The organism is Clostridiales bacterium FE2011, assembly GCA_017569305.1.
Classification (GTDB): Bacteria; Bacillota; Clostridia; order Christensenellales; family Aristaeellaceae; genus Aristaeella.
In genome coordinates this window covers 3,224,545-3,282,215 of the sequence record CP069418.1, presented here as the reverse complement: position 1 = coordinate 3,282,215, position 57,671 = coordinate 3,224,545, and the positions used below count along the sequence as shown (strand labels likewise).

At 53.8% G+C, this 57,671-nt stretch carries 48 protein-coding genes, 1 tRNA gene, 2 pseudogenes and 1 other annotated feature (2 of these 52 only partly in view); of the genes and pseudogenes, 13 read left to right on the top strand and 38 right to left on the bottom strand.

All coding sequences use genetic code 11. The annotated features are described in order from the left end of the window. Together JRC49_14730 and JRC49_14725 are read right to left on the bottom strand one after the other, a co-directional pair. Positions 1–5,741, bottom strand: the 5' portion of a protein-coding gene (locus tag JRC49_14730; protein QTE71017.1) for an RHS repeat protein. Its footprint begins 190 nt before the window's first position; the window shows 5,741 of its 5,931 coding nt (coding positions 1–5,741); it begins with the start codon at positions 5,739–5,741; the stop codon falls past the left edge of the window. Between the two features lie 39 nt (positions 5,742–5,780). Next, positions 5,781–7,289, bottom strand: coding sequence for a polysaccharide biosynthesis tyrosine autokinase (locus JRC49_14725; protein ID QTE71016.1), 1,509 nt, complete (start codon positions 7,287–7,289; stop codon positions 5,781–5,783). A 1,087-nt stretch (positions 7,290–8,376) separates the two neighbouring features. Here JRC49_14725 and JRC49_14720 point away from each other — a divergent pair. The 3 genes from JRC49_14720 to JRC49_14710 all read left to right on the top strand — a co-directional run bounded on the left by JRC49_14720 (position 8,377) and on the right by JRC49_14710 (position 13,312). Continuing rightward, positions 8,377–8,865, top strand: a complete 489-nt coding sequence (locus tag JRC49_14720) for a hypothetical protein (GenBank protein QTE71015.1) — start codon at positions 8,377–8,379, stop codon at positions 8,863–8,865. 68 nt (positions 8,866–8,933) lie between these two features. Then, positions 8,934–11,114: an NHLP family bacteriocin export ABC transporter peptidase/permease/ATPase subunit gene (locus JRC49_14715; protein ID QTE71014.1), complete on the top strand. Its 2,181-nt coding sequence runs from the start codon at positions 8,934–8,936 to the stop codon at positions 11,112–11,114. Between the two features lie 17 nt (positions 11,115–11,131). Beyond that, entirely contained in the window at positions 11,132–13,312 is a 2,181-nt protein-coding gene (locus tag JRC49_14710; protein ID QTE71013.1) for an ATP-binding cassette domain-containing protein, read from the top strand. Between the two features lie 124 nt (positions 13,313–13,436). Here JRC49_14710 and JRC49_14705 read toward each other — a convergent pair whose 3' ends face one another. Then, complete coding sequence (locus JRC49_14705; protein QTE71012.1) at positions 13,437–14,198, bottom strand: transposase; 762 nt, start codon at positions 14,196–14,198, stop codon at positions 13,437–13,439. 63 nt (positions 14,199–14,261) lie between these two features. Then, positions 14,262–14,456: a hypothetical protein gene (locus JRC49_14700; protein ID QTE71011.1), complete on the bottom strand. Its 195-nt coding sequence runs from the start codon at positions 14,454–14,456 to the stop codon at positions 14,262–14,264. Positions 14,457–14,537: 81 nt separating this feature from the next. Here JRC49_14700 and JRC49_14695 point away from each other — a divergent pair, with 81 nt between their 5' ends. Together JRC49_14695 and JRC49_14690 are read left to right on the top strand one after the other, a co-directional pair. Next, complete coding sequence (locus JRC49_14695) at positions 14,538–17,783, top strand: hypothetical protein (GenBank protein ID QTE71010.1); 3,246 nt, start codon at positions 14,538–14,540, stop codon at positions 17,781–17,783. A 170-nt stretch (positions 17,784–17,953) separates the two neighbouring features. Further along, complete coding sequence (locus JRC49_14690; protein QTE71009.1) at positions 17,954–18,364, top strand: ATP-binding protein; 411 nt, start codon at positions 17,954–17,956, stop codon at positions 18,362–18,364. A gap of 67 nt (positions 18,365–18,431) precedes the next feature. On the opposite strand, the pseudogene JRC49_14685 reads toward JRC49_14690, so the two are convergent. The 3 genes and pseudogenes from JRC49_14685 to JRC49_14675 form a co-directional block, all read right to left on the bottom strand. After that, positions 18,432–19,340 (bottom strand): annotated as a pseudogene (locus JRC49_14685) (IS3 family transposase). Next, on the bottom strand, positions 19,244–19,816 hold the full coding sequence (locus tag JRC49_14680; protein ID QTE71008.1) for a helix-turn-helix domain-containing protein: 573 nt from the start codon (positions 19,814–19,816) through the stop codon (positions 19,244–19,246). Before JRC49_14680 ends, JRC49_14685 begins: the two are co-directional and overlap by 97 nt. A 104-nt stretch (positions 19,817–19,920) precedes the next feature. Continuing rightward, positions 19,921–20,769, bottom strand: a complete 849-nt coding sequence (locus JRC49_14675) for a transposase (GenBank protein QTE71007.1) — start codon at positions 20,767–20,769, stop codon at positions 19,921–19,923. Between the two features lie 158 nt (positions 20,770–20,927). Here JRC49_14675 and JRC49_14670 point away from each other — a divergent pair, with 158 nt between their 5' ends. After that, positions 20,928–21,500 (top strand): helix-turn-helix domain-containing protein, encoded by a 573-nt coding sequence (locus tag JRC49_14670; GenBank protein ID QTE71006.1) that lies wholly within the window; start codon positions 20,928–20,930, stop codon positions 21,498–21,500. A 280-nt stretch (positions 21,501–21,780) separates the two neighbouring features. Beyond that, entirely contained in the window at positions 21,781–22,311 is a 531-nt protein-coding gene (locus JRC49_14665; protein ID QTE71005.1) for an IS3 family transposase, read from the top strand. 65 nt (positions 22,312–22,376) lie between these two features. Here JRC49_14665 and JRC49_14660 read toward each other — a convergent pair whose 3' ends face one another. The 21 genes and pseudogenes from JRC49_14660 to JRC49_14560 form a co-directional block, all read right to left on the bottom strand. Beyond that, a complete protein-coding gene (locus JRC49_14660) occupies positions 22,377–23,129 on the bottom strand; it encodes a triose-phosphate isomerase (GenBank protein ID QTE71004.1) in 753 nt (250 codons plus the stop codon). Positions 23,130–23,262: 133 nt separating this feature from the next. After that, positions 23,263–24,465 (bottom strand): phosphoglycerate kinase, encoded by a 1,203-nt coding sequence (locus JRC49_14655; GenBank protein QTE71003.1) that lies wholly within the window; start codon positions 24,463–24,465, stop codon positions 23,263–23,265. A 215-nt stretch (positions 24,466–24,680) separates the two neighbouring features. Beyond that, positions 24,681–25,715: a DeoR family transcriptional regulator gene (locus JRC49_14650; protein ID QTE71002.1), complete on the bottom strand. Its 1,035-nt coding sequence runs from the start codon at positions 25,713–25,715 to the stop codon at positions 24,681–24,683. 254 nt (positions 25,716–25,969) lie between these two features. Next, positions 25,970–26,878: pseudogene (locus JRC49_14645) on the bottom strand (IS3 family transposase). Further along, positions 26,782–27,354 carry a helix-turn-helix domain-containing protein gene (locus JRC49_14640; GenBank protein ID QTE71001.1) on the bottom strand — a complete coding sequence of 191 codons (573 nt, stop codon included), beginning with the start codon at positions 27,352–27,354 and terminating at the stop codon, positions 26,782–26,784. The pseudogene JRC49_14645 and the gene JRC49_14640 overlap by 97 nt, the downstream one beginning before the upstream one ends. Positions 27,355–27,418: 64 nt before the next feature. Further along, positions 27,419–28,564: a tRNA 4-thiouridine(8) synthase ThiI gene (gene thiI, locus JRC49_14635; protein QTE71000.1), complete on the bottom strand. Its 1,146-nt coding sequence runs from the start codon at positions 28,562–28,564 to the stop codon at positions 27,419–27,421. Positions 28,565–28,581: 17 nt separating this feature from the next. Then, complete coding sequence (locus JRC49_14630; protein ID QTE70999.1) at positions 28,582–29,733, bottom strand: cysteine desulfurase; 1,152 nt, start codon at positions 29,731–29,733, stop codon at positions 28,582–28,584. Between the two features lie 3 nt (positions 29,734–29,736). Beyond that, positions 29,737–30,267, bottom strand: a complete 531-nt coding sequence (locus tag JRC49_14625; protein QTE70998.1) for a hypothetical protein — start codon at positions 30,265–30,267, stop codon at positions 29,737–29,739. A 219-nt stretch (positions 30,268–30,486) separates the two neighbouring features. Then, positions 30,487–31,362, bottom strand: coding sequence for a polyprenyl synthetase family protein (locus JRC49_14620; protein ID QTE70997.1), 876 nt, complete (start codon positions 31,360–31,362; stop codon positions 30,487–30,489). Beyond that, on the bottom strand, positions 31,359–31,586 hold the full coding sequence (gene xseB, locus JRC49_14615; protein ID QTE70996.1) for an exodeoxyribonuclease VII small subunit: 228 nt from the start codon (positions 31,584–31,586) through the stop codon (positions 31,359–31,361). The genes JRC49_14620 and xseB overlap by 4 nt, the downstream gene beginning before the upstream one ends. Beyond that, a complete protein-coding gene (gene xseA, locus JRC49_14610; GenBank protein ID QTE70995.1) occupies positions 31,583–32,851 on the bottom strand; it encodes an exodeoxyribonuclease VII large subunit in 1,269 nt (422 codons plus the stop codon). The genes xseB and xseA overlap by 4 nt, the downstream gene beginning before the upstream one ends. Further along, positions 32,848–33,696, bottom strand: coding sequence for a bifunctional methylenetetrahydrofolate dehydrogenase/methenyltetrahydrofolate cyclohydrolase FolD (folD, locus tag JRC49_14605; GenBank protein ID QTE70994.1), 849 nt, complete (start codon positions 33,694–33,696; stop codon positions 32,848–32,850). The genes xseA and folD overlap by 4 nt, the downstream gene beginning before the upstream one ends. Before the next feature lie 433 nt (positions 33,697–34,129). Further along, entirely contained in the window at positions 34,130–35,101 is a 972-nt protein-coding gene (locus tag JRC49_14600; GenBank protein ID QTE70993.1) for an O-sialoglycoprotein endopeptidase, read from the bottom strand. Then, positions 35,098–35,553, bottom strand: a complete 456-nt coding sequence (nusB, locus tag JRC49_14595; protein QTE70992.1) for a transcription antitermination factor NusB — start codon at positions 35,551–35,553, stop codon at positions 35,098–35,100. Before nusB ends, JRC49_14600 begins: the two co-directional genes overlap by 4 nt. A 5-nt stretch (positions 35,554–35,558) precedes the next feature. Further along, positions 35,559–35,894: a DUF2273 domain-containing protein gene (locus JRC49_14590; protein ID QTE70991.1), complete on the bottom strand. Its 336-nt coding sequence runs from the start codon at positions 35,892–35,894 to the stop codon at positions 35,559–35,561. Then, complete coding sequence (gene amaP, locus JRC49_14585; protein QTE70990.1) at positions 35,891–36,883, bottom strand: alkaline shock response membrane anchor protein AmaP; 993 nt, start codon at positions 36,881–36,883, stop codon at positions 35,891–35,893. The genes JRC49_14590 and amaP overlap by 4 nt, the downstream gene beginning before the upstream one ends. Before the next feature lie 95 nt (positions 36,884–36,978). Further along, a complete protein-coding gene (locus JRC49_14580) occupies positions 36,979–37,575 on the bottom strand; it encodes an Asp23/Gls24 family envelope stress response protein (protein ID QTE72896.1) in 597 nt (198 codons plus the stop codon). A 115-nt stretch (positions 37,576–37,690) separates the two neighbouring features. Next, entirely contained in the window at positions 37,691–39,475 is a 1,785-nt protein-coding gene (aspS, locus tag JRC49_14575; protein QTE70989.1) for an aspartate--tRNA ligase, read from the bottom strand. Between the two features lie 426 nt (positions 39,476–39,901). Beyond that, positions 39,902–41,164, bottom strand: coding sequence for a histidine--tRNA ligase (locus JRC49_14570; protein QTE70988.1), 1,263 nt, complete (start codon positions 41,162–41,164; stop codon positions 39,902–39,904). 345 nt (positions 41,165–41,509) lie between these two features. Further along, positions 41,510–42,844, bottom strand: a complete 1,335-nt coding sequence (gene aspS / locus JRC49_14565) for an aspartate--tRNA(Asn) ligase (protein ID QTE70987.1) — start codon at positions 42,842–42,844, stop codon at positions 41,510–41,512. A gap of 358 nt (positions 42,845–43,202) precedes the next feature. Continuing rightward, the gene (locus JRC49_14560) at positions 43,203–44,204 is read right to left on the bottom strand and encodes a peptidoglycan-binding protein (protein QTE70986.1); all 1,002 of its coding nucleotides are present in this window, start codon (positions 44,202–44,204) and stop codon (positions 43,203–43,205) included. A gap of 564 nt (positions 44,205–44,768) precedes the next feature. Continuing rightward, positions 44,769–44,897 (top strand) — a sequence feature (ribosomal protein L10 leader region). A 24-nt stretch (positions 44,898–44,921) separates the two neighbouring features. On the opposite strand from JRC49_14560, the gene JRC49_14555 reads away from it, so the two are divergent. From JRC49_14555 to JRC49_14540, 4 genes are all read left to right on the top strand, one after another. Next, the gene (locus JRC49_14555; GenBank protein QTE70985.1) at positions 44,922–45,422 is read left to right on the top strand and encodes a 50S ribosomal protein L10; all 501 of its coding nucleotides are present in this window, start codon (positions 44,922–44,924) and stop codon (positions 45,420–45,422) included. Between the two features lie 56 nt (positions 45,423–45,478). Further along, complete coding sequence (rplL, locus tag JRC49_14550) at positions 45,479–45,853, top strand: 50S ribosomal protein L7/L12 (protein QTE70984.1); 375 nt, start codon at positions 45,479–45,481, stop codon at positions 45,851–45,853. A gap of 150 nt (positions 45,854–46,003) precedes the next feature. Continuing rightward, positions 46,004–46,900: a peptidoglycan-binding protein gene (locus JRC49_14545; protein QTE70983.1), complete on the top strand. Its 897-nt coding sequence runs from the start codon at positions 46,004–46,006 to the stop codon at positions 46,898–46,900. Positions 46,901–46,955: 55 nt separating this feature from the next. Further along, positions 46,956–48,521 (top strand): hypothetical protein, encoded by a 1,566-nt coding sequence (locus JRC49_14540; protein ID QTE70982.1) that lies wholly within the window; start codon positions 46,956–46,958, stop codon positions 48,519–48,521. Here the strand turns inward: JRC49_14540 and JRC49_14535 are convergent. The 8 genes from JRC49_14535 to JRC49_14500 all read right to left on the bottom strand — a co-directional run bounded on the left by JRC49_14535 (position 48,518) and on the right by JRC49_14500 (position 53,703). After that, a complete protein-coding gene (locus JRC49_14535; protein QTE70981.1) occupies positions 48,518–49,351 on the bottom strand; it encodes a diaminopimelate epimerase in 834 nt (277 codons plus the stop codon). The genes JRC49_14540 and JRC49_14535 overlap by 4 nt on opposite strands. Further along, complete coding sequence (locus JRC49_14530; GenBank protein QTE70980.1) at positions 49,348–49,878, bottom strand: hypothetical protein; 531 nt, start codon at positions 49,876–49,878, stop codon at positions 49,348–49,350. The genes JRC49_14535 and JRC49_14530 overlap by 4 nt, the downstream gene beginning before the upstream one ends. Positions 49,879–50,082: 204 nt before the next feature. Next, positions 50,083–50,529 carry a hypothetical protein gene (locus tag JRC49_14525; GenBank protein ID QTE70979.1) on the bottom strand — a complete coding sequence of 149 codons (447 nt, stop codon included), beginning with the start codon at positions 50,527–50,529 and terminating at the stop codon, positions 50,083–50,085. A 70-nt stretch (positions 50,530–50,599) separates the two neighbouring features. Continuing rightward, entirely contained in the window at positions 50,600–51,310 is a 711-nt protein-coding gene (locus JRC49_14520) for a GntR family transcriptional regulator (GenBank protein ID QTE70978.1), read from the bottom strand. 160 nt (positions 51,311–51,470) lie between these two features. Then, complete coding sequence (locus JRC49_14515) at positions 51,471–52,112, bottom strand: ABC-2 transporter permease (protein ID QTE70977.1); 642 nt, start codon at positions 52,110–52,112, stop codon at positions 51,471–51,473. Next, positions 52,109–52,960, bottom strand: coding sequence for an ABC transporter ATP-binding protein (locus JRC49_14510; GenBank protein QTE70976.1), 852 nt, complete (start codon positions 52,958–52,960; stop codon positions 52,109–52,111). The genes JRC49_14515 and JRC49_14510 overlap by 4 nt, the downstream gene beginning before the upstream one ends. Positions 52,961–52,966: 6 nt before the next feature. After that, positions 52,967–53,338: a GntR family transcriptional regulator gene (locus tag JRC49_14505; GenBank protein ID QTE70975.1), complete on the bottom strand. Its 372-nt coding sequence runs from the start codon at positions 53,336–53,338 to the stop codon at positions 52,967–52,969. Positions 53,339–53,627: 289 nt separating this feature from the next. Then, positions 53,628–53,703 (bottom strand) — tRNA-Thr (locus JRC49_14500). An 88-nt stretch (positions 53,704–53,791) separates the two neighbouring features. On the opposite strand from JRC49_14500, the gene JRC49_14495 reads away from it, so the two are divergent. Both JRC49_14495 and JRC49_14490 read left to right on the top strand, forming a co-directional pair. Beyond that, complete coding sequence (locus tag JRC49_14495; protein QTE70974.1) at positions 53,792–55,075, top strand: HAD-IC family P-type ATPase; 1,284 nt, start codon at positions 53,792–53,794, stop codon at positions 55,073–55,075. A gap of 87 nt (positions 55,076–55,162) precedes the next feature. Beyond that, positions 55,163–56,143 (top strand): HAD-IC family P-type ATPase, encoded by a 981-nt coding sequence (locus JRC49_14490; GenBank protein ID QTE70973.1) that lies wholly within the window; start codon positions 55,163–55,165, stop codon positions 56,141–56,143. Positions 56,144–56,224: 81 nt separating this feature from the next. On the opposite strand, the gene JRC49_14485 is transcribed toward JRC49_14490, so the two are convergent. Further along, entirely contained in the window at positions 56,225–56,896 is a 672-nt protein-coding gene (locus JRC49_14485) for a hypothetical protein (protein ID QTE70972.1), read from the bottom strand. Then, on the bottom strand, positions 56,893–57,671 hold the final stretch of the coding sequence (locus tag JRC49_14480) for an ATP-dependent Clp protease ATP-binding subunit (protein QTE70971.1). The gene runs 1,123 nt beyond the window's last position; only the last 779 of its 1,902 coding nucleotides appear in the window; its start codon lies off the right edge, out of view — the gene reads right to left on this strand; the stop codon is at positions 56,893–56,895. Before JRC49_14480 ends, JRC49_14485 begins: the two co-directional genes overlap by 4 nt.

The following is a 57,671-nucleotide window of genomic DNA, read 5'->3' as shown; positions in this document are numbered from 1 at the left end:
GAATAGCCTGCGTCGCAGTTAGCCTGCCCGCCGTACTTATCGAAGTAGCCTTCCCAGGTGCGGTTTCCGTTTTCATCCTCTTCGTACTGAAGCTGGGCATATCCCTTATTCGTATTGATTGGCTTACCTTCGTCATCCAGGTAAGTCACTTCATGTACCCGAGTATTCGGATAGAAGAGGATGCTCACTCCATAGGCTCCCAGGGTATCCGCGCAAGGTTCATCATTCGCGTCAAAATACTTCTGGATATATTTTTCCACCTTGGCGGCATTGGTCAGGTCATATGCATAAGTCAAGGCTGCATAGCCATTCGCATTCGGTGCAGGATTGCCGTTCTCATCCAGCCAGGTCTGTTTATCGATCCGGCCAAAGGGAGTATAGGTGGTAGCCACACCATATGCACCGTTCACAGCGGTTGCTTTATTTGCCGCATCGTAGAACTTCTCCAGCGCGATCTGGCCGCGTCCGGTGTATTCCTTTTCCACTGTGCTGGCGCCCTCAGCGCCAACAGCCGGATTACCAGCCTTATCGAAGTAGCTGATCCTAATCATCCGGTCATACTTGTCGAAGGTCTGACGGCTTTCGATATAGGACTCGTCATCCATGGTTTCATTGATGACACGCAGGGTGTAGGTACGATTCTCCTTATCCTCATCCACCAGTTCACGTTTGCTGTAGCCATTATACGCAACAGGTTTATTCTCGGTATCGAAGTATGTTTCTTCCTTCAGACGTCCGGTTTCGGTATATTCTGCATAGTGAGCTGCATATCCATCCCGGCATAGTGCCGGTTTGTCCATTTCGTCGTAATATTCCTCACTGAGGACCCGTCCGGCGTCATCATAAGCCATGAGATAGTAGGCGTAAGCGGAACCTTCCGGAACCACCTGCAGCTGCGAGGTATTCAGGTATCTGACAGTCAGCCGATTACCCAGTTCATCATAGGTAGATACTTCCTTGGCATAGCCCATCTGGGTATCTACCAGATTGCCATCCACGTCGTAGTAGCATTCTTCGGTTTTCAGTCCCAGAGTGTTATACTCTGTAGTCATCCTGGCATAGCCGCGGCGGACCGCCATCGGCTTGCCTTCGACATCATAATAGCTGACTTCTGTCTGCCGTCCGGCCAGGTCATAGACATACCGGGCTTCGGCATAATCGCTGGCGTAGAAGGTGGGACGTCCCTGCTCATCATAGAAGTGGACTTCCAATACCCGTCCGTCCTCATCCACTTTCCGGGTCATGGAAGAATAGCGTCCGTAGTTGTGAACAGCAGGTTTCCCGCCCCTGGTCAGAAGACGTTCTTCGATGCAATGGTTCCGCTCGTCATATTTCAGCAAAATCTCGCAATAACCGTCATTATTCCAGATCAGTTCGCCATCCTTGTTATAGTAGGACTCACGGATCTTGTTGCTGTTATTGTCATACTGATAAGCCACAGCGCAGTAACCGCTGGAAAGTTTGGCTGGCTGACCTTCTTTGTCCAGATATTCACGCTTGATAACTCTGCGGAGATTATCCCATGTATTTCGCAGCGTGGCATATCCACCCGCACCCGCAACCGGCAGATCATCATTATCCAGGTAGGTTTCCGTCAGGATGTCTCCGTTCTTGTCCACCGAACGGCGGATACCAGAGTACCCAGCACCGATGTATGTCCGGTTGTATTTATCATCCAGATAAATCGTACCGACAAGGTTCAAATCATTGTCATAGATGTTTTCACTGGCGGCATAGCCATCTTTGAACAACGTCGGTTGTCCGGAAACATCAAGGTAAGTAGTACGCCAAATCTTACCCTGATCGCTGTACTCATAGCGAATCCCGGCATAGCCGGCGGAAATCATTTTGTTCAAACCATTGGCATCAAGATAGGTAATACCGGTGCGGCGATTCTGATCATCATAAGCAAACTGAATCGTGCTGTAGCCAAACTGGGTTTCAGAAGCTTGTAATCCGGTATTCAGATATTCGATACGAATTAAACGGCCACGAGCGTCATAAACGTTTCTGGAAGCAGGCTGGCGTTCCGTCAGAGACGCAATCCGCTCATTCTCATCCAGATACTGTTCCAGAATTACGTGATTGTTCTTGTCATATTCACGCTGCCAGACGCTGAAGCCTTCCGGCAAACGGGTCAGTTTATCATTCACGTCCAGATAGCGGACCTGAAGGACATTATTGGCATTATCATATACTTTCTGCTCGGCTGAATAACCCTTTTTCGTCATTACCCGCTGCATCTTGTCATCCAGGCAGGATGTCTTGGTAATACGACCACGACCATCATATTCAAAGGACTTGGCAGCATAGCCTTCCGGCAGAGTTACGATATCCATGTTGTAATACCAGACGCTGCGCACGCGGCGATCGAAGGCGTTATAGACATGGACGACACGGTTATAACCGTCCGCCAGTACAGTAGGTGCACCTTCATGGTGATACCATGCTTCTTCGGTCAGGTTGTTGTGATTGTCATATTTATAAGTCTTATATCCGTAGGTGTTTTCCTGCAGAGCCGGCTGATTGGATTCATCGAACCAGGCTTCGCTCAGCAGATTGCCGTGGCTGTCCCAGGTCTGTTGTTTCTTAGCATAGCCAATCTGCTGCATGAGGAGATTACCTTTGCCATCGGTATATTCCTCTGACAACAGATGTCCGCGGATATCATAGGTATCTGTTTTCTGGGCATAACCCTTGGTGGAAATCACAGGCTGTCCTTCTGTACCGAAGAACTTTTCGGTCAGCAGATTGCCACGGGCATCATACTCGCACTCAGTAGAAGCGTAGTCCCCGCGCAGCATATAGGGCATACCGGTTTCATCCAGGTACTTCTCACTCAGGAGCCGATTTTCATCGTCATACTCACGCAGGACTTCCGGCGCACCGGCAATGACTTTCGCAACTTCCCCGTTCACACCGAAGTGTACTTCACGGGTGGTATTGCCGTTCTTATCATACTCGCAGAGGAAGGAAGCGTATCCTTTCGGACATGCGACCGGTTTGCCGTTCTCATCGAAGTACTGCTCTCTCAGCTGATGGCCTTCCATATCCCAGGTGTTTTTCTGGGTATGGTAGCCGTCAGCGATTTTTACAGGCTCATTATTTGCACCAAAGTAAGCGATACTCACGGTGTTGCCCATGTAATCTGTTTCGGTTACCTTCGAGGCATAGCCGAAGGAAGTATCCGCCAGTTCACGATTAGCGTTCAGATAAGAAACCGTTGTCTTATTGATATCATAAGTAGTTTCAGTAACAGCATATCCGTCGCGGTTTTCTTGTAGGGTTCCATCCGCATTGTAGCGCGCTTCTTCAGTCACCCGTCCCTGAGCGTCAATCTGACGCTCCAGTTTGGCATAACCAGGTGTCGCAGGAGCAACAAGCTCACCCTTCTCATCGTAATAGGCACGCAGGGTCAGATTCCCGGCATGATCATACTTGACTTCATAGGAAGCGTAGCCCTGGGAAATGACAACCGGTTCGCCCTGAGCGTCCAGATATTCCACCTTGGTTGTCAGGCCGGTTTCCGGATCATAGGTCAGTTTACGGGCAGCAAAGCCATCGCTTTGCAGGACCGGACGGCCGTTGGTACCAACGTTCAGTTCATAGGTCATATGGTGAGCGTTGTCATATTCCCGTTCCACTTTAGCCCGTCCGCTGACCAGGGTGGACATATTTTCCGCATTATAGTAGGAAATGGAAGTGATATTTCCCTTCGCGTCATAATCATAGATGGCGCTGGCATAACCATTACTGTTGGTCACAGGAGTACCGTTCTCATCGAAGAACTTTTCACCGGTGTGATGTCCGGCATAGTCATAGCTATGAACCTGAGCAGCATTAGTGCCGTTCACAGCCAAAGGCTTATTGTCATCCCCGAAGGTGACTTCCCACAGCAGGCTTCCCTTGCTATTATACTCCCGCAGCATGGCCGCTTCCCCGTTCCGGGTGGCAGAAAGGGTTCCATCCGCATTGTAATAATGGACTGAAGTCTGCAGCATGTTCCGGTCGTAAGTATAGGCAGCTTTATGTGCACCGGTCACAACGCTGGTATCCGGATTTCCTTCCGCGTCAAAGAAGGCTTCTTCCAGGAGAAGATTCTTCTTCGGTCCGCCGTAGACCATGCTCCGGGCATAGGCACCGGTAATGGCTTCAACCGGATTGCCGTCTTTGTCGAAGTATGCTTCATAGCAGGCAGGTTCAGTGGGATCGTTGGTTTCGTACTGATATTCGATCCAGGCGTACTGGCCTTCCTCATACCGTGTAGGCAGCCACTGATCGTCCATATAGACAGTCTTTATGATCTGGTTATTCTCATTTTTGAAGTTCTCGATACCGGCATGGCCTGCTTTCCGTTCAACAAGCTTCATATCCGTACCGTAGTATTTTTCCCACTGAGCATAAGGAGAATTCAGCACCCAGAGTTTATTATCATCCAGTTTGAAGTTGTTATCATCGAAAAGCTTCCATTCAATCCGGGCAAAGCCACCGTTGGACTGAGTATATTCGTCCAGGATGTCATAATAAGTTTCCCGCTTATCCCAATCGTATTCATTGTTATCATCATATTCGAATTCGATCATGGAGACGCCGGATGTAATCATGGTACGGTTACCATCCGCTCCAAAATAACGGATATAATGTACCCGTTCACTGCTGCCATAGTATTCATAAGTTACCCGAGCATAACCATTCAGCATCTTGAGCAGCTGACCGTCACGATCCAGATAATCAATCTGGATGACCCGATTTAGCTCATCGTAGGTGTTAACTGTAGACGCAGTACCGGTAGAAGAGATGATCAGTTCCCCATCCGCACCATAATAATCTGTACGGGTCAGGTTGCCGCGTTCATCGTAGCTGCGAACTTCCCGCTGCCAACGCTTTGCGCCGAGAGTTTTGCTGCCGTCCGTTCCATAGATTTCCGTGGAAACCAGCATGGGTTTTCGATCATTATCATCCAGGACTACAGTGTTAAACAGCTCTCCCCGTTCACTTTCCGGCATAGAATTGGGTGTACCTTCACGGTCACGGATAGGCATATTACCCAGCAACATCCCAAGGCCCATATTATCCACCCGAGCATTTGCGGCTGCGGTCAGGCCTTTGGCATAAATATAAACTATCTTTGCTCCGCCTTCTGCACCCAGCAAAGCATTACCGTTTGCATCTTCATAACGTTTGGTGATCACAACTGCGTTTTCATCCTCTTCCAGGCTGTAGAGGATCCGGGCATAACCGCCGGTGGGCTGGATTAGATTACCAGATGCATCATAATAAGCGGTGGAAAAGATCTGGTCTCCGTCCCATATATCCCGGCGGTAACTGTAGCTACCGGGAATGTCTGCACGGCTGCCATCCGCGGTATAGCGATCTTCCGCCACGATGTGGGGAACTCCCTTGGAGTTGTTCTCATAAGTGAAAACAGTTTTGGCATATCCCCCATCCGCAACAACAGGCTCACCGTTCAGACCGGTATAGGATTCGGTCAGGGGATTCCCCTTCGCATCCCAGGTATATTCAGCCTTATGGAATCCACGGCTATTAACGGCGGGATTGCCATCCGAGTCATGGACAGTTTCAGAAATTAACTGTCCGTTTTCATTCCACTCACAGTCCGTCAGGCTGTAAGCGGGCATACGCAGGCTCTGGGGCGTCACCGCGGCAGACGCTCCATAAACGGTGCTGAGTAACAGTGTCAGAATCAGAAGAACCGGAATCACCCTGATGAGCTTTTTCATGCTCTTTCCCCTCTCATGTTCCCTTTAAAATATCGTGTATCAGTCTTCGTTTTTTGTTGCGTGTTTCTTCTTTGGGTTGTCCGGATCACCAACCACTCTGGACCGGGTATCATATTTGTTATAGTATTCATATCCCCGCTGGGAGCGCTTACTGTAATATTTTCCCTGATGCAGCTTTTCTCCATAGAAGACAAAGCCCAAGACTTCCAAACCGGTCATCTCGCAGGAGACCAGTGCCCGGCGGATTTCCCGGTGATCCGAGAACTCCTGCCGAACCACAAACAGGGCACCGGCGCATTTGCTGGAAAGAGCCAAAGGATCGGAAACAATGTTGATCGGCGGCACATCCATCAGGATCAGATCATATGTTTCTTCCAGTTCCTGAATCAGTTTCTCCATTGCAGGGCTTTCCAGCAGTTCGCAGGGATTGCTCGGCATGGAACCTGCCGGCAAGATGTCCAGGTTTTCCCATACTGTAGAAACAATCGCTTTCTTCGCAGTTGTACTTCCAGTCAGGATATCAGCCAATCCAGGAGAATTGGGATCATAGTAGAAAATTTCACTCTGACATGCCCGGCGCATATCCGCATCTACCAGAAGGATCTTCTTCCCGCTCATCGCCAGGGAAACTGCCAGGTTTGCAGCAATGGTACTCTTGCCTTCTCCTGATATGGCGCTTGTGACTAAAACGGTCCGATGCATCTTTTCAGACAAGGTATAGAGCAGGTTCATTCGGAGCTTGGCATATCCTTCCACAAGATCCATATCTGTTTTCTCATTTAGCAGGAAAGCTCCAGCATCTTTTTCTGAACCTTTTGCTCTTCTGATATAAGACAGGATCGGCGGAGTATAGTGATCCGTAATTTCGCCGGGCTTCTCCACCTGATGATTCATCAGGAACAAAAGCGTCAACAGAGCACAGGCGAGAGCCGCTCCAGCCAAGCCTCCTATCAGGCCTTGCCTCTTATCATTGCGCCCATTAGCAAACATAGGAACTGTTGCGTAGTCCTGTGCTTTTGCTTCTCCAGCAGAAACAACATCTTTAATAGCTCCTGGGGCAACTTGTAATACACTATTGCATATATCAGCTGAAAGATTCGGGTCTATTGTTGTGCATGAAACCTGAACCATCGGGGTTTCATGCACCGATTTCATGGAAATAGCATAGCGTATAAAGCTGGTAGACAGGCCAGGATATTTCTGGCTCAGCAAAACATCTTCTTCATTGCCGTTCTCACCAGCCGGTTCAATGGCGTATTCCAATACACGCTGCATAACAGTTTCACTTTTTACAACTTCACTGTAGATATTCACCAATTGAACAGCACTAGAGATATCCGTCACATTAGCATATCCATAATTTACAAGGTTCGGGTTACTGTTTGTTACGAACATCGTTCCGGAAGCCGTATAGGTATCCGGGGCTTTGGAAGCGCGGTAATACATCACGCCAAAGCCAATAGCTGCGCAAAGAATTACCAGCCAGATGCGCTTAAGAATATAGACGGCCAATCTCGCGAGATCGATGCTTCCGCCCTGTTTGTTCATCGTTAACCCTCCAGCTTCTGTTTCAGTTCGAGTGGTGTAACTTGGTTGTATTGATTACATCGTATATCTATTTGATTTTACCATATGACCTTTCGGCCTGTAAAGGTAAAAACATGCAATTTGAAGAGGTTTTTCCATTGTTTTTTCAACGTTTTCAGGCGTCCTATGCACATTCTGCAACGTATAGTCGTTTCATCATGGAAAAACTGCAAGGAATTTGTTCAAACGTTTGCAAATAGTAATGCGATGTTGTCACATTTCCCACTCTCTTCTCTGTAAGGATGGAATGATTTTCACATAAGGTTATACGCAGGCATTTGGCAGATGGCAGTGGATCTGCAAAAAAGTTTGTATATTTTTTGCAGAATGAAATAAATGCAACATCGGCAAGAAGTATCTGCGTATTTGTCCCACCCAAAGAATTGGGTTACGTTGGTACGTTTTTGATGGCTTGGTCCGTATTTGTATGTACTTTTGAAGGCTCTCATGTATCTCTTATGTAACTATTCATGATTTTGACCTCCTTCTTGTGGGAAGCATAAAATGGAGATACATCCGTCGAGAAGTTACCTGGGTCATTATATACTAGTGCGAGTAACTTTTGTTTTCGGTTCGTCCCTGTTTTGGGCCGTTTGTCCCCAGAGTGGGCAAAGCCCAAATTCACAATTCATAATTCATAATTCATAATTATCGTCCTTCGGACGTAGTTAGGGATCCTTCGACGCACTTCGTTTGTTCAGGATGACACACTGTCCTGAACGCTGCGATGTTCCTATTAGGTTCCCGAACGTGAACGGGCGAGGAGACTGCGTCATCGCTTTATACGATGACAATGAACAATTAACAATGAATAATTAACAATTATAGAAAACGAGATCCCTCCACGCGGCTTACGCCTTGGTCTGGATGACAGAGTGAAGTCATCGATGTCCCATATATAAATAAGAAGACTTTTTACTATTGTATATTTTTCGTCCCAGATACTTGCAGCTTGTCCCGTGACGGTGAAACGCTCTTGCTAGAAATGTATGAAGTTTGATATACTTCTCTCAGGTTTTACAATCGAATGTCGAGAGGGGCTGTTGGTGTGTCTGAACAGACAAAGGTTAAGCTGTTCCGGGAAAAGAGCCTGGAGGCCGTGGAGTCTCCGGAGAGTTTGAATGATTATCTTCGGGTAACGTCTCCCGGGGTGTGGCTGGTACTGGCGGCAGTGATTGCATTGCTGGTGGGCGCTATCCTGTGGGGTGTGTTCGGTCATATCAAAACCACTTCTTCCGTAGCGGTGAGGGTGGAGGATGGCAAGAGCCTCTGCTATATTCCGTATGACAAGGCGGAAGGTGTTCTTTCCTATGGAAATGTATCCATAGACGAGAAGGAATATCCCCTCGCCTCTTCTTCTGAATATGAGGTCATCGTCATCCAGGCGGATGAAAGCATCCGTCTGCTGAAAGCCGGCGGGCTGAACGTGGGTGATCCCGTGGTGGTGGTTCCGGCGGATACCGGACTGCCGGACGGGGTGTACTCCGGGGTGGCTGTGACGGAAGATCTGAGACCCATTTCGCTGTTGCTGCAGTGATGGGTTGGTTTATTGCTCTTTCATTTATTATAGGAAGATATGAGCGTAAGCTTGTGTGAGGGTTTGATATGTTCAGATTGAAGAAGAAGGTACCGGCGCCCATTACCAAGGGTGTGTGCCAGGTGCCGGTGGTCATGCAGATGGAGGCGCTGGAATGCGGGGCGGCTTCCCTGACCATGATCATGCATTACTATAAAAACTGGATACCGCTGGAGCAGGCCCGGGTGGACTGCGGTGTTTCCATGGACGGTGCTTCGGCCAAGAACATCCTGGTTGCTGCCCGGAGCTACGGGCTGACGGCCAATGCCTGGCGGGTGGAGCCGGAGGATCTGCTGGAGGAAGGGCCCTTCCCCTGCATTATCCACTGGGGGTTCAATCACTTTGTGGTGCTGTGCGGTTTCCAGGGAAAACGGGCCGTGCTGAATGACCCGGCCCGTGGACGGGTGAAGGTGGAATGGGAAGAGTTTGACCGGGAGTTTACCGGAGTGTGCATGTGCTTCGAGCCCGGTGAGGATTTTAAGCCTTCCGGAAAACCGAAGAGCGTGCTGTCTTACGCTAAGGAGCGGCTTCGTGGTTCCGGGACGGCCGTGGCCTTTGTGGTATTGACCACGACAATCTCTTCCCTGCTGGGGATTATCTCCCCTGTGTTTAACCGGACGTTCCTGGACCGGCTGCTGACGGGATCGAACCCGGAATGGCTGCCCATGTTCCTGGTGCTGTTTGCGGTGTTCGGGGTGATCTCCATCGTGGTGACCTGGATTTCTGCGGTGTATTCGCTAAGGATTCAGGGCAAGATGACCTCCTACGGCAGCAGCTCCTACCTGTGGAAGGTGCTGCGGCTGCCGATGCAGTTTTTCAGCCAGCGGCTGTCGGGTGATATTGCGGACCGGCAGGCCACCAATGCCTCCATTGCGTCGGCATTGGTGCAGACCTTCGCTCCCCTGGCCATCCAGGCCGGGATGATGATCTTCTACCTGGCGGTGATGATCCATTACAGTCCCATGCTGGCGCTGATCGGTGTGGGAGCCATTGTGTTGAATTTGGTCGTTTCCGCGTATGTGACTTCGAAGCGGGTGAATATTACCCGGGTGCAGCAGCGGGACGCGGCGAAACTGTCGTCTGCGACCATGTCGGGTATCTCGATGATTGAGACGATTAAGTCAAGCGGCGCGGAGAACGGTTTCTTCGGGCGCTGGGCAGGATACCAGGCCAGTGTTAATTCCCAGAATGTTTCGTATACCAAGCTGAACCTGTTCCTGGGCACGCTGCCGAGCGCCATCACGGCGACGGCGAACATCGCGGTGCTGGGACTGGGCGTGCTGCTGGTGATCCGGGGGAAGTTCACCGCCGGTATGGTGATGGCCTTCCAGGGATTCTTAAGTTCCTTCATGGCGCCTGCTTCCCAACTGATTGCCGCAGGGCAGAGCATGCAGGAGATGACCACCCAGATGGAACGGGTGGACGACGTGATGAGCTATCCCGAGGATCCCTCCTTTGTGGTGAGGGAGAAGACGGCGGAATACCAGAAGCTCTCCGGCAATATTGAACTGAAGAACGTGACCTTCGGTTATTCCCGGCTGGGCAAGCCCCAGGTGACGGACTTCTCCATGACGGTGAAACCGGGACAGAAGATCGCGTTTGTGGGACGGACGGGCTGCGGCAAGAGCACGCTGGCCAAGCTGATCTCCGGCCTGTACCGGCCCTGGAGCGGGGAAATCCTGTTTGACGGGGTGCCGATCTCGGAGATCGACCGGGACGTGTTTACCGGGTCCGTGAGCGTTATCGACCAGGATATTACCCTGTTTGAGGACACGGTGAGCCAGAACATTAAGATGTGGGACGACTCCATCGAGGACTTTGAAGTGACGCTGGCCGCCCGGGACGCGGGCATCTATGACGACATCGTAACCCGGGACGGCGGCTTCCTCCACAAACTGCTGGACGGCGGACGGGACCTGAGCGGCGGGCAGCGGCAGCGGCTGGAGATTGCCCGGGCGCTGAGCCAGGACCCCACGATCTGCATCATGGACGAGGCAACCAGCGCCCTGGATGCCCGGACGGAGTATGAGGTGATCAAGAGCATCAACGCCCGGGGGATTACGTGCATCATTATCGCCCACCGGCTGAGCACCATCCGGGACTGCGATGAGATCATCGTGCTGGACAAGGGAAAGATTGTGGAGCGGGGCACCCACGATGAACTGTATGCCAGGGGCGGCTATTACGCCGACCTGGTAAGCAATGAGTAAGGAAGGAGGCGCTGAAGATGGGCTGGTTTGATGATCAGATAGAGTTCAGGAAAAAACATGAACGGGAGCTCCTCAGTGACTCCTTTGAAAACATCGCCCGGTCGGTAACCGGACGGAAGATCCATACCTTCCTTTCCGAGGAAGAGGACGTTAACGACGCGGTATCGGGTCTGCTGAAGCACATGGGCGTCAAGGAGCGGGAGGTGCCCGCCACGGTCCGGGGGCTCCGGGACCGGCTGGACTTCCTGCTGAGCTCCACGGGTATCCTGTACCGGGAGATTATCCTCTCCCGGGGATGGCAGAACGACGCCATGGGACCGATGATCGGGAGCCTGAAGGATACGGGGACCGTTGTGGCCATCCTGCCCTCCGAAATGGGCGGATATGAGTATACGGATCCTGCCAGCGGGGCGAAGGTGAAGATCAACGGGCATACGGCGGCGAACATCTCCGAGGAAGCCCTGTGCTTCTACCGTCCCCTGCCCATGCGTGAACTGAAGCTGAAGGACCTGCTGCGGTATATGCTTTCCTGCCTGACGCCCCGGGACCGGATATCCTTCCTGGTGGCAGCGGGAGCCATCGCGCTGGTGGGCCTGCTGATCCCGAAACTGAACCAGATCCTGACGGGTACGGTTATCGCAGCGGGCAGCACGAGGCTGCTGGTGGCGGTGGTGAGCTTCCTGTTCTTTGCCACGGTGACGACGATCCTGCTGACCATTATCCGGAACATGCTGCTTTCCCGGATCCGGTATAAGCTGAACGTGAACGTATCCGCCGCGACCATGATGCGGATATTGAGCCTTCCGGCAGCCTTCTTCCGGGATTACAGCGTGGGTGAACTGAACCAATATATATCCTATATGGACAGCTTGTGCACCACGATTGTGGACAGCCTGTTCTCCACAGCGATCACGGGCCTGTTCTCCCTGATCTACCTGGGACAGATCTTCGCCTTCGCGCCGAGCCTGGTGGTGCCCAGTTTGTTGATCACCATCGCGACGCTGGCGATCAGCCTGCTGAGCGCGCGGGTGCAGATGAAGATTGACCAGGAGACAATGGTGACCACCGCCAAGGAGCGGGGCCTGGTGTACGCGTTTATCAACGGCATCCAGAAGATCCGCCTGTCCGGCGCGGAGAACCGGGCCTTTGCCAAGTGGTCGGACCTGTATGTGGAGACGGCGACCACCACCTTTAACCCGCCGAGCATCATTAAGCTGAGCAGCGTCATGACCACGGCGGTATCGCTCATCGGTACAGGGGTCATGTACTTCATCGCCGTGAGAAGCAAGGTGACCGTGGCGGACTACTTCGCCTTCAACGCGAGCTATGCGTATATTTCCACCGCCTTCTCTTCCCTCGCCGCCATGGCACTGAGCGCGGCATCCATCAAACCGGTGATCAACCTGGTGAAGCCCCTGCTTTCCGCGAAACCGGAAACCTCGGATCACCGGGAGACGGTGACAAGGCTGAGCGGCAACATCGAAATCAGCCACGTGACCTTCGGGTACGATCCGGAGAGCAAGCCGATTTTTGAGGACTTTAACCTGTCCATCCCCGCACGGCAGTATGTGGCCATCGTGGGCAAGAGCGGCTGCGGCAAGAGCACGCTGGTGCGGCTGCTGCTGGGCTTTGAGAAGCCGGCGCGCGGAGTTATCAATTACGACCGGAAGGACCTGAACCAGCTGGACCTGCGGAGCGTGCGGCGGCAGATCGGCACGGTGATGCAGGACGGGCGGCTGTTCAGCGGTTCGATTTTTGACAATATTGTGATTTCCAACCCCACGCTGAAGCTGGATGAAGCCTGGGAAGCCGCGGAAATCGCCGGCATCGCCGACGACATCCGGGATATGCCCATGGGCATGCATACCATGCTGCAGGACGGCGGCGGTACCATCTCCGGCGGCCAGCGGCAGCGGCTGATGATCGCCCGGGCCATCGCCCCCAAGCCCAAGATCCTCATCTTTGACGAGGCCACCAGCGCCCTGGACAACATTACCCAGAGGAAGGTTTCCGAGGCCCTGGATAAGATGAAGTGCACGAGGATCGTGATTGCCCACCGGCTGAGCACGATCAAGCACTGCGACCGGATCCTGGTCATCGACGGCGGCAAGATCGCAGAAGACGGCACGTATGATGAGCTGATTGCAAAGGGCGGTATCTTTGCAGCGTTGGCAGAAAGACAAAGACTGGATGCGTGACAAGGGGACGGTTCTTCTGTCACGCTTTCCCGCCACAACAAAAAACCGTGACACGGGGACGGTTCTCCTGTCACGGTTTTTCTTTTCGTCGCTATCCGAGCGTGACAGAGGGACGGTTCTCCTGTCACGCTTTTATTGCTCTCTCAATGGCTCCGCGGTTTATTCCTGTCAGTCTCTCAATCTGCCGTACTGAAAGTCCGTTCTCTTTCAGAATGCCAATCTTTTCATTCCTCTGTTTCCGTTCCATCTGTTGAAGCTGTGTCCCGCTCTCCAGGCGCAGGACCTCTTTGATGATTCGCTGCGCTTCCCTGTCTGTCAGATGCTTCGATTCCCTGCATTCAAAGAATCCTTCATCCTCAGTAAAAGGATCCGCTTCCGCACTGTACTTCATGAAGCCTTCTGCCCCGCCAAGCAGGTTATGGACTTCCTGTGTATCCACCAGACCCTTCAACTCACCGGTGTAATACCGCCAGCTGCTCCATTTATACTTACTTGCCAGGCAGATGCCCGCCTTCACAGGATTGTTATGAATATAGCGAACTGCAGTCAGCAGATAGACGGTGTTGTCGATGGGCTTGCTCATATAACGATCCTGAAACAGATGCCCGGTCCTTTCATACTTGGTATTGTAGTAGGATGCATAAGAGGTGGAGATCTTCTTCATGACCCGGTCCAGGCCGTCGTCGATCTTCAGGAGCAGATGGAAATGATTCTCCATGAGGCAGAAAGCGATGACGCTGAACTTCTCTTCCTGCTTATATTTCTTCAGCGTTCGCAGGAAGAACAGATTGTCTGCCTTTTCCTCAAACAGAATCTGCTTGCCGATGCCGCGGGCGATAATATGATAATAGCCGGTGGCGCTCTTTATTCTTGCTGTTCTGGGCATGATTCTCACCCCCTTTTATTCAGTATATGCGGTTATACCAGCGAACTCAAGGCGAACAAAAAATTATCTGCAAAAAGTCTGTTGATTGGATAATGTAATTATTTTATCATTTTTCTCCTGTTTTTTGCAGTTTTGCCCTTGCCAGGAACTGTTAAAATATGGTATTTTTATATAGGCAAAAGCTTTCTGAGACAAAAATGATACCGTTTGCAAAGCTTTTGCTTCTTTTTTTCGGTTTTTGCAATTGTCTGCTGCCATCCATTCAGATTCCTGCGTATAAAGGAATGGAGAAAGCAATGACAATTGTTTCAACACCATATCACGCCCTGGAGGTATTTTATGAAAAAGTTCTATCGGATTTTTCTGGCATCGGTTCTTGCCCTGTCACTCCTGACGGGCAGCATCGGTATTCCCGTTTTCGCGGAAGAAGCCGAAACCGCTGAACAGGAAGAAGTCCTCAGCGGTGCAGCCCCGGAAAGCAATGAAACTGCCGGGCAGGAGGAAGAATCCCTCAGCGGTGAAGCCCCTGAAAGGGATTATTACCCGATCAATCATACAAATCATCTTAATTATGTGGCCGATACAGGGAACATCTCCGGCCAGTTAGTCAACTGGGTCTATATTGAAAACGACGGCAAAGCAAAGGGCCCGCAGCAAACTGCCGTTACGCTCGGCGCTGCGAACGGATACAGAAACAATGTAGGTTTAACAAACATCTACATTCACGTCAGCTACGCCGGAGAGCAGGTAACGCAATCCGAGCCCACCGCCCTTCATGTTTTCGCTGAAAATGAAGGCACAGCCGACATCACCCTGGGAGGCATGGCTATCGCTGAAACGGCCGGTTCCAATGGGCCCGGCGATCCCACAGCCATCAAGGCAGAATCCAGTTCCGGCGGCCAGACCACGGTGACGGCCGAGGGACAGGTAATTGCCGGCGAGGACACAGAGGGCCTATACCTCGACCATACACTTGTGAACGCCTCCTCCACGGGTGAAGGCAGCAGCACCGCCGTTACACTGCTCAGCACGGCCAACGGCGATGTGAAAATCAGCGCAGCGGACGGCGGTAAGTCGGTCATCAATATTGACAACGAGGGGCAGGGTCTCGGCAGACGCGCCACGCTGTCCTCCAACGACGACGGCAGCCTGGCCCAGCTCAACCTGAAGGAAGGCAATGTGTCCGAGATCCGGTTCCGCGGTGAAGACGGTACGCGTGAAGCGAACATTAACGGCGACGTCAAAATACAGGTAGAATCCTACTTCGCAGGCGGCGAAGCCAACGCAAACATTACCGGCAATGTCGGCAACCCCAATGCCTCACAAGGCGGCATCAACGCCACGGTCAAGGATGGCGGTACCGCTAATTATGATGTGGACGGAACCATTTACGGCCATGTTTATCTGAACGAAAACAGAAACGAAGATCACCTGGACGGCGCCAACATCAATGTGCAGGCCGCGAATGTCGAAGGCGAAGTCAGCATTGGTTCCCAGCATGACGGCAAATACAACGTCACGATCAAAGAAGACATTACAGCCAAGGAAGACGCCCTGAAGATCAGGAACAACAATTCCGAAGTCAACGTTGATGTCCAGGGAAGCATTACCTCCAACGGCGGAACCGGCATTGCCGTGAACAATGTCGGCGACCTTGAATGGGTTGAAGCCGGCACGTTTGACAACGTGGATGATCTGCCGGCAGGGCGCAAAGAGCTCAAATCCATTCTGAACCCTGCCACCACAGGGGATGAGGTGACGTTCACGCTCGATCACAAGAGCACGCTCAACGAAAACACCGAGCAATACAACGACGACATTCTCTACGAATACACAACAGACGTGTATACAGATACTCCTATCCCCCTCCACAAGGATAACAACCCGGACAATCCCACCATGGCCAGATGGGGCATTAATGACGAACAAAACATCACGGTCGTCTATCCGGGAAATACATACAAAAAGTATGAAATAACCGGTGAGGAATATAAACCGGAAACCCAGACAACCTACGCCCGTGAGCGCATTGACTACGAAAACACAGACGTGACAAACGTGAATGTGGGCGAAGACCTGATTGTCAAAGGCGAATCCAGGGAGCTTACGGGCATCAGCGTCCGGAGCGATAACAAATTCAATGAAACCAATATCAACATCGGCGACAACGTGAAGGTGACCTCCCTGGACACCAATGAAGAAGGTGACCACACCGCCACCGGTATCCGCGTGGACGCCCTGGAAGGCGACATCAACATCAACGTCGCGACTGACCTGGTGGTCGAAGGCGGCGTCAACGACACCGGCATCGTCCTCAACCGGCATGCCCATGAAGAATTTGCCGCCAGCGACGCGGAAAAAGTCAACCCCGAGAAGCTGAACGGCATCTCCCTGGGCGACCAGATCATCGACGGCAAAGTCGTTCAAGTGTATGAAGCGGAACAGGAAGACGGTACCGCGCTGTATTACGATGAAGAAGGCAATGTATACGACTGCGTCACCGTGGCAAACGAAGGCACGACCCAGATTGTCATCGGGCGCGACGTGATCAGCGACGGCAACGGCGTTGAACTGACCGCGGGCGGAGAAGAAAAGACCGACCTGATCATCGACGGCTCCCTGGTCGCCACCGGCGGCACCAGCGTTGTGCTCAAGGACGACACGGCCCTCGGCGATAAGCTGACCCTGACCGTATGGGAAATGACGGCAGACAAGGACGGCGACTACGTCAAGCGTGAGGAATATGACGAAACCACGGACAGCAAGAAGCTTGTTGCCGACCGGGAAGCTGAAAAAGCCATTCAGTACATTATCCGGGTTGACCCCAGCCAGGAGGGCATCATCCACACCAACGGCACCAGGGATTACAAGGGCCGCGAAGTTGCCAATGAAGGCGACATCATTGTGCTGAAGATTGACGTGCCCGCAGGTCTGATGATCGACGAGGTTTACGGCGACCAGGCCCATAACAAGCTGATCCAGGACAGCTACGGCAACTATTTCATGATCGTTCCGCGCGGCGGCGGCGTGCTCTTCTCCGTAATCCTGAAGGATTATGTTGAGCCGGAACCGCAACCCCAGCCGGAACCCAAACCCCAGCCCGATCCCGAACCCAAGCCCGTGCCGAAACCCGATCCTGAACCCAAGCCGGAACCTAAGCCTGAACCTAAACCTGAACCCGAACCCAAGCCCGCACCGGAACCCGAACCTGAACCCAAGCCGGAACCTAAGCCTGAACCCAAGCCGGAACCGCAGCCGCAGCCGATTGATGAAGGCATCAACAAGCCCGCTGAGATTGCCGTTCATGTAGTACGTCCTCTCCTCTCGGTTACCGACATCACCGGAAGCGTACAGCTGAACTGCTTCCGCGGCGGCACTTTCACAGTCCACCTCCTGAAGGGCCGCAACACTTATACAGGCAAGATCACTCTTTACAGTGATGGCACTATGTACCTCATCGGACCGGACGGTTTGGAAATGCCGATCGACGAAAAAGGTGATTTCACCTTGATCGTGGGAAGCGAACGGTTCTCCTTCGTGTTCACTGCAGCAGATCTCGCTGTTCTGCGGGCCTGCCTCCCATAAACCTGACAAACCCAACAGACAGGGGAGCCTGCCTCCCCTGTCCTCTTTTTAACCTATTTTCTGCTTGAATCATACAGTGATATCCTATATAATATTTTTAATGAAAAAAAGATGATGTGACGTTTGGAATCCTATCACTGCATATTCCGCAGACTGAACGGAGAATGAGCGTGAAAGAGCTGACCCTTGAAGCCAAAGTGGCGAATCTCCAGCAGGTGCTGGATTTTGTGGACGAGAATCTCAAGTCCATGCGCTGCCCCATGAAGATCCTGATGCAGATCGACGTGGCCGTGGAAGAGATCTTTGTCAACGTCGCCAGCTATGCCTATGCCCCGGATACCGGCTCCGTCACCATCCGGATGGACCTGCAGGAAAATCCCCGGTCTGTGGTGATCACCTTCATCGACAGCGGCATCCCCTATAATCCCCTGGCGAAGGCTGATCCTGACGTTACGCTTTCCGCGGAGGAAAGGGCCATCGGCGGGCTGGGAATCTATATGGTGAAGAAGAGCATGGACAAGATGGAATATGAGTATACGGACAAGCAGAACATCCTGAAGATGTATAAGATCATCGAATAAAAAGTGGACACTGGGGACAGTCTGATATGTACCCAGTTTCCTGGACACATTGATTTATGATCGAGGCTCAACCCATGGATGCCATCCTGTATTTTACGGGTGGCATCCATTTTGTTTTTGCCTGGATGCGCTCATTGTTGTAGTAGTCAATGTACTTCGCCATGGCTGTGGAGAACTCCTCATATGATTTGTAGTCTTTCTCGCATCCATAAAACATTTCGTTCTTCAGTCGTCCGAAGAAGGTCTCCATGATACTGTTGTCATAACAGTTTCCCTTTCGGGACATGGACTGAATAATGCCACGCTTCTCAATAGCCTTTCTGAAATAAGCATGTTGGTACTGCCATCCCTGGTCAGAGTGAAAGATCAACCCATTAAGTGAGGAAAATTTGTTCAATCCTTTCTCCAGCATCCGTCGAATCTGTTCCATGTTTGGACTTAACGAAAGATCGTATGAGATGACCTCGTTTGTGTGCATATCCAGAATTGGAGAGAGGTAGCACTTTCCCCAAGGGAAACTGAATTGAGAGACGTCGGTTGTCCATTTTTGCAAAGGTTTCGTTGTACTGAAGTCTCGGTTAATGAGGTTATCTGCCACCTTTCCAACTTCTCCCTGATAAGAATGGTACTTTTCTTTCGGACGTTTACCTTTAAGGTACATGCAATGCATTAAGCGCTGGACCTTTTTGTGGTTTACCTTATAGCCTCTGTTGATCAGTTCGTGGTGTACTCTCCGAACACCATATCGACCTTTGTTGTGTTCAAAGATTTCCCTGATCACACATGCGACTGCTTCGTTCCTTTTCGCTACCACGTCTTCTTTTGAAACTTCGTAATAGTACGTGGATCTGGAAAGGCCAATCGCTTTAAGAAGGCACTTCAGTTGGTATCCTTCTTCTCTAAGTTCTTTGATGATCGCTGCTTTTTCGCCTTGAGTCGCGCAGCCTCTTTTTCTTCTCTCAAGGCGATCTCTTTTTTTATGACTTCGATTTCTGCTTTAATGTATGCGTTTTCGGCCCTTAGTCTCACAAGCTCTTCATACTCGGATTCATTGAGTTTCCTAGGGTTGTTGTAATTGATTTTCTTCATATGGGGCTCCTTTGATGGTCGGCCTTTTCTCATGTTTACCAGACCATTATACCCCTCGAGCTTATATTTGCGAACCCAGCGAGAAAGTAAGCCGTTGTGTATACCTGCCTCATTAGCTACTGACAGGATTGATGAACCTGCAATAACCTTGGCAACCAGCTCATATTTCTCTTCTGGAGTCCATTCCTTATTAGTCCCCCGGCGCTTGAGAACCTCCGGCCCATTTGCTTCTTCTGCATGGAACCATCGCAGAATCATCCTGTGAAAGTTTTTAGGATCTTTAATACTTGTGGGAGTCTCTGGCCACCTTCCCTCTCTGTACATCTCAACGCATTTCCTCTTGTACTCATAACTGTAATGCATAAAAATACCCTCCTTACTGGTGTCCAGTAAAGAGGGTACATATCAGTCCCCAGTGTCCACTTTTTTGCTTTTTGGACACCGGGGACTGTCCCCGGTGTCCACTTTTACCAGATTTCATCATCACCATATGTAAATGCAGATTCATCGGACTCATGAAACTGGATTGACTTTCTTTCCAGCAGTGCCGCAGGGTCGATCCGCTTTACTTCCCTGTCGACAGTTGTCCTGGGCATTCCGGTTATGCGCGAAATCTGCTTTACAGAAAGCTTTTCAAGAAACATATCCCTCACATAATTCTTCTGGATTTTTCTATCCAGCAATTGAAACTCCGATACAGAAGAGCAATTTGAGATCTGCTTCATTATGTCGATTGCCTGATCATCCTTAATCCGCCAGGCATAGTCATCCTCATCCGGAACAGTATCATCATTTTCCTCTTTGCAGAAGGTAAGCAGGTTGTCTCTGCCTCCGAAAATGCTTTCAGCGTATTCTGTGTCAGTAATGGAACCAATTCCCTTTTCATACGCGCGGTAACTGGTCCATTTGTATTTACCCGGCGAGGATTCCAAGCCAGCTTTCATAGGATTCTGCAAAATATAACGCAGAACGGTCATAAAATAGCGCTCGTTCTCTACATTTTCACTCCGATAACGATCCTGAAACAAATGTCCGGTTCTTTCATACTTTTGATTGTACCATTTCACATAACTGCTGCCGATTCGTCTGAACACGATTTCAAGCGGTTCATCACCTGCCTGAATCAACATATGCACATGATTTGTCATCAGGCAAAAGGCATACAGCTTAAATCCCGATACTTCCTTACATTTTCTGACTACGTTCATAAAGAAATACCGATCACTGTCATCCTCAAAAATGACCTGCTTGTTTATTCCACGCCATATAACATGGTATATGTTTGTTACACTCTTTAGCCTGGCTGTTCTTGGCATGTTAATCACCCAGCAAGATGATAACATTCGTCGTTCTTCATGTAAAGAAAAAGTGGACACTGGGGACAGTCCCCAGTGTCCAAAAAGCAAAAAAGTGGACACCGGGGACTGTCTGATGTGTACCCTCTTTACTGGACACCAGTAAGGAGGGTATTTTTATGCATTACAGTTATGAGTACAAGAGGAAATGCGTTGAGATGTACAGAGAAGGAAGGTGGCCAGAGACTCCCACAAGTATTAAAGATCCTAAAAACTTTCACAGGATGATCCTGCGATGGTTCCATGCAGAAGAAGCAAATGGGCCGGAGGTTCTCAAGCGCCGGGGGACTAATAAGGAATGGACTCCAGAAGAGAAATATGAGCTGGTTGCCAAGGTTATTGCAGGTTCATCAATCCTGTCAGTAGCTAATGAGGCAGGTATACACAACGGCTTACTTTCTCGCTGGGTTCGCAAATATAAGCTCGAGGGGTATAATGGTCTGGTAAACATGAGAAAAGGCCGACCATCAAAGGAGCCCCATATGAAGAAAATCAATTACAACAACCCTAGGAAACTCAATGAATCCGAGTATGAAGAGCTTGTGAGACTGAGGGCCGAAAACGCATACATTAAAGCAGAAATCGAAGTCATAAAAAAAGAGATCGCCTTGAGAGAAGAAAAAGAGGCTGCGCGACTCAAGGCGAAAAAGCAGCGATCATCAAAGAACTTAGAGAAGAAGGATACCAACTGAAGTGCCTTCTTAAAGCGATGGGCCTTTCCAGATCCACGTACTATTACGAAGTTTCAAAAGAAGACGTGGTAGCGAAAAGGAACGAAGCAGTCGCATGTGTGATCAGGGAAATCTTTGAACACAACAAAGGTCGATATGGTGTTCGGAGAGTACACCACGAACTGATCAACAGAGGCTATAAGGTAAACCACAAAAAGGTCCAGCGCTTAATGCATTGCATGGACCTTAAAGGTAAACGTCCGAAAGAAAAGTACCATTCTTATCAGGGAGAGTTGGAAAGGTGGCAGATAACCTCATTAACCGAGACTTTAGTACAACAAAGCCTTTGCAAAAATGGACAACCGACGTCTCTCAATTCAATTTATCTTGGGGGAAATGCTACCTCTCTCCAATTCTGGATATGCACACAAACGAGGTCATCTCATACGATCTTTCGTTAAGTCCAAACATGGAACAGATCCGACGGATGTTGGAGAAAGGATTAAGCAGGTTTTCCTCACTTAATGGTCTGATCTTTCATTCTGACCAGGGTTGGCAGTACCAACATGCTTATTTCAGAAATACGATTGAGAAACGTGGCGTTATTCAGTCCATGTCCCGAAAAGGAAACTGTTATGACAACAGTATTATGGAGACATTCTTCGGACGACTAAAGAACGAGATGTTTTATGGATGCGAGAAAGACTACAAATCATATGAGGAGTTCTCCTCAGCCATGGCGAGGTACATTGACTACTACAACAATGAGCGCATCCAGGCAAAAACAAAATGGATGCCACCCGTAAAATACAGGATGGCATCCATGGGTTGAGCCTCGATCATAATTCAATGTGTCCAGGAAACTGGGTACATATCAGTCCCCAGTGTCCATTTTGCTTATTTGTCGTAGTTGACAACCTGGCTGAAGTCAGGAGCCTTCAGGCTGGCGCCGCCGATCAGGCCGCCGTCGATTTCAGGCTGAGCCATGAGACCCTTCACATTCTTGGGGTTCATGGATCCACCGTACTGGATGCGGACCTTGTTGGCGGTTCCCTTGCCATACTTGCGGGCCACGGCGGCACGGATGACGCCGATGGTCTCGTTCGCCTGCTCATCGGTGGCGGTCAGGCCGGTGCCGATGGCCCAGACGGGCTCGTAAGCGATGATGATCTTGGCAACCTGTTCCTTGGTCAGGCCGTTCAGGCCGATCAGGGTCTGGTATTCAACCAGCGCGTCGGTATAGCCGGCTTCGCGCTCTTCCTTGTTTTCGCCAACGCACATGATGACCTTCAGGCCAGCTTCGACAGCGGCCAGCACGCGCTGGTTCACGGTCTTGTCGGTTTCGCCGAAGTACTGGCGGCGCTCAGAGTGGCCGATGATGACGTATTCCACGCCGCAGGCCTTGAGCATATCAGCGGACAGCTCGCCGGTGAAGGCGCCGCTCTTCGCCCAGTGCACATTCTCGGCACCCAGCTTGATCTTGCTGCCCTTGGCAGCTTCCTTGACGGCCGCGAAGTTCACGGCGGGAACGCACACGACGACGTCGCAGTTAGCATCCTTCACCAGGGGCTTCAGCTCGGTTACCAGGGCCTTCGCCTCTTCGGGCGTCTTGTTCATCTTCCAGTTACCGGCAATAATCGGTTTACGCATTGTTTTCGTCTCCTTTTTCACGTTGCCGAAGGCAACATTTCACATCGCGAAGCGATATTTCATATTGGTCGAAGGCCAATATTTCACATTCGGCTAAGCCGAATATTTCATTGGGAAACGGCTATGCCGTTTCTCACTTCTCGTCCAGGCAGGCAACGCCGGGCAGGGTCTTGCCTTCGAGGAACTCGAGGGAGGCACCGCCGCCGGTGGAGATGTGGGTCATCTTGGCGCCCAGGCCCATCTGTTCAACAGCCGCAGCACTGTCGCCGCCGCCGATGATGGTCACAGCGTCGGAATCAGCCATGGCCTGAGCCACAGCCAGGGTGCCCTGAGCCAGGGTGGGATTCTCGAACACGCCCATAGGTCCGTTCCAGACCACGGTCTTGGCGGTCTTCACGGCGTCTGCGAACAGCTCGCGGGTCTTGGGTCCGATGTCCAGGCCTTCCACGTCAGCGGGGATCTTGTCGGAGTCAACCACGGTCACATCCACAGGTCCGTCGATCGGATCCGGGAAGCCGGCAGCGCACACGGTGTCGATGGGCAGAAGCAGCTTCACGCCCTTTTCGGCAGCCTTGGCCATCATGTCCTTGCAGTAGTCGATCTTGCTCTCGTCCAGCAGGGACTTACCAACTTCGTAGCCCTTCGCCTTCAGGAAGGTGAAAGCCATACCACCGCCGATGATCAGGGTGTCAACCTTTTCCAGCAGGTTGTTGATCACGTTCAGCTTGTCTTCGATCTTCGCGCCGCCCAGGACAGCCACGAAGGGACGATCAGCGTTCTCCAGAGCCTTACCCATGATGGACAGTTCCTTGCCGATCAGGTAGCCGGCCACGTTGGGGCTGGTGTAAGCGGTGACACCGGCGGTGGAGCAGTGAGCGCGGTGGCAGGAGCCGAAAGCGTCATCCACGTAAGCGTCAGCCAGGGTCGCCAGATCCTTGCTGAAGGCTTCGCCGTTCTTGGTTTCTTCCGCACGGAAGCGGGTGTTCTGCAGCAGGACCACGTCGCCATCCTTCATAGCGGCAACAGCAGCCTTGGCGTTCTCGCCCACCACGTTATCGTCATTGGCGAAAACAACGTTCTGACCCAGCAGCTCGCTCAGGCGGACAGCCACAGGAGCCAGGGAGAACTTTTCTTCCGGACCGTTCTTCGGCTTGCCCAGGTGGGAGCACAGGATTACTTTGCCGCCGTCAGCGATCAGCTTTTTGATCGTGGGCAGAGCAGCGACGATGCGCTTGTCGTTCGTGATCTTTCCGTCCTTCATGGGGACGTTGAAGTCGCAGCGGACCAGTACCCGCTTGCCTTTTACCTGAATGTCATCAACCGTCTTCTTTGCCATGATTTTATCTCTCCTTTTCTTATTGGATACTAACCTATATTGTAAAGCCTGAAGGCTTAACAATCAAATTTTGGAATTCACAATTCATAATTCATAATTCACAATTATGATTGCTTTCCCCATACGCCTACGCTGTCATTCTGAGCGGAGCCGTCAGGCGGAGTCGAAGGATCTCCTCCGCAGTCACTTACCTTCAAGTGAAGAGTGATCAGTGATCAGTGATCAGTTGAAAGAATGCTAAGCATTCTTTCGGCAGCACCCTGATCCGTCACCAGCAGGTAGTGCCTTGTATGCCGCAGGATCGAAATAATCGCTTCCGCCTTGGAAGCACCCGCCGCCGCCGCGATCATCCGGCAGGTGGGCTTCAGCTTCGCCAGGTCAACGCCCACGTTTGTGGACTCCATGAGGCACTTGCCGTTCAGGTCATAGTACGCACCGAAGCTCTCGCCCTTTGCGCCCTGGTGAATCAGATTGCTCTGCACCTCATGGGGCAGCCTGCGCTGTTTCATCATCCCGGAAGCCGTGCCGATGCCGTGCAGGATCACGTCCGCCCGCTCCAGCAGTTCCATGGCCTCGCTGACCTCAGGCAGCTTCAGCATTTCCTGCAGGGCCGCCGCGTCCAGCGTATCCGGCAGGTGGATCAGCCGGTAATGCCCGCCCAGCTTGCCCGCAATTTCTTCTGCCAGGGTGTTGGCCTGGGTTTCCACGGTACGGCCGAGGCCGCCCCGGGCAGGAACCACCATGACGTTCAGGGGCGTGGGGCTCTGGATGCTCTTTGCCACCGCGGCAATAGTCCGGCCGCCGGTCACCGCCAGGGTGTTGCCGTTGACCAGGATATTCCGCAGCCTGGCCGCACAGATGCGGCCGACATCGGACAATACCTGTTCATCCTCATCCGCATTGCCGGGAGCAATGAACACCTTATCCACGGGCAGGAGCTCACACAGACGTTTTTCCGTTTCAGTGAGACCGCTCATGGCCTTGGAGAAGGCACGGGAGGTTTCCAGCACCTCTTCCGCTTTGCCGGAAAGCGACATGCCGGAAGCGTCCAGGTCTACATATCCCAGGTCCTTCAGGATGGCCGCGGTATTGCGGATTTCCCTCTCCGGAAGATTCAGCTTGGCAGCCAGCTGACGCCGGCCGACCGGCTGCAGGGCTGCGATCCGCTCCAGTATCAGTGCCCGCCGTGTAATCTCGTCAATCAGATCGGGAGCAAGTTTGCGCATCAGGGTAATGAATCCTGAGTCCATCTGCTCGCCTCCTTTTGACTGGCGGGACGATTTTTGCCCGCAAGGGTGAATTGTGTCCCAAAGAAGATTTTAACACAGAAACTGACGCTTTACAAGCAAAAATGAGGGGTTTTTGAGCGATTTTTAGTCAAAAAACGCTTCAAGCCAATTTTGGACACTGGGGACAGTCCCCGGTGTCCAAAAAAAGAAAAAGTGGACACTGGGGACTGTGATATGTACCCAGTTTCCTGGACACATTGAATTATGATCGAGGCTCAACCCATGGATGCCATCCTGTATTTTACGGGTGGCATCCATTTTGTTTTTGCCTGGATGCGCTCATTGTTGTAGTAGTCAATGTACCTCGCCATGGCTGAGGAGAACTCCTCATATGATTTGTAGTCTTTCTCGCATCCATAAAACATCTCGTTCTTTAGTCGTCCGAAGAATGTCTCCATAATACTGTTGTCATAACAGTTTCCTTTTCGGGACATGGACTGAATAACGCCACGTTTCTCAATCGTATTTCTGAAATAAGCATGTTGGTACTGCCAACCCTGGTCAGAATGAAAGATCAGACCATTAAGTGAGGAAAACCTGCTTAATCCTTTCTCCAACATCCGTCGGATCTGTTCCATGTTTGGACTTAACGAAAGATCGTATGAGATGACCTCGTTTGTGTGCATATCCAGAATTGGAGAGAGGTAGCATTTCCCCCAAGATAAATTGAATTGAGAGACGTCGGTTGTCCATTTTTGCAAAGGCTTTGTTGTACTAAAGTCTCGGTTAATGAGGTTATCTGCCACCTTTCCAACTTCTCCCTGATAAGAATGGTACTTTTCTTTCGGACGTTTACCTTTAAGGTCCATGCAATGCATTAAGCGCTGGACCTTTTTGTGGTTTACCTTATAGCCTCTGTTGATCAGTTCGTGGTGTACTCTCCGAACACCATATCGACCTTTGTTGTGTTCAAAGATTTCCCTGATCACACATGCGACTGCTTCGTTCCTTTTCGCTACCACGTCTTCTTTTGAAACTTCGTAATAGTACGTGGATCTGGAAAGGCCCATCGCTTTAAGAAGGCACTTCAGTTGGTATCCTTCTTCTCTAAGTTCTTTGATGATCGCTGCTTTTTCGCCTTGAGTCGCGCAGCCTCTTTTTCTTCTCTCAAGGCGATCTCTTTTTTTATGACTTCGATTTCTGCTTTAATGTATGCGTTTTCGGCCCTCAGTCTCACAAGCTCTTCATACTCGGATTCATTGAGTTTCCTAGGGTTGTTGTAATTGATTTTCTTCATATGGGGCTCCTTTGATGGTCGGCCTTTTCTCATGTTTACCAGACCATTATACCCCTCGAGCTTATATTTGCGAACCCAGCGAGAAAGTAAGCCGTTGTGTATACCTGCCTCATTAGCTACTGACAGGATTGATGAACCTGCAATAACCTTGGCAACCAGCTCATATTTCTCTTCTGGAGTCCATTCCTTATTAGTCCCCCGGCGCTTGAGAACCTCCGGCCCATTTGCTTCTTCTGCATGGAACCATCGCAGGATCATCCTGTGAAAGTTTTTAGGATCTTTAATACTTGTGGGAGTCTCTGGCCACCTTCCTTCTCTGTACATCTCAACGCATTTCCTCTTGTACTCATAACTGTAATGCATAAAAATACCCTCCTTACTGGTGTCCAGTAAAGAGGGTACACATCACTGTCCCCAGTGTCCACTTTTAGACGCGGATCATCTCGACGCCGTCCAGTGCCCGCTGAATCAGTTCCTCGCTGTCCAGGCGGCTCTCCCCTTCCAGGATCTTGTCCATCTTGGGGTGAGTGGCCGGATGCCGGGGCGTGAACACCGTGCAGCAGTCCTCATAAGGCAGCTCAGAGATCTCCAGGGTGCCGATCTTCCTGGCTACGTCGATAATCTCACTCTTGTCAAAGCCGATCAGCGGCCGGAACACGGGCATCTCCACCACGGCGTTGGTAGTGCCCAGGGCCGTCATGGTCTGGCTGGCCACCTGGCCGATGCTCTCGCCGGTAATCAGGGCTTCGCTCTCGGTATCCTTCGCAATCCGCTCGGCGATACGCATCATATACCGGCGCATGATGAGGGTGGTGTATTCCTCCGGGCACTTCTCGTGGATGGCCATCTGGATCTCGGTGAAGGGCACCACATAGACCTTGATGCCGCAGCAGCTGAAAGACAGCTTCCGCGCGAGGTCCAGCACCTTCTCCTTCGCCCGGTCAGAGGTATAAGGATAGGAATGGAAGTGCACCGCGTTGATCTGCACACCGCGCTTGGCGATCATCCAGCCCGCCACAGGGCTGTCAATGCCGCCGGAGAGCAGCAGGGTCGCGTTGCCGTTGGTGCCCACAGGCATACCGCCGACGGCCGGAATCACCTTCACGTAGAGGTAAGCCATATCCCGGATTTCGATATTCACCAGGTGCTCCGGATTATGCACGTCCACCTTCAGGTCAGGATTGGCCTGCAGGATACGGTAGCCCACTTCCTCATTGATGGCCATGGAGTTCATGGGATACCGCTTGTCCGCGCGGCGGGCATTGACCTTGAAGGTTCCCTTCAGGTCCTTTGCCATTTCCACCGCCTGGGCACAGATGGCCTCAAAGTCCTCCTTGGGCATCTCCACAGCGGGACACACACTGTGCACGCCGAAGACCTTCGTGACCCGGCTGATGCACTCCTCCAGGTCATTGAATCCCTTCACAAAGATCCGCCCGTCGTGCACCCACACTTCGGCTCCCATGCCACGGACAGCGTAGCGCACCTTCCGCACCAGCGCACGGATAAAGTACGGTCGGTTAAGGCCCTTGAGGAAAATCTCGCCGTAGCGAACAAGTAATAAGTTCTGCATTGTTTAACCCCTTTTCCTTACCTTCTCACAAACTTCTTCAGCATATTATAATGCTTCAACGCACACTCCACCGCATAATCAATCTCTGCCTGCGTGGTATCGGCGCAGAGGCTGAACCGCAGCGAGCAGTCCGCCTGCTCTGTGCTGACGCCCATGGCCTTGAGCACCGGGGAAATTTTCTGCTTGCGGCTGGCGCAGGCGCTGCCGGCGGACACATACACTCCGTCGCCTTCCAGGGCGAAGAGCATGGTCTGGCTCCGGACCGGCATCAGCGCCACATTCATGATATGCGGTGCGCAGGTTTCCGGGTTCTCTTCCGGTCCGTTAACCTTTGCCTCCGGAATCTTCTCCAGCAGGCTTTGCCGCAGGCGATTCTTGAGATCCCGCATTCTTACATTCGCTTCCGGATCCCAGGTCCTGACCGCCTCGCCCAGTGCAATAATCCCGAAGGTATTTTCCGTGCCGGACCGGAGGTTTCCCTCCTGCCCGCCACCAAACTGCACTGGACGGATCGGATGATCCTTCCGCACAATCAGGGCGCCGGTCCCCTTCAGGCCATGGATCTTATGCCCGCTGAAGGCATAGGACTGGATGCCCAGCTTATTGAAATCCAGCGGCACCCGCAGGAACCCCTGGACGCCGTCCACATGGATGGCTGCACCGGGCGCCTTCGCGTTCCGCAGCTTCACAATCTCCTGCAGCGGCTCCACAGCTCCGGTCTCATTGTTCACCTGCATGACGGAGATCATGAGGACGTCCTCGTCCAGCATTTCCTCCAGCTTCGCCAGGTCCACGGATCCGGTCTTCCCCGCCGGGATTTCCTCCACCGTATGGCCCATCTTCCGGATCTCATCGGCACAGGCCGACACCGCCGGATGCTCCACAGAGGAAATCAGCACCCTGCCCGGCTTCCGCCGGCTCTTCAGGTGCCCCAGCAGCGCCAGGTTGTCCGCCTCGGTACCGCCAGAGGTAAAGATCACCACCTGCCCGGCAGCCCCGGCCGCCTTCAGGCAGGTTTCCCGCACCCCGTCGATCCGTTTCTGGATCTCCAGGGCAGGCTTATATAAAGCGGATGGATTATACCATCCGCTTTCCAGCATTTCGCTGACCACCGCCGCGACAGCCGCGGACGGCTTTGTCGTAGCGCTGTTGTCCAGATACGCCTTCATTGCTTACTCCCGATACGCTCCATTGGGCAGGTACTTGCGGATATAATCCACCATCTCTTCGCTGGGCTCCAGGATGATCATCTTCTTGTCGGAGTCCTTGGTGAAGTAGAAGTAATACAGCTCCGCCTCCCGGTTCAGGAACCAGTTCATCCGCTTGATGCCGGGCATGTTCAGATACCGCTGGAAGGCAGAGGAAGACACCTTGCCGAAGGCTTCCACGTTCCGCACGTTCAGGCTGCCCAGGCTCTTGCGCTTCTTGTTGTTGTACACTTCCGCGAAATCCAGCGCGCCGTTGGTGAAGGTATACTCATACTCCGTCAGCAGCTTATCATGGAAGAAGTAAGTGTACACCGCGACGCCGCCGGTAATCACGATCAGGATGACGGAGAACCAGCTGAAGTTGGTAGACAGCGTGCCCAGCGTCATGCTTGCGATGATGGCTGAAAACACGATGATGATCCAGCTGAAGTAATACAGGGCCCGGTTCAGTCCATTCTTGTGCTTAACCACGACTTCTTCCAGAAAATGATCCATGAAAGGCATAAGATTTTCCTCCAATTCGTGATTCTGAATCACGAATTGGAGGAAAATCAATTCATAATTCATAATTCAGAATTCATAATTATATATGGTTTACCATTTTTATCAGGGGCATACTCAGGAAGACCTGCCCATGCTCCAAATATTCTGAATTCAAATTCATTGGTTCACACTCCATAATTATGAATTATGAATTGTGAATTATGAATTTCCTTAATTCTTCCGGGTGAGGGTGCTTTGGGCAAGGTTGCGGAAGAAGGCGGTTTCGTACGGCAGGCTGTCCAGGGCTTTCATTGCCAGGGCGACCTGCTCTTCGGCATCCTTTTGGGTGCCTTCCACGCCCTTCAGGGCGACCCAGGTCATCTTGTCCAGTGCCGCGTCCATACCGGTGTTCTTGCCCAGCAGGGCCGCGTCTCCGATCACGTCCAGCAGATCGTCCGTCATCTGGAAAGCCAGACCCAGGTGCAGGCCGTAATCATGGGCTGCCTTGATCTGGTGCTCATCCGCCCCAGCCAGCGCCAAGCCGGCCTCCATGGGGGCTTCCAGCAGGTCCGCCGTCTTGTGGGCGTGGATATAGGACACCAGGTCTTCCCGGGGCTTTTCACCCTCAGAAAGCACGTCCCTGGTCTGCCCGGCAATCATCCCGGTCACGCCCGCGTGGCGCATGATAATCTCCAGCGCCCGAATGCCCCGGGTATCCGCCATTTCCACCGCCGTGCGGGCCATCAGCTCCGCCGCGGCATTCAGCAGCCCGTCCCCGGCCAGGATCGCCAGATCCTCGCCGAACACCTTATGGTTTGTAGGCTTGCCCCGGCGCAAGTCATCATTGTCCATCGCCGGCAGATCGTCATGGATCAGGCTGTAGGTGTGGATCATCTCAATGGCGCAGGCAAAGGGCAGTGCCAGCTCGGCATCCCCGCCGGCCATCTCACAGGCCGCCAGCAGCATTACCGGCCGCAGCCGCTTTCCGCCGGCCTCCAGGCTGTAGCGCATGGCCTCCAGCAGCCGTTCCGGAATATATCCGAGGGATTCCAGCATCGACGCCAGGGAATGCTCCACCAGGGCCTGGTACTCCGCATACGTCTTCATGCTTCTTCTCCCGGAGCATTCAAAGGCTGCTCCCCGCCGTCCTGCAGCACAGTGAGCCTGCGGTTCATGTCCTTCAGCTCCTCATCCAGCGCGGAAAGGGTCTTCATGCCCTCTTCGAACTGCTTCACCGAATCCTCCAGGGGCAGCTTGCCCTCCTCGATCCGGCCGATGATCTCCTGCACGGATTGCAGCTTTTCCTCGAAGCTCTTCTTTTCCTCGCTCATACTGTTCCCTTTCCGGTCACGGCCACCCTGCCGTCCGCAAACTGCAGGGTCATCTCTTTCCGGGTCTTCGCTTCCTCAGCCCGGGTCAGAATCTTCTCTTCCTGGTCATATACCAGGGCATATCCCCGGTTCAGCACCGCCAGCGGGCTCACCGCCGTCAGACGCTCCCGGAGCCTTGCCGCGGTATGTTCTGCGTCCTTCATCCGTCCGGACACCGCCAGCTTCAGCGCGTTCCGCGCGTCCGCGGTTCCCTTTGCGGCATTCTCCAGCCGGGTGCCGATGGCGCCGCACAGCTGAAGCTTCAGCAGTTCCCGCCGGCTTTCCAGCAGGGCAATCCGCTTTTCCGGCGACAGGGCCGACAGCCGCTGCCGCAGGCCGGTTAGTCTCAGTTCCGCCTTCCGGATCTCTGCCGTTTCCGCCCGGGTCAGCGCAGACCGCATCAGGTTCACCCTGCCCTGCAGCTCCCGGCTGTCCGGGAAGACGATCTCGGCAGCGTTGCTGGGGGTTGAAGCCCTTACGTCCGCCGCCAGGTCACACAGGCTGGTATCGATCTCATGTCCCACGCCGGAAACCACAGGCTTTTCGCTTGCGGCCACCGCCCGGGCCACGATTTCATCATTGAAGCACCACAGGTCCTCGGCGGAGCCGCCGCCCCGGGCCACGATGATCACGTCCGCATCCGTCTCATTGGCTTTCCGGATGCCTTCCGCGATCTCCTTGCCCGCCCCTGTACCCTGTACGGTCACAGGAATCAGCACGATCGGGATGGCCGGGCACCGCAGGGCCGAAACGTTCAGGATATCATGCAGCGCCGCGCCGCTCTGGGAGGTGACCACCGCCACCTTCCGGGGCTTCATCGGCAGCTGCCGCTTCCGGCCCGGATCAAAGAGGCCTTCGTCCGCCAGCTTCCGCTTCAGCTCCTCCAGCTTCACGTACATATCGCCCAGTCCGGCAGGCCGCAGTCCGGTCACGATCAGCTGCATCTTGCCCTGGGGCGCGTAGAAATCCACATACCCCTCAGCAAGCACCTGATCCCCGTCCTTCGGGCGGATCTGCGCCCTGAGGTTGGCATTCCGGAACATGGCGCAACCGATGGACGCCTGGGCGTCCTTCAGGCTGAAGTACCAATGGCCGCTGGCGATCTGGTTCCTGAACCCGCTGACCTCTCCCCGGACCAGGACGCTCCGCGTCCGCGGATCCCTGCGAACCGCTTCAGAGATAATCAGGTTCAGCTCCGATACGCTCAGGCCTGCTTCATTCGTCACTTAAGCATCCTTTCCGCGGCTTCCACGGTATTCATCAGCAGCATCGTGATGGTCATCTTTCCGACACCGCCCGGCACCGGCGTAATCCAGCCCGCAACCTCTTTCACCGCGTCATAGTCCACGTCGCCTTTTACCTTGCCGTCCACCCGGTTGATGCCCACGTCAATGACGATGGCGCCGGGTTTCACCATATCCGCTGTTACAAAGCCGGCCTTGCCGACGGCCGCCACCAGGATGTCCGCCCGGCGGGTATGCTCCGCCAGGTTCTGAGTCCGGCTGTGGCACATGGTCACCGTGCAGTTCTCCTTCAGCAGGAGCATGGCCATGGGCTTGCCTACGATGTTGCTCCGGCCGATGACCACGGCTTCCTTGCCGCTCAGGTTCACGCCGGTGGATTTGATCATATGCAGCGCGCCCCGGGGTGTGCAGGCCACGACGCCTTCCGTACCGGTCAGCATATGGCCGGCGTTGATCAGGTGGAAACCGTCCACGTCCTTCTCCGGCAGGATCTTTGCCAGGGCCGCCTGCTCGTCCAGGTGCTTCGGCAGGGGCAGCTGCACCAGGATGCCGTGAATCGCGCTGTCCGCGTTCAGCTCCTCAATGGCAGCTTCCAGCTCTTCCTGGGTGGTCTCCGCCGGCATATTGATGGTCCGGGAATACATCCCGACTTCCGTGCATCCGTTTCCCTTGTTGCGAACATAAATCTCACTGGCAGGATCGTTCCCGACGAGGATGACCGCAAGACCGGGAGTGAGGCCGCGCTCCTTCAGAGCAGAAACGCGCTCGGCTATCTCCTTTCTGAGACTTTCGGACATTACTTTACCACTCAGAATTTCTGCAGACATTGAATAGCCTCCCGCGTTTCATTAATTCATAATTCATAATTCACAATTCATAATTGTGAATGGTTTAACCCTTGTAATCCGGATCGATCAGACTGTCATTCCGACTAAGGCCGTAGGCCGCATGGAGGAATCCCTTGATAAATCGGCTGCGATTCCGGACTGTAACAATCATACGTAACGTATAACTGTCATTTTGGGGTTCGTAACGCCCGGAAATAGAGCCAGTGGCTCTATTTCAGTGAAAACGGGGCGAAGAACCGATGACCTCCAGTGGAGGAAATCTCATCGGTTCTGAGGTCAACTGAAACGAGCGATCTGTCCGGGAGACAGTCGCGACGATTGAAGTTGCGGGTATCAGCCCCGGGGCACGAAGGGAGTCGAGAAATCTCGTTCTTCTTAGCCGGTTCCACAATCCATAATTGTGAATTATGAATTATGAATTGTGAATTTTATATTTGGCCGCACCGATCAATGCAACTCCCACCGCATTGTCTCCGGACATCTCGGGGCGGCCAAATATGATTTCCGGCACGCCTCGTGTCTTTCTGCGACGGTCTTCCATCATTTCCCTCAGCAGCGCCGACGCAGCAACCCCGCCGGTGACCAGTGCCTTCTTCAGTCCGGTCTTTTCCGCCCCGGCCTTCAGCATCCGCACCAGCGTCCGAGCCAGCAGGTCGTAGATCTCCCGGGCGATATCCTCCCGGGGCCTCGAACCCGCCGCAATCCACTGCTGGACCTTGGTCTCCGCGCCGCTCAGGTGGCAGGTCAGGTCACCTTTTTCCAGGCTGCAGCCCAGCAGGCCTTCGCTCTTTCCATGCACCGCCAGCTTCTCCAGCTCTTCCCCGGAGGGAAACGGCAGACCCATGGCCACTCCGGCCCGGTCCACCAGCTGGCCCGCGTGCAGGTCCGCGCTGCCACCGATCTGCGTCACGTGCTCGGTATCCATCACCAGCAGGTCAGTAGTCCCACCCGATAAATGAACCGCCAGCAGGCGGTCCTCATTCTCCAGGGCGGTTCCGGCAAGCGCAGCCGCCAGATGTCCCCGCTGATGCGTCGTCTCATAGAACGGCACATCCAGCGCGGCAGCCAGCATGCTCCCCGCCGTATACCCGACCTGGAACACAGGCATATAGGATTCCTCTCCGTCCCGGGGCTTGGTGCTCGCCGCGACGGCCGCAATGGTCCGGTCCTTCATGGCTTCCCGCAGGGCAGGTTCGCTGTCCCGCAGCTGCCGGATATGCGCAAAAACGGCGTCGCTCTGGCGAAGTCCCCGCTCCCCGTTTGACACGGGCAGCAGCTCCCGGTGATTGACCAGGATTTCTCCATCCAGCGTGACCGCCGCCACCGAGGTTCTGTAATTGCTGGTATCGAAGCCGATGACTACCGGCGTTCCGTCTTTGCTCACGCCTGCGCCTCGTGCTCCCGCAGGATCGTTCCGAGAATGCCGTTCACAAACGCCTTATCCTCCGGATCGGAGAAGCGTTCCGTCAGCTCCAGCGCTTCAGCGATGGAAACATTGCCGGGCACATCCTCCGCATAGAGGATCTCCCAGACCGCCAGCCGCATGATCGTCAGGTTCACCAGCGAGATCCGGTCAATGTTCCAGCCCTTCGCAGTGTTCTTCTCGATCAGCTCATCGATCTCATCCCTGTGGGAAAGAACACCTTCCAGCGCGGCGGTGATATAATCCCGATCCTCGCCGTCCGGCTCTTTCCGGCCGATATGCTCCACGCCGGGGAGACCATCCTCCCGCAGCTCGTCATAGACCATTTTCAGCGTATCCTCGCCGCCCTGGCCTCCGGAGATCTTCTCAAAGATCATCTGCATGGCAGCGACACGCGCAGTCGTTCGGGACATCTGTATTACTCCTTATCGGTGGTTTTCTCTGCAGTCTTCTTTACAGTCTTTTTGGCGGGCTTGATGACCTCTTCCACAGCCTGCTCAACGGCGGACTGTTCCCGCTTCAGCTCGGTCTTCAGGTCGATAACCTTGACTTCCTTATCGGGGATCAGCTTGTTGGCCGTCGTCTTCATGAACTCGCGCTTGTTTTCCACTGTGCCCAGGAAATATCCCACTCCGAACAGCACACACAGCAGCAGGGTCTTCCAGAAACCGATCAGCATCATCAGGGCTCCGATGCCAACCAGGATTGCACCCAGTATCAGCCCGCACAGGGGCGTACCCTTCTTCAGATTCATTTGTCTTCGCTTCCTTCCTTCGTTTCTTCTTCAGGCTTTTCCTCAGCCTTCTCTTCAGCCGCTTCGGCCTTTTCTTCCACAGCCTTTTCCGCTTCCTCAGCGGCGGTTTCGGTTATCTCTTCCTTTTCCGGCGGCATCGGCATCACGCAGGGCTCCTCATAGCTGGAGAACAGCCGCTGATGCATGGGCCGGTCGTCTTCCTCCTCGGGGGCTTCCTTCTTCAGCTGCTCCGCCGCAACGACCGCAGCCTCGGGAACCACCACCGTGGGTTCTTCCGTTTCTTCCTCATTCTCCGCTTCGGCCGGTTCGGGCTTCGGAATCTCCGCCGCGATGGTTTCCAGCTCCTCGTCGGTGATTTCCTCTGTCTTTTCCTCAGCGGGTTCCACGGGCTTTTCTTCCTTCACGCCGCTGGAGGGCAATGCCCGGGCCGTCGGCGCTTCAATCGCGTACAGGGATTCGGTCGCTTCCGGACCGGAAGACTCAATCTGTACGCGGATATCCTTTACTTCCACACCGCTGCAGGCAGTCACATATTGCTTGATCTGCTGCTGCAGGGCATCCACGGTCAGCGGAATGCTCACGCCGCCGGCGACCGTGCCGCGAATGCGGATCAGCAGTCCGCCCTTCTGGTTTTCCAGCCGGACAGACTGTACGTTCAGCTCTTTATGGGGATCCAGGCACTTCTGCACCATGCTCTCCATCGCCTTGAGGGAGATGGACAGTTCGCCGTTCTCAGTCTTCTGCATGACGAACTTGTCATGCCTGCTCCGATGGCGGAACAGGATCAGCACACAGTAAACACCAAGGATCAACAGCAGCGCCAGGGCAACAATCAGCCAGATTCTCAGGCTTTCATCCGCCAGCAGGCGGCCGGCCCAGGCAATCACATTCTTATTGAAAAACAGCTGGGCAGTCAGCGCGGCACAGCCGGCCAGAACCAGCAGACCCGCGATCGCAACCAGGATCCTGTCCAGAATACGGATCTTCACGCGTCATACCTCCTTTTGTTCCCTGTTTTACGGTATAAAAATACCTTCCTTTTCAGGGAAAAAAGACAGAGGAATTCCTCCCCTGTCAGACAATGTCAGTCTTTCGCGGCGGGTTCATCGCCGTCGGCTTTTTCCGCGGTTTCCGCTTCGGGTTTCTTTTCAGCCTTGGCCTTGGGCTTGGACGCCTTGGGGGCAGGCTTTTTCACCGGCTCAGCAGCAGCGTGCGCTTCGGGCACGGGTTCGGGAGCGGGAGCAGGCTTCTCTTCCTTCTCCTTCTCGGGCAGGCGGACAGGTTCCTCCACCTCGCCGGCAGCCAGCACAGCCTGCTGGGCGCCAGCCTGCAGGGCCTTCTTATCCTGCTCGAAGCTGACGCTCTGCACATGCACGTCCACACGGACCACATGCAGGCCGGTCATGGACTCAATCGCCTTGCGCACGTTTTCCTGCGCGTCGGCGGCGGCCCGCTGGATCGGAATGCCGTATTCCACGATCACGTAAAGATCCACGGCCACCTCTTCGGTGCCGACTTCAACCTTTACGCCCTTGGTGACGTTGCGGTTCTTGCTCATGATGCTGCCGCTGACGGTGCACATGCCCGCAATGCCTTCCACTTCGTTGGCCGCGAGGCCAGCGATGATAGCCACCACCTCGTTATTGTAGGTGATGTTGGAAGAGGGCGTCAGGTCCTCCATGTTCTGCGGAAGGGTGGCACCCGTCTTTTTATCAGTCTTCACTGCCATAAGATCATCCTCCTTATCGGCGGAGTTCTAAATCCTAAATCCCAGTTATTATACCAGAATCCGCGCGTTATGACAACTGCTCGTCCTCGTCCTTGACAATGGCAATATGCAGTTCATCCAGCTGTTTCTGCTCCACGGTACCGGGGGCGCCCATCATGATATCCTGGGCGTTCTTGGTCATCGGGAACGGAATGACCTCACGGATGGTTTCGGCGGCGGCCAGCAGCATCACCATGCGGTCCACACCGGGAGCGATGCCGGCATGCGGCGGCGCACCGTAGCAGAAGGCATTGTACATGGCCGGGAACTTGGACTTCACATCGTCCTCGCCCAGGCCCACCAGCTCGAAGGCCTTGATCATGATCTCCGGATCATGGTTCCGGACCGCGCCGGAGGACAGCTCCACGCCGTTGACCACCAGGTCATACTGGTAAGCGGTGATGGACAGCGGATCCACCTCGCCGCGGGACGCCTTTTCCAAGATCTCCAGGCCGCCGTTGGGCATGGAGAAAGGATTGTGGCAGAACTCCAGCTCGCCGCTTTCCTCGCCGATCTCGTACATCGGGAAGTCCACGATCCAGCAGAACTCGTACTTTTCCTTGTCCATATGGTCCGGGCACATCTCGCCCAGCTTCTTGATCAGCACACCGGCGGTCTTCTGGGCCGCGCCCTTGCTGCCGGCGGACAGCGCCACGAAGGTGTTGGGGGCCAGGTTCAGCGCGCTGATGATCTCTTCCTTGTTCTCCTGCAGGAACTTGGCGATACCGCCGACGATCTCGCCGTTTTCATCCAGGCGGAACCAGTAGCTCTTGTTGCCGCTGACCACTTCCACGTCCGCGATCAGCTTATCAATCTGCTTGCGGGTGGCATTGAAATTGGTCACCGGGATCGCCTTAATAACGTTGCCTTCAAAGGGACCGAAGCCGCACTTGCCCAGCAGCGCCGTCACGTCCGTCACGGTCAGGTCAATGCGCAGGTCGGGCTTGTCGCTGCCGTAGGTTTCCATCGCTTCCAGGTACGGAATGCGGCGGAAAGGCGCGGAAGAAGCCGTGTTATAGGTACCGTACTTCGCGAACACCGGAGGCAGCACGTCCTCGATGACGGCGAACACGTCCTCCTGGGTGGCGAAAGCCATTTCCATATCCAGCTGATAGAACTCACCGGGGCTGCGGTCGCCGCGGGCGTCCTCATCGCGGAAGCAGGGGGCAATCTGGAAGTACTTGTCGAAGCCGCTGGTCATCAACAGCTGCTTGAACTGCTGCGGAGCCTGGGGCAGCGCATAGAACATGCCCGGATGCTTACGGGCCGGCACCAGATAGTCCCGGGCGCCTTCCGGAGAAGACGCGGTCAGGATCGGGGTGGTGATTTCCAGGAAGCCGTGGGCATTCATGGCCTGGCGCAGGGCGCTGACCACGTTGCAGCGCATGATGATGTTCTTTTTCACATCCGGATTGCGCAGGTCCAGGTAGCGATACTTCAGCCGGATGTTCTCATCCGCTTCGGTGCTGCGGCCGATCTGGAACGGCAGCGCATTATACCGGCACTTGCCCAGCACTTCCACGCTGTCCGGCACGACCTCAATATCGCCGGTGTCCATCTTCGGGTTCTTGCTGGCGCGCTCCCGCACCGTACCGGTGACGGAAACCACGCTCTCCTTGTTCAGGTTCCGGAAAACCTGGAGGATCTTTTCATCCTCCACCACCAGCTGCGTATAACCATAGAAGTCCCGCAGCACGATGAAGGCCAGGTTGCCGCTGACCTCCCGAATGTTTTCCATCCAGCCGCTCAAACGGACCTGCTTACCGGCGTCTGTTAAACGGAGTTCGTTACATGTATGGGTACGGTACTGCATTGTTCGTTCCTCACAATTCATAATTCACAATTCATAATTCATAATTTTGATTACTTTTTTCTATAACATGTAGCTTTTTCGAAGGGAATCATCTAAGCCGACAATGTCATCTCATCCAAAGCCGCAGGCCGCGTGGAGAGATCATCCGCAACCTCAATCGTCGTGGCTCTCCACTGGGGAGACCACTCGTTTCGGTTGACCTCTCAGGGCTACCGCCCGTTCTCCACTGAGAAAGAGCCACTGGCTCTTTCTCCGGGCGCTCCGAACCCTCTGACGAAATATCTGCCACTGGCAGTCCTCAGAGGCTCGCCCTCCGCAGTCTGACAGCAACCCGCATGAGTTTTCTCAAAGTGCCTGTTTTACCGGCCCCACAATCCATAATTATGAATTATGAATTATGAATTGTGAATTTTTGCCGACAGGCAATCAACCTTTCATTTCCCGAATCGCTTCAGCCGCTTCCTCAACCTTGACAGTCTTCTCGGTGCCGTCCGCCATCTTCTTCAGCTTTACCAGGCCCTGGGCCGCCTCATCGTCACCGATGACCGCGGTCACGGGCGCGCCGGTCTTATTGGCAAACTTGAACTGAGCCTTCAGGCTGCGTCCGCAGTGATCCATATCCGCCTTGATGCCGGCAGCCCGCAGCTGCTGCACCAGGGAGAAGGCATGCTGTTTGTTCTCACCCATGTAGGTGACGAACACTTCATACCATTCCGGCTTCGGAATCTCAACACCTTCGCTTTCCAGCAGCATCAGCACGCGCTCCTCGCCCATGCCGAAGCCGACAGCCGGAATACTCTGATCACCGATTTCCTCCACCAGGTTATCGTACCGTCCGCCGCCGCAAACCGTCAGTTTGCCGTCCGGCGTCTCGGTCACGAGTTCAAACACGGTCTTGGTATAGTAATCCAGGCCGCGGACAATGCGGGGATTGACGCGGTACGGAATGCCGCTGCCATCCAGGCACTTCTTCAGCTGTTCAAAGTGCTCCTTGCACTCATCGCACAGCAGGTCCAGCATGCTGGGTGCGTCCTTGGTCAGCTCCTGGCAGTGCTTTTCCTTGCAGTCCAGCACGCGGAGCGGGTTCCGCTCAAAGCGTTCCTGGCAGGTGGGGCACATTTCGTGGATCCGCTCTCCCAGGAATTCCTTCAGACGCTTATGATACTCCGGCCGGCAGTTCCGGCAGCCGATGGAGTTGATTTCCACGCTCAGGTTTCCCACACCCAGATCCTGCAGCAGATGATAGGCCGTCAGGATCAGCTCTGCGTCCACGGTAGCTTCCTTCGCGCCGAAGCACTCCATACCAAACTGGTGATGCTCCCGCAGGCGGCCGTTCTGAGGATTCTCATAACGGAAGTGGGGTGAATAAATATAGTACAGCTTGCAGGGCAGCGGCTCGGCATACAGGTTATGCTCCAGGAAGCTGCGCACAGCGCCGGCTGTGCCTTCCGGCTTCAGGGTGACAGAACGCTTGCCCTTGTCCTCGAAGGTGTACATTTCCTTCTGGACCACATCCGTCGTATCCCCAATGCCGCGCAGGAACAGTTCAGTATGCTCGAAAACAGGCGTGCGTGATTCACGATAGCCGGCCAGAGCGGCGGCCTTGCGCATCTTGTCTTCGATGAATTGCCAGCGATAGCTGTCAGCGGGCAGTATGTCCCGCGTTCCCTTGGGTGCCTGAGTTAACATGGTGACTTTCCCCCTTAAAAATATACCGAAATATTATAACACAACATTTTGCCAGATTAAAGGGAAATGTTACGTGGGAAAGTTAAATGAAATATCGGCTTTCAGCCGATATGAAATATTCGTGCTGCGCACGAATGTGAAATATTTGACTTCGTCAAATGTGAAATATGCGGCCAACAGGCCGCATATGATATATACTCTTGTTCTCTTTTCAGGCATTTTAAGTAATTATCACATCCGCCGACAGGCGGATATTTCACATGGTGTCGCTTGCGACGCCATATTTCACATTGGCCGCAGGCCAATATTTCATATTCGTCGAAGACGAATATTTCATTTACATCCTTACGGTGTCAGCCTTGTCGGTCCTCTAAATATAAACATGGCTTCCTTGATCGGGAGCCCAAGGAGCAGCATGGTCAGCCGGTCTACGCCGATGCCGAAGCCGCCGTGGGGCGGGCAGCCATAGGCGAAGAACTCAAGATAGAACTCCACGTCCTTGTCCAGGCCCTTTTCCTGCGCCTGCTTCTTCAGAACGTCATACCGGTGCTCCCGCTGGGCGCCGGTAGTGATTTCCACGCCGCGCCAGATCAGGTCATAACCCTGGGGCACGCCGTTCTCATCCCGCATATGATAGAAAGCCCGCTTCTCCGCGTCATAATCGGTGACGAAGAGGAACTCGTGGTTGTAGTGTTTCTTCACCCACTCGTAGCTGAGCTTTTCAGCTTCGGTGGTCAGGTCACCTTTTTCGGACTCCGGCACGGAATAGCCGAATTCCTTTTCCAGTGCGTCATACAGATCCCGCAGTTTCACCACCGGGAAGGGCGTTTCGGGCACGATGACTTCCTTACCGAAGAGTTCCTGGATCTGGTCACCATAGGCTGCCTTCACTTCGGTCAGGGCCGCCTTCAGCAGTTCCTCCTCCATCTTCATCACGTCACGGAAAGAGGTGATGTAGCTGAACTCCAGGTCGAAGCCGGTGAACTCCGTGGTGTGCTTGCTGGTAAAGGACTTCTCAGCCCGGAACACAGGGCCGCACTCAAAGATCCGCTCAAAGCCGGCGGCCATGGCCATCTGCTTATAGAACTGGGGACTCTGGGCCAGGTAGGCCTTGCGGTCAAAGTATTTCACCTCAAACACGTCGGCGCCGCTTTCGCTGGCCGCACCGATCAGCTTGGGCGTATGAATCTCAATAAAGTTCTTCTTCAGCAGGTACTGCCGCAGGGCGTTCACCAGCACGGTCTGCACCTTGAACATCAGCTGGTTCTCATCCGTGCGCAGGTCAATCCAGCGGTAGTCGATCCGCTGGTCAATGCTGGAGCGTTCCACCGCCTGCTTTTTCTTGGTGGCCGGGATATCCTTGCGGACGATTGGCAGGGCGTTCGCGATGCTTTCCACCAGGATCTCTTCCGGCAGGATCTCGATGCCGCCCATTTTTACATACTCGTTCTTCACGGCCTTGCCGGATACGGTAATCACAGAGTCCTGGGTAATGGTATCCACGATCTCCGCCAGCTGAGGATTCGGCTCTTTCTCCAGGGTAATCTGGATTTTGCCCGTAATATCCTTCAATACAATAAAAGCCATGGCTTTGCTGTTGCGGATGTTTTCCACAAAACCCTGGACTTTCACTACTTCATTAATATGCTGTCCGACTTCCTGAGCATATACCCGTTCCATCTGTTTTCCCTCCGAATATGTTGATTCTGTTTGAAATAATATGCTTCTATACTCCGCATGTCAATTGCCAGATGTAAATGAAATATCGGCCTGCGGCCGATGTGAAATAAATCCGCTGACGCGGATTTGTGAAATATTTGCCTGACGGCAAATGTGAAATATGCGGCCATCCAGCCGCATATGATAGATACTTTTTCTCTTCTTATTGTCTTATCAGGTCATTATCACATCCGCCGACAGGCGGATATTTCACATGGTGCCGCTTGCGGCGCCATATTTCATATTGGCCGCAGGCCAATATTTCACATTTTCCGAAGGAAAATATTTCATTAGAAACACACATGGTGAGGCGAAAGCCTCACCATGTGTGTTTCATCGCTTCTGCTACGCAGTTCTGGTGCATTTCATCCACTTTCTTGGTTCCGTGGGTCTTGCTGCCGTAGAAGTGAATGCAGAAGTGTCCGTCAAAGTTGTTGTCCTTGATGGTCTGTGTTCCGTGGGGCATTCCGTTCATGGAAGCCGCGTACACATGGCCGTCATACTTTACCAACACGGCCCGGCGCTTCCAGCTCCAGTGGCCGTAGATGTCTTTCATTGTGGACGTGTCGTCCTTGCTGTTCGGCTCGGCGTCCAGATGATTGGCTCCGCTCCACCGCTTTGCGGTGAATACCTTTCCGGTCTTGATGTCCTTGACCTTGAAGGTCGCGCCTTTCGGGATCTTGCTGCTGCCGCCGTTAAACCAGTTGAGCCGCTCCGTCTTCAGCGTTCCGTCTGAATCAGAACCGGAGGTTTTGCTGTCTGCCTTCTTCGCGTCAGAGGAGTTCAGCTTCGCCAGGGTTTTCTTTCCGCACTTGCCGTCGTCATCCAGTCCATTGCGTTTCTGGAAGTTCTTGACGGCTTTCTTTGTACCGTTTCCGTAATCACCATCAATACTGCCGGAGTAATATCCCAGCTTCTTCAGTTTCTTTTGTACCTTTTTTACCGCATCACCCGTATCACCGGGACCGCAGGTACCATCGGATTTCTTGTTTTCTTCTTTCTTATCGGTCTTTTTTTCTGATTTCTTGCTGTCATCAGATTTACCGGATGATTTTGAATCATCCGATGAAACCTCAACATATTTCTTACTGACGTAGCCAGTATCTTTTCCGATGGTCACTTTGTACCAGCTTCCCGAAGTATCGTTGATGGTGATTTTATCCCCTTCATGCAGCACGCGGACTACATCGCTTTTGGAGTTCGCTTTCTCGCGCATGTTCAGGGCAGAAGCTGTCACTTTACCGGTCTTGGCGAGGGCAGCACAGAATGGGAGCATACAGAGAAGGATCGTAAGAATGGCTACGATCTTCCATTTCTTCATTCCGCTCACCCACCTTCCTAGGATAATTCATGGTTATTTTATTACAAATATATTAAGATGTCAACATTGTTCCGTAAAACATAGTCACAGAATCGTCTTTATCTACGCTATATATAGTGTTTTGTCGATTTGTATATACAATTCTCCAAAAATATCTGGCAATTATTCTCCCATATATTACAAATTCATGAAACGAGCTGTGTAACACTTCTCCCCCGATGATATATTTCATTTATATTGAAGAGTATCTGTCACATCCGACGGAAGTCGGATATTTCACAAGTGTCGAAGACACTTATTTCACATTGCGGGCCTGGCCGCAATATTTCATGCGGCGCAGCATGCGCTGTATTTCATTCACGGAACCAATAATTAATTCCCCCGCCCATCTGCCAGAGTCTTTTTTGCTGTTATCTGCGCTCAGCTTTCTCGATTTAGCGCCACTAAACCTTCAAAATCTGCGCTTGATCCCAACAAAAAACTCATCTGGCATCTGACGGACTCATTTAATTATTGTTTCCTGCCGCTTGACTTTCTTCAATATGTATGATATTATTCTCGTCGGTTTCGAAGAAACCAGTGCCGTAGACAGCCGGTATCGTAAGATTTAAAGGGGTTTCCCGCCTGCCGAGGTGTAAGTGGATTTCGTTATTATTCCCTTGCGCCTGCACGCAAGGGTTTCTTTAATTTCAAGCCAGGAATGAGGTGCGCAAGAAGATGAGCGCGAATCTGGAAGCAAAAAAGCAGGTCGTTTCTGACATTGTTGAGAAGCTGAAGAATGCCGAGTGCATGATGGTGGTTTCCTACAGCGGTCTGACCGTTGAACAGGTGACCGAGCTGCGTAAGCAGTGCCGTGAGAGCGATGTTCACTACTGTGTTCTGAAGAACCGTCTGGTGAACCGTGCCCTGCAGGAGCTGAAGATCGAAGGTCTGGAGAGCCTGCTGGAAGGCCCCAACGCCTTTGTGTTCAGCGACAAGGACGTCACCGCCGGCCCCAAGATCATTTCTCAGTTCATTGAGAAGAACAAGCTGACCTCCCTGGAAATCAAGGGCGGCCTGATGGGCACCGAAGTGATCGACGTCAAGGCCATCAAAGAACTGGCCGCTACCCCCAGCCGGGAAGAGCTGCTGGCCACCATGGTGGGCTGCCTGGTCTCCCCCGTATCTGCCCTGGTTTCCGTTCTCGAGCAGATTGCCGAGAAGAAGGAAGCTGCCTGATGAAAACAGCGGCCTAGAAAGAGCCGCATGACGAAAAAAAATGGAGGAAAAAGAAAATGACTAATCAGGAAATTCTCGAAGCCATTGAGTCTATGACTCTGCTTCAGGTTAAAGAACTCGTTGACGCTATGAAAGAAAAGTTCGGCGTGACCGGCGCTATCGCCGTTGCCGGTGGCCCCGCTGCCGGTGGTGCTGCTGCCGCTGCTGAAGAAGAAAAGACCGAATTCGACGTCGTGCTGAAGGATGCCGGCGCTGAGAAGATCAAGGTCATCAAGGTTGTCCGTGAAGTCGTTTCCGGCCTGGGCCTGAAGGAAGCTAAGGACATCGTTGAGTCCGCTCCCAAGACCATCAAGGAAGCTGTCTCCAAGGAAGAAGCCGAAAAGATCGCCGAGCAGTTCAAGGCTGTTGGCGCCACCGTCGAAATCAAGTAATTTCACATGGTGTTATCAAGGCGGACGCAATCGCGTCCGCCTTGTTTTATGCCTTCATTTCCTGTATAATAGTTTAGTGTGTTAGTCACACACATGACTAAACCGCCAAACACATTTTTGCATTCTTTTGCACAGAAATTGTTGTGAATTATGAATTATAAACGACTCCTTTCCTTTCTCTTCATCTTTCTGCTGACCGTATCATCCGCCTTTGCGGATGACAAACGCATCGACCCCGCATGGCCCGTACCGGACTATGTGGAACATCTGCTGGAAGTCGCCACGGAAGAAATAGGTTATACGGAAGATCACGGCCGATCCAAGTACGGGGCCTGGGCAGGAGATCCTGCCGCCCAGTGGTGCGCAGAATTCCTCTGCTGGTGTGTGGATCAGGTGGATCAGCGCTGGGGCACTTCCCTGCTCCGGAACGTTTATCCCTTCTACACCTCTTCCAATACCGGGCGGAACTTCTTCGTGCGCAACGGCCGCTATGTGGTCCGCAAGGGCAAAGTGGACGGCTGGGGATATCAGTGGCTGAAGGGACAGGATACCTTCATCAAATCCGGAGACTATGTTCCCCAGCCTGGAGACTGGGTATTCTTCAACTGGGGCGGCGGCACCGACACGGAGCATGTAGCCCTGGTGGAATACTGTACGGAAGACCGGGGCGGAAACATCACCGTCCACGTCATCGAGGGAAACAACCCCTCAGCCGTGGCCCAGAACACCTATGAGCTGAACAGCCCTTCCATCCTCGGTTACGGCACCGTCCGCGAGGTGGCGGACACCACCATGGTCTTCGGCAACCAGGGCGAGAAGGTTCGACAGCTGCAGGAACGGCTCGCCTATCTGGGATTCCTGAAAGCCGACCTGGTCACCGGCCGCTTCACCGACTCTACCACCGAGGCGCTGCGCGCCTACCAGGAGGCCCGGGGCCTGCGGGTCATAGGCGTTGCCAACCGGGAAACCCAGCAGCTGCTGGAAGAAGAATACAACCGGACATACCAGAATGACCCTGACATCTGGTCTGTTGTGGATGATGAATGAGGTTTCATCCGTTATTATCCCTGTGACTGATTTCCGCTGAAAGGATGTTTCTCTTATGAAACGGCGTTTTCTCTGCCTGCTCTGTGCCCTGTTCCTGCTGATTCCTTCCCTGGTTCCCGCGGAAGGCGTCCAGGCCGTGGACAATTACAGCTTCGATTTTGACTTTACCTTTACTATGAACGCGCAAGCCTTCCCGAAGCTGACTCGTTCCCGGATGGCCGGCTACGCGGCGCTCATCAACAAACTGGGACTCCGGGGCAATGTTGCCTGGACCCTCAGCACAGAGTCCTTCGAGCTGGACGCCGAGCTGTATTTCACAGACAAGCCTGACCTGACCTTCCCCTTCCGCGTTTACGGTGCGGAACCCCGAATCTTCATCACCTCCCCGCTGATCCAGGACGAGGTGCTGCTGCTGAATATGATCGCGCTGCTGGAATTCGGCGTCAAAACGAAGAAGACACTGGGCATCCCGCTGCCCTACCTGGCTTACCTCTATCCGCTGACCACCAAATATGCCTTTTCCAGCCTGACCGATATCTGGAATGAAGTCATCGGTTCCTATCCTGAAGGCGGAACGATCACCCCGGAGCAGCTCCGCAACCTGACCAGTCGATGGTCTGAGGAATTCCTGAACAATCCCGACCTCCAGCGCTGGATTACCGCCCTGGCCGACGGTTCCAACAACGCGCAGGACGCCGTGGAAGCCGAGTTGATGTCTGTACCGGATTATATTGAGAAAATCACCGGGTTCAAGGCCGTCACCATTACTGCCGGTGAAGGTTCCGAAACCTGGACAAACGAGAGCAGGCAAACGCTCTATTCCCGCCAGGAATCCGACGGTGCCCATTCCGTTTCCGTAACCCTTCCCGCCTCTGAAAACGGCTATGAGCCGTTGTTTAGCTACTCCAGCGCTAATGACGGTTCCACCGTCTCCTTCAAGCTGGAATCGTCCCTGAACCGGGATCCCTATGCCATTGTCCTCAAACCCGTTTCCGAAGAGGAAGAGCATACTGAGGAAACTGACGGCACCTATGACGAATATGAGGATGAGGACGGATACTACTACGACGAAGACTTTGACAACGAGTCCGAATCCGAGGGCGGTTATTACGATTACTATGACGATTACGGCGAATCCGGCACCCTGCGGGAAGAATCCCTGCCCGCCAGCCTGATTCACCTGACCGTTGACGCAGAGGGAATTCCTGCAAGCCTGCCCGCCGATTCCAGTTTCGATATGTTCATTAACCTGCTGGAAAAGATTTTCCCCAATTTCGGCGCAATTATCCACGGAGAGACAAAAAAAGACGGATCCCTGCTGCTGACCGTCCGGAAGCCGGACAATAACGGCATGGAATCCGAGGAAATCTTCTGCTGCACCGGAACACTGGTTCCGGCCGCTGCAAGGGATATACCGAACTATATGCAGAAGGAACTGGACGGAGTTTATAACGTCTTCTCCTTCAACGAACAGACGCTGGCTGAGTTCCGGAACAAGGTGCTTCCCCTGCTGGTGCGCAGCATCTTCAGATTCGTGGAAGCCGCTCCCACTTCAGCCTGCCAGAGCCTGCTGGATGACCTGACGGACAGCGGCATCCTGGACATGGTCATGAAATATTAAGCATCGTACTCCGTATCAAATACAAAGGCAGCGGGGCCTTCCTGGAACACATGATTCGTTTCAGCGTCCCACTCCACCGTAAGCGGTCCTCCGTTCAGTTCGAGGACCGCTTTTCTTTCGCACAATCCGTTCAACACAGTGGCCACCAGGGTTGCGCAGGCGCCGGTACCGCAGGCCAGGGTTTCCCCGCTGCCCCGCTCCCACACCCGCATCCGCAGGTGGGTCCGGTCCTTCACGGTCACAAACTCAACATTGGTCTTCCGTGGGAACAGCGGATTCACCTCAATGGAGGCGCCCACACCATGCACGTCAAAGCTGTCCGCGTCGTCCACAAAGATTACCGCGTGGGGATTGCCCATACTCACGCAAGTCATCTTATACTCATGGCCCAGGGCTGCTACCGGGGCGCCGATTACCGGGTTCGCGTTCACGTTCACCGGGATCTTCAGGCCTTCCAGCTCCGGTTCGCCCATGTCCACCCGGACGCTTTCGGTGACACCGTCCTCCACGGTCAGCTTCAGGATCTTGATACCAGCGCCGGTCATGAGGCTGATCTCTTCCTTGTCGCTCAGTCCCCGGTCATGGATATACTTGGCCACGCAGCGGGAGGCGTTTCCGCACATTTCCGCTTCGCTTCCGTCCGCGTTGAACATGCGCATCCGGAAGTCCGCTTCCTCGCAGGGCATGATCAGCACCAGGCCGTCAGATCCCACGCCGAAATGACGGTCGCTGATCTTCTGTGCCAGTGCCACCGGATCCTTCACGGTTTCTTCCAGACAGTTTACGTAGATATAATCGTTGCCCAGGCCCTGCATCTTGGTAATCTTCATCGAATCTCTCCCGCCGCGGCAATTACGGTACCGGTTCCTTCCGGCAGCCGCTCCGCTTCCTCTTCTGTTGTTTTCTGCCTGCGGATGAACTTGTTCAGCTCCTGCAGGCGCTTGATCCGGCCTTCCACCCGTTTCCCGGTCAGGGCCTTGCTGCGGTACCGGTCAAAGATGGCCCGCACGCCCATGGTCACCGGGATCGCGGCCCAGAAGCCGGTCAGGCCGGTCACAGCCGCGCCGACGCCCATGGCAGCGCCGGTTTTCACCATCCGGTACGCGCCGTCCTTCAGCCCGGTCATGCCGGGTTTCCGACCCAGCAGCACCTTGGAGCCTTCGCTCACCGAGATAATCATAAAGGGCAGCAGCCCTGTCACGCTCTCCGTCAGTTCCGTCAGCAGTCCGGTCTCCTCCAGGAGTCCCGTATCCACCGCGATCTCATCCGCATACGTCAGCCCCGTGGCAATCGTATCCACCACGGTGTCGTGCTGGCGCTTTTTATATTCCTTGACAAGTTCTTCGTAAGTCTTCACGTCGAACAACTCCTTTCAGTCGTTGTTCCTCAATTCAGAATTCACAATTCAGAATTCAGAATTATATAGTGTTTTCCTTCCCGCCGAACGTCCTTACAGGCTGTCATTCCGACCAAGGCCGCAGGCCGCGTGGAGGAATCCCTTGATACGCCTGAAAGGCGCATATTATTCAGCATTCATTATTCATTACGATCATAAATGCTTTCATTTACAGAAAGCGTTTATGATCGTTACAATCACCCACGCTGCGGCGGCAATCCCTACCAACCAGGTCAGATCCCGGATAATGGTCCGGCTCTTCTTCTTATCCTTCGCCGTCACTTTTGCCTGTTTCTCCAGCTGGGACACCCGGTTCCGCAACTCGGTCACGTCCTGGTCATGGTTCTTCCGTTCTTCCTCGAGGGATGTCTCCAGCAGGTTAATGGTGCTCTCCAGCTTCTGGATCCGCTTATCCTCCTGGGTCATCAGGCCGTCCACTTCTTTGCGCAGTTTCGTCTGGTCCTCGCACAGGCCTTCCGCCACCAGGGTCATTTCAGCCGTGAACTGTTCAATCAGCTGGTTTGTATTCTCGCCCTTCACCATTTTCAGGGCGCCATCCCACAGTGTGGGCTTCTTCGTCTTCTCAGCAGTGAGGGTCTTTTCTTCTTCCATGTCGAACGCCTCCCTTCCTCCGGATTGTACCATATCCGGGGATCGTTCCTCAACTTTCTTCCCGGGATTATCAGATAGTGAACACAAAGCGTTCACCGCGGATCAGCTGCACATTGGTATGCAGGGGCCGTCCCCGCTGGTCATAAATCACCTCATGCAGGCAGATGAGAGGTGTGCCTTCTTCCGTTTCCAGCAGTTCAGCCTCATCCCTGTCCGCAAAGCGCAGGGACACATCGTGCAGGGCTAGTTTCGGTTCCACGCCGTATTCCCGCAGAATGTTGTACAGGCTGCCGCTCAGATCCTGATCCTGCAGCCAGGCATAAGCCATGGAGAAGTGGTTCCTTTCCAGCACCACGGGTACGCCGTCCGCCCGGCAGACCCGGAGGATTTCCAGTACCCGGCTGCCTCGGCTGATATTCAGCCCTTCCGCGGCTTCCGCCCCGGCCTCCGTTTCCCGGACGTGAATCACATCAATGGAGGGTTTCACCCGGTTCAGCTTGCAGGAATCATGGAAGCTGTGCAGGTTCTTCAGCGGCAGGCCGCCCCGGGGCGTGGCCACAAAGGTTCCCTTGCCCTGTTTCCGCTCCAGCAGGCCTTCCGAGGTCAGCTCCGCCAGGGCCCGGCGTACCGTTACCCGGCTGACCTGGTACAGTTTCTCCAGCTCATGCTCCGGCGGAATCCTGCTTCCCACAGGATAGACTCCCCGCTCGATATCTCCCCGGATCCGCTGCATCAGCTGATGATAAAGCGGACTGAAGCTTTCAGACTGCAACCCTTTCAACGTGTATCCCTCCGATAATTCTTTTCACTGGTTGTATTGATACATTTCAATACAACATAATGATAGTAACACTTCTCCATTCAAAAATCAAATTGTCAACCTCGTCCAATTATAAATAAACAAAAAACACGGCCGGGAAATCTCCGGCCGTGTTTTATTTTCAGAACTCTTTCTTCTTCATCCAGCGTACGCCAAGGATATAACCGACGACCGTGATAATCACCGCAATCCCTGCCGCCAGCAGCAGGAGTCCCGTCTGACCCAGCTGTGCGAAGAATGCTGTCACCGCTGTCTGCTGATCCGGTGCCACTTTTGTAATCAGCAGCACAATGAGCGCAATGCCGGCGATTATGGCATACAGGATGATCCTGCCCTGGTCGCCTCCGAAGCGAATCCGGATCGGAATCATCAGGGAAACAATCATCGCACCGGCACAGATGGAAAAGAGAATCAGCGTACCCAGATCCGTTCCCTGTCCATCCGGGCTGATGAGCGTGCGCACAAGGCAGCAGGCTATAGCAAACACCAGGGATGCTGCCATCAGGATGCCACCCAGCAGAAACTTTTCCGTCACATACGTCTTCCGTTCAAACGGAAGGGTAAACAGATGGGTCAGGCTGTGATCCACCTCATCGTAACTGATGGTACTGATCGTCAGAATGGAAGCCATCATCATCATATAAGGAAATCCGAAACCGTCGTTGTGCATGGCCGTAAACCATACTGCCAGCATGATGTATACCGGCAGAATCTTCCTTTGATTCCGCAGCAGGCAGAAGTCCTTTATCAGCAAGCCTTTCATAGCGTTTCTCCTTTGAGCATCATCATAATATATTCATCCATGGTGATCCGTTCAACCACCATTCCCGGACAGTTTTCAGCATAATAGCGCTTCTGGTCGGTCAGCAGGCTCCAGCCGAAGCCTTCCTTCCGTCTGCGCAGAATATAGCTTTTATCCAGCGTCTCCAGGTCCTTGTCGCTGACCTTCAGCACCGCGTAATCGCTCAGCAGCCTGTCAGTTTCCTCATGGCAGATGATCTGCCCGTTGTCGATCATATAGAAGTCGTCGCAGAGCTGTTCCAGGTCTCCGGAGATGTGGGAGCTGATCAGGATGGAGCGGTTTTCATCCTCTGCCACATACTCCCGGAGCAGGTCCAGGATCTGGTCCCTTGCCACCACGTCCAGGCCGGCGGTGGGCTCATCCAGGATCAACAGTTCCGCCTGATGGCAGATCGCGCTCAGCACCCGGATTTTTGCTTTCATACCGGTGGAAAACTCCTTGATCTTCTTGTTCTCCGGCAGGGAAAGCTCCCTGGCCTTTTCCAGGAAAAGTTTCTTATCAAAGGAAGGATAAAAAGCGGCCAGCACCCGGGATATATCTTTCACCGTCAGTTCCCCGCTGAAGCAGGATTCCGCCAGCACAGCGCCGATGCGCTTTTTGTCTTCCACCGTCGGAGCTTTCCGTTTGTTTCCGAACAGTTCCATTTCTCCGCCGTCATTGGAGATCAGGCCCATAATCGCCTTGAAGGTGGTGCTTTTGCCGGCGCCGTTTGCTCCGATAAACCCGGTAATGGTGCCCGGCCGGACCTCCAGCGAGCAGTTCAGGGTAAAGTCCTGGTATTTCTTGGTCAGATTGGTCAGTTTCAGCATACAGAATTATTCCTCCGTGATGATATCGAGCATGTTGGCGAGTTCTTCCCGGCTCACACCGTACCGCTTCGCCTTTTCGGCCACAGCCTCCAGATCCCGTTCCAGGTCCCGGCGCTGTTCCTCCTGGATCATGGACCGGTTCGGCGCGCAGACGTAGGTCCCCTTCCCGTGGATGGTGGCTGTCAGGCCTTCCTCTTCCAGCGCGTCATAGGCTTTCTTCACCGTGAGGGCGCTGATCTTCAGGTCCCGGGAGAGGACGCGGACCGATGGCAGCGGATCATTCTCCGCCAGTTCCCCGGACAGGATCATATGCTTGATCGAGGCAACAACCTGTTCGTATATGGGAATCATGGAATAGGTATCAATAATAATGTTCATGGGGTCAGACCTCTCATGTGTTGATTCAACACAAACAGTATATAACAGTGTAAAACTGTTGTCAACTGTTATATACTGTTATACAAAAGTTTTTTTCATAAAAAAGACAGGAAGCATTCTTCCTGTCTTCTTATGTGAACAGTATCTGTATTTCGTCTGAAATATGCCTGCGCTCTATGTCATTCTCCCCTGTCCTGTGATACAATGTGCAGGTGCTTTGAACCGGCTGAAACCGCAAAATGGGTACAAAAAAACCCAGGGCCCATTGATGCAACGTGCTCCAGGTTCATGGAGCTGATAGCCAGATTCGAACTGGCGACCTCATCCTTACCAAGGATGCGCTCTACCGACTGAGCTATATCAGCACGCTGTCTTGCGACAACGGACGTATTCTATCATACCGTCAGTAAAAAAGCAAGCCTTTTTTTCACGGTTTTTTCAGAAAGGAATTCCATGCGAAAAGATCTTACCCTGCCCTGCGAACTTCCCGGTGATTTTGCCTTTACAGACCCCACCGGACTGACTGCTTCGCAGGCGGAAGAAAAGCTCCGGGCCGGCCGCGGAAACCAGATGAAAGATCCGGATAACCTGAGTCTGCCCCGGATCCTGCTGAACCATACCCTGACCCTTTTCAACCTGCTGAACCTGTCCCTGGCGCTGTGTCTGCTGCTGGTCGGCAGTTACCGGAACATGCTGTTCCTTTTCGTGGTGTTTGCCAACATCCTGATCGGCGCTGTACAGGAATACCGTGCACGGAAAACAATTGCCTCCCTGAAGCTCCTGAACGCCCCTTCCGTCCACGTCCTGCGTGACGGTAAGGAAATCATCCTGGAAAAGGAAGCCACCGTAGAAGGCGACCTGATCGTCCTCCGGGGCGGTGACCAGGTGGTTGCCGACTGCGTGGTGGTGGACGGCAGCGGTGCCGCCATGGAATCCCTGCTGACCGGAGAAAGCAACGCCGTCCCGAAGCAGATTAACAGCTGGCTTTATTCCGGTTCCTATATAGTGGAAGGCAGGCTCCTTGCCCAGCAGGTATATGTGGGCGATGAAAGCTATGCGGGCCGTCTCACCTGTGAAGCCCGGAAAGATACCCGCCCCGCTTCCCGCCTGATGACAGACCTGAACAAGCTGATCCGTTTTGACTCCATGGTGCTGATTCCCCTGGGCGTGCTGCTCTTCCTGAAACAGCTGCTGCTCCGTCATATTCCCGTTGCTGAAGCCGTTCCCTCTTCTGTGGCAGCCATGATCGGCATGATTCCGGAAGGCCTGGTCCTGCTGACCAGCGTGGCCATGGCCGTCGGTGTGGTCAAGCTGGGCCGGCGCAACGCCCTGGTGCAGGAGCTTTCCGGTATTGAAACCCTGGCCCGGGTGGACGTGCTGTGCCTGGATAAAACCGGCACCCTGACCACCGGCACCATGGAACTGGAAACCGTGGAAGGCGTGGAATGCACCCGGGAGGAAACGGAAAAGTCCCTTTCCCGGCTGCTGGGCGTCTTTGACGAGAACAGCGCCACGCTGAACGCTCTGCGGGCAAAGATCACGCCTGCCGATGAAAAGCCCCGGGACGTGCTCCCCTTCTCCTCTGAGCGCAAGAAATCCGCCGCCACCTTCTATGACGGCACCATGCTGATTCTCGGCGCGCCGGAATTCGTCCTCGGCGACCGCTATCCCGCGGAGCTCCGCCAGCGAGTGGAACAGTACGCCGCGGAAGGCAAACGGGTCCTGGTCCTGGTGTAAGGCCAGGGACTGGTTTCTGCCGAATCCCTGCCGCCCTTCAAAACCATCTGCGGCATCTGTGTCCTGTCGGACCAGCTGCGCCCCGCAGTGGATGAAACCCTTCGCTATTTCCGGGAGCAGGATGTGGATATCCGCATCATCTCCGGCGATAACCCCATCACCGTTTCCATGATTGCCCGCCGTGCCGGCATTCCCGGCTGGGACCGGTATGTGGACGCCTCCTCCCTGAAAACCGAAGAAGACCTGGATGACGCATGCGACCGCTATACGGTCTTCGGCCGGGTTACCCCGGAGCAGAAGAAGGAACTGGTGCTGGCGCTGAAGCGCAAAGGCCACAATGTGGCCATGACCGGTGACGGCGTCAACGATATCCCCGCCCTGAAGACAGCGGACTGCTCCATCGCCATGGCCAGCGGCGCGGACGCCGCCCGCAGTTCCGCCCAGGTGACGCTGCTTTCCTCCGACTTCAGCGTGCTGCCCGACGTGGTGCTGGAAGGCCGACGGGTCATCAACAATATTACCCGGGCCGCTTCCCTGTTCCTGACCAAGACCATCTTCAGCTTCCTGCTGAGCCTGCTGATCCTGGTGTTGCCCGCGGTTTATCCTTTCCAGCCCATCCAGCTTACACTGATCTCTTCCCTGATGATCGGCCTCCCCGGCTTTGTGCTGGCCCTGGAACCCAGCGGTGAACGGATCCGCGGAGACTTCCTGCGCACGGTGCTCTACCGCGCCCTGCCGGGCGGTATTGCCGCCGCCTGCTGCGCCTCCATCTCCATGGCCATGACCTGGGCCGGCTGGTCCCATGAGCTGTGCAGCACGCTAGCCACCCTGTGTGCCGGCGCCATCTGCTGGATCGTGCTGATCCGCGCCTGCCTGCCCCTCAATCATCTCCGCCGTGCCCTGCTGCTGGTGACCGCAGGAGCCTTTACACTGGCCTTCCTGCTGCTGGGACATATCTTCTTCCTTGTCCCGCTTACAGGCCCTGCTGTGGCCCTTTTTGGCGGCCTGGTGCTGCTTGGCGGCGGACTGGTGCTGCTGTGCGACTGGATCCTGAAACGCAGGACCTGAGCCTGCCAATCCGAAATCACAGATACCAATTCATGACACACAAAAAGGAGCGGAATCAATCCGCTCCTTTTCCTGTTTTCTTTAAATACCCTTGAATTCTCCGCCGCATTCCACAGACAGTTCCACCGGATCCACAAACATGAAATTCCGATGCAGCAGCTGCAGCCGCGGATAAGTGGCATTAAACACGGTTTCTCCCGCGTACTCGCCCTTCACGGTCACTTCCTCCACCGGCAGGCAGGCCAGCAGGTCCCGGGCGATCCGGAGGCCCATGGCGGACAGATACAGCTTCCTGTTCTTTTCCATGTACCCGGCCTTGCAGATGAAGGTGCTTTCCAGCTTCGAAGCGGACACGGCCCGCATGCTGATGTTCTCGGCATAATCCGTCAGTTCTCCCAGCGGATTGGCCTTCTGCAGGACTTCCGTATAGGCATCCAGGTCTCCAGCCAGCACCTTTTCCGCGTGCTTGTGGTAGAAGGACCACATCTTCAGGGTGGTCAGTCCATCCGCCGGCGTGCTGTGGGACAGCGCGTCCGTCCAGTCAATGGACTCATCCGCGGTCTTCCAGAGGTTCCGGATCTCCGTGCCGGGTTTTTCCGTTTCCTTCACAGCAGGCTTGGGCTGGGCAGGCTCTGCAGCAGCAGGCGCTTCCGACGCCACCGGCATCACGCCTCCCCACAGGTCCGAGGCAATGGCTTTCATCCGCTTCATGAACTCATTCTGGTCCATGGGGCTGTTATACTGATCACTCATTTTTCAGCGGCCTCCTCCCTGCGGCAGATCACACTCGGCGGATTGGCCGTCGTGTTGAAGCCTTCGATTACGATGTCCGCGTCTCCGGTAACCCCGTTGTCAAACAGCCAGCGGCTCAGCGGGTTGATCAGGAGGCTTTCCACCTGGTTGCCGATACCGCGGCCGCCGTTGGACAGGTCGAAGGTAGCGGCTTCCTGCAGGCTCGCATAGGCGAAGTCTTCGATCCGGATGTTGATATTCTTCTGTTCCCGCAGCCGGCTGATGATCTTGTTCACCTGGGCCTTCAGGATCAGTTCGGCGGCTTCCCTGCGGATGTAGTCAAACACCACGATGTTTTCGCCGATACGGTTCAGGATTTCAGGCCGTCCCAGTTCCAGTTTGAAATAATCCTCAATGGCGGAACGGACCTTGGTCTGTACTTCCGGATAAGGCATATCCATGGTCACGTTGGGTTCCCGGTTTCCGAAAGCGTCCTTGACGTAGATACCCAGGTTGCTGGTGAAGATGATGATCGTCTCGGAGAAATAGACCGTATTCCCCTGTCCGTCGGTCATCCGGCCGTCTTCCAGGATCTGCAGGAACTTGTCCAGGATGGAGGAATGGGCCTTTTCAATTTCATCAAACAGCAGGATGCAGAAGGGATTCTTCTTCACCGCGTTGGTCAGCTGACCACCGGCTTCATATCCCACATATCCGGGAGGTGCACCCATCAGTTTCTGGTCAGAATGGCTCTGGCCGTATTCACTCATGTCAAAGCGGATACAGGTGCTTTCAT

Coding starts and splice junctions, on each gene's coding strand:
- aspS (QTE70989.1), bottom strand. CDS start 39,475: ATGCAGTACCGTACCCATACATGTAACGAACTCCGTTTAACAGACGCC.
- JRC49_14505 (QTE70975.1), bottom strand. CDS start 53,338: ATGAACATTATTATTGATACCTATTCCATGATTCCCATATACGAACAG.
- aspS (QTE70987.1), bottom strand. CDS start 42,844: ATGGAACGGGTATATGCTCAGGAAGTCGGACAGCATATTAATGAAGTA.
- nusB (QTE70992.1), bottom strand. CDS start 35,553: ATGTCCCGAACGACTGCGCGTGTCGCTGCCATGCAGATGATCTTTGAG.
- JRC49_14620 (QTE70997.1), bottom strand. CDS start 31,362: ATGAAGACGTATGCGGAGTACCAGGCCCTGGTGGAGCATTCCCTGGCG.
- JRC49_14560 (QTE70986.1), bottom strand. CDS start 44,204: ATGAAGAAATGGAAGATCGTAGCCATTCTTACGATCCTTCTCTGTATG.
- JRC49_14590 (QTE70991.1), bottom strand. CDS start 35,894: ATGAATCTGAAGAAGGGTACGCCCCTGTGCGGGCTGATACTGGGTGCA.
- JRC49_14485 (QTE70972.1), bottom strand. CDS start 56,896: ATGAGTGATCAGTATAACAGCCCCATGGACCAGAATGAGTTCATGAAG.
- JRC49_14510 (QTE70976.1), bottom strand. CDS start 52,960: ATGCTGAAACTGACCAATCTGACCAAGAAATACCAGGACTTTACCCTG.
- JRC49_14540 (QTE70982.1), top strand. CDS start 46,956: ATGAAACGGCGTTTTCTCTGCCTGCTCTGTGCCCTGTTCCTGCTGATT.
- JRC49_14700 (QTE71011.1), bottom strand. CDS start 14,456: ATGGCAGCAGACAATTGCAAAAACCGAAAAAAAGAAGCAAAAGCTTTG.
- JRC49_14580 (QTE72896.1), bottom strand. CDS start 37,575: ATGGAGGACCTGACGCCCTCTTCCAACATCACCTACAATAACGAGGTG.
- JRC49_14680 (QTE71008.1), bottom strand. CDS start 19,816: ATGCATTACAGTTATGAGTACAAGAGGAAATGCGTTGAGATGTACAGA.
- JRC49_14515 (QTE70977.1), bottom strand. CDS start 52,112: ATGAAAGGCTTGCTGATAAAGGACTTCTGCCTGCTGCGGAATCAAAGG.
- JRC49_14710 (QTE71013.1), top strand. CDS start 11,132: ATGGGCTGGTTTGATGATCAGATAGAGTTCAGGAAAAAACATGAACGG.
- JRC49_14545 (QTE70983.1), top strand. CDS start 46,004: ATGAATTATAAACGACTCCTTTCCTTTCTCTTCATCTTTCTGCTGACC.
- JRC49_14655 (QTE71003.1), bottom strand. CDS start 24,465: ATGGCAAAGAAGACGGTTGATGACATTCAGGTAAAAGGCAAGCGGGTA.
- JRC49_14675 (QTE71007.1), bottom strand. CDS start 20,769: ATGCCAAGAACAGCCAGGCTAAAGAGTGTAACAAACATATACCATGTT.
- JRC49_14695 (QTE71010.1), top strand. CDS start 14,538: ATGAAAAAGTTCTATCGGATTTTTCTGGCATCGGTTCTTGCCCTGTCA.
- JRC49_14630 (QTE70999.1), bottom strand. CDS start 29,733: ATGAAGGCGTATCTGGACAACAGCGCTACGACAAAGCCGTCCGCGGCT.
- thiI (QTE71000.1), bottom strand. CDS start 28,564: ATGCAGAACTTATTACTTGTTCGCTACGGCGAGATTTTCCTCAAGGGC.
- JRC49_14660 (QTE71004.1), bottom strand. CDS start 23,129: ATGCGTAAACCGATTATTGCCGGTAACTGGAAGATGAACAAGACGCCC.
- JRC49_14705 (QTE71012.1), bottom strand. CDS start 14,198: ATGCCCAGAACAGCAAGAATAAAGAGCGCCACCGGCTATTATCATATT.
- JRC49_14640 (QTE71001.1), bottom strand. CDS start 27,354: ATGCATTACAGTTATGAGTACAAGAGGAAATGCGTTGAGATGTACAGA.
- xseB (QTE70996.1), bottom strand. CDS start 31,586: ATGAGCGAGGAAAAGAAGAGCTTCGAGGAAAAGCTGCAATCCGTGCAG.
- JRC49_14555 (QTE70985.1), top strand. CDS start 44,922: ATGAGCGCGAATCTGGAAGCAAAAAAGCAGGTCGTTTCTGACATTGTT.
- rplL (QTE70984.1), top strand. CDS start 45,479: ATGACTAATCAGGAAATTCTCGAAGCCATTGAGTCTATGACTCTGCTT.
- JRC49_14525 (QTE70979.1), bottom strand. CDS start 50,529: ATGGAAGAAGAAAAGACCCTCACTGCTGAGAAGACGAAGAAGCCCACA.
- JRC49_14725 (QTE71016.1), bottom strand. CDS start 7,289: ATGAACAAACAGGGCGGAAGCATCGATCTCGCGAGATTGGCCGTCTAT.
- JRC49_14715 (QTE71014.1), top strand. CDS start 8,934: ATGTTCAGATTGAAGAAGAAGGTACCGGCGCCCATTACCAAGGGTGTG.
- JRC49_14570 (QTE70988.1), bottom strand. CDS start 41,164: ATGTTAACTCAGGCACCCAAGGGAACGCGGGACATACTGCCCGCTGAC.
- folD (QTE70994.1), bottom strand. CDS start 33,696: ATGTCTGCAGAAATTCTGAGTGGTAAAGTAATGTCCGAAAGTCTCAGA.
- JRC49_14535 (QTE70981.1), bottom strand. CDS start 49,351: ATGAAGATTACCAAGATGCAGGGCCTGGGCAACGATTATATCTACGTA.
- JRC49_14670 (QTE71006.1), top strand. CDS start 20,928: ATGCATTACAGTTATGAGTACAAGAGGAAATGCGTTGAGATGTACAGA.
- JRC49_14495 (QTE70974.1), top strand. CDS start 53,792: ATGCGAAAAGATCTTACCCTGCCCTGCGAACTTCCCGGTGATTTTGCC.
- JRC49_14650 (QTE71002.1), bottom strand. CDS start 25,715: ATGGACTCAGGATTCATTACCCTGATGCGCAAACTTGCTCCCGATCTG.
- JRC49_14625 (QTE70998.1), bottom strand. CDS start 30,267: ATGGATCATTTTCTGGAAGAAGTCGTGGTTAAGCACAAGAATGGACTG.